Annotated in this window: 64 protein-coding genes (1 of these 64 running past the window's edge); 52 read left to right on the top strand and 12 right to left on the bottom strand. The window is 64.5% G+C overall.

Annotation, left to right across the window (positions count from 1 at the left end; all coding sequences use genetic code 11):
- From ACWV14_RS37080 to ACWV14_RS37185, 22 genes are all read left to right on the top strand, one after another.
- Window positions 1-1,524, top strand: a 1,524-nt coding sequence (locus ACWV14_RS37080) for a hypothetical protein (protein ID WP_454909648.1), incomplete at its 5' end; no start/stop codon positions are given.
- A gap of 1,135 nt (window positions 1,525-2,659) precedes the next feature.
- Window positions 2,660-4,339 carry a UvrD-helicase domain-containing protein gene (locus tag ACWV14_RS37085; RefSeq protein WP_298705871.1) on the top strand — a complete coding sequence of 560 codons (1,680 nt, stop codon included), beginning with the start codon at window positions 2,660-2,662 and terminating at the stop codon, window positions 4,337-4,339.
- A 38-nt stretch (window positions 4,340-4,377) separates the two neighbouring features.
- Entirely contained in the window at window positions 4,378-5,421 is a 1,044-nt protein-coding gene (locus ACWV14_RS37090) for a hypothetical protein (RefSeq protein WP_298705873.1), read from the top strand.
- 73 nt (window positions 5,422-5,494) lie between these two features.
- Window positions 5,495-6,553 carry a hypothetical protein gene (locus ACWV14_RS37095; protein ID WP_454909649.1) on the top strand — a complete coding sequence of 353 codons (1,059 nt, stop codon included), beginning with the start codon at window positions 5,495-5,497 and terminating at the stop codon, window positions 6,551-6,553.
- 841 nt (window positions 6,554-7,394) lie between these two features.
- The gene (locus ACWV14_RS37100) at window positions 7,395-10,982 is read left to right on the top strand and encodes a hypothetical protein (RefSeq protein WP_454909650.1); all 3,588 of its coding nucleotides are present in this window, start codon (window positions 7,395-7,397) and stop codon (window positions 10,980-10,982) included.
- Between the two features lie 141 nt (window positions 10,983-11,123).
- Complete coding sequence (locus ACWV14_RS37105) at window positions 11,124-11,552, top strand: hypothetical protein (RefSeq protein ID WP_454909651.1); 429 nt, start codon at window positions 11,124-11,126, stop codon at window positions 11,550-11,552.
- Window positions 11,545-11,742: a hypothetical protein gene (locus ACWV14_RS37110; protein ID WP_298705885.1), complete on the top strand. Its 198-nt coding sequence runs from the start codon at window positions 11,545-11,547 to the stop codon at window positions 11,740-11,742. The genes ACWV14_RS37105 and ACWV14_RS37110 overlap by 8 nt, the downstream gene beginning before the upstream one ends.
- A gap of 11 nt (window positions 11,743-11,753) precedes the next feature.
- Window positions 11,754-12,521, top strand: a complete 768-nt coding sequence (locus ACWV14_RS37115) for a hypothetical protein (RefSeq protein WP_298705888.1) — start codon at window positions 11,754-11,756, stop codon at window positions 12,519-12,521.
- Window positions 12,518-12,964 (top strand): hypothetical protein, encoded by a 447-nt coding sequence (locus ACWV14_RS37120; RefSeq protein WP_298705891.1) that lies wholly within the window; start codon window positions 12,518-12,520, stop codon window positions 12,962-12,964. The genes ACWV14_RS37115 and ACWV14_RS37120 overlap by 4 nt, the downstream gene beginning before the upstream one ends.
- Window positions 12,964-13,329, top strand: a complete 366-nt coding sequence (locus ACWV14_RS37125) for a hypothetical protein (protein ID WP_454909652.1) — start codon at window positions 12,964-12,966, stop codon at window positions 13,327-13,329. Before ACWV14_RS37120 ends, ACWV14_RS37125 begins: the two co-directional genes overlap by 1 nt.
- A 118-nt stretch (window positions 13,330-13,447) precedes the next feature.
- Entirely contained in the window at window positions 13,448-13,678 is a 231-nt protein-coding gene (locus ACWV14_RS37130; protein ID WP_455342553.1) for a hypothetical protein, read from the top strand.
- Window positions 13,671-14,189, top strand: coding sequence for a hypothetical protein (locus ACWV14_RS37135; RefSeq protein ID WP_454909654.1), 519 nt, complete (start codon window positions 13,671-13,673; stop codon window positions 14,187-14,189). Before ACWV14_RS37130 ends, ACWV14_RS37135 begins: the two co-directional genes overlap by 8 nt.
- Window positions 14,182-14,622, top strand: a complete 441-nt coding sequence (locus ACWV14_RS37140; RefSeq protein ID WP_454909655.1) for a hypothetical protein — start codon at window positions 14,182-14,184, stop codon at window positions 14,620-14,622. The genes ACWV14_RS37135 and ACWV14_RS37140 overlap by 8 nt, the downstream gene beginning before the upstream one ends.
- Window positions 14,619-15,077, top strand: coding sequence for a hypothetical protein (locus ACWV14_RS37145; RefSeq protein WP_298705908.1), 459 nt, complete (start codon window positions 14,619-14,621; stop codon window positions 15,075-15,077). The genes ACWV14_RS37140 and ACWV14_RS37145 overlap by 4 nt, the downstream gene beginning before the upstream one ends.
- Window positions 15,074-15,358 carry a hypothetical protein gene (locus ACWV14_RS37150; RefSeq protein WP_298705911.1) on the top strand — a complete coding sequence of 95 codons (285 nt, stop codon included), beginning with the start codon at window positions 15,074-15,076 and terminating at the stop codon, window positions 15,356-15,358. The genes ACWV14_RS37145 and ACWV14_RS37150 overlap by 4 nt, the downstream gene beginning before the upstream one ends.
- A 7-nt stretch (window positions 15,359-15,365) precedes the next feature.
- The gene (locus tag ACWV14_RS37155; protein WP_454909656.1) at window positions 15,366-15,707 is read left to right on the top strand and encodes a hypothetical protein; all 342 of its coding nucleotides are present in this window, start codon (window positions 15,366-15,368) and stop codon (window positions 15,705-15,707) included.
- A 78-nt stretch (window positions 15,708-15,785) separates the two neighbouring features.
- Window positions 15,786-16,664, top strand: coding sequence for a prohibitin family protein (locus ACWV14_RS37160; protein WP_298705916.1), 879 nt, complete (start codon window positions 15,786-15,788; stop codon window positions 16,662-16,664).
- Between the two features lie 10 nt (window positions 16,665-16,674).
- On the top strand, window positions 16,675-17,259 hold the full coding sequence (locus ACWV14_RS37165; protein WP_454909657.1) for a hypothetical protein: 585 nt from the start codon (window positions 16,675-16,677) through the stop codon (window positions 17,257-17,259).
- Window positions 17,256-17,477, top strand: coding sequence for a hypothetical protein (locus ACWV14_RS37170; RefSeq protein ID WP_454909658.1), 222 nt, complete (start codon window positions 17,256-17,258; stop codon window positions 17,475-17,477). The genes ACWV14_RS37165 and ACWV14_RS37170 overlap by 4 nt, the downstream gene beginning before the upstream one ends.
- A gap of 102 nt (window positions 17,478-17,579) precedes the next feature.
- Window positions 17,580-17,894: a hypothetical protein gene (locus tag ACWV14_RS37175; protein ID WP_454909659.1), complete on the top strand. Its 315-nt coding sequence runs from the start codon at window positions 17,580-17,582 to the stop codon at window positions 17,892-17,894.
- A gap of 537 nt (window positions 17,895-18,431) precedes the next feature.
- Window positions 18,432-19,367: a hypothetical protein gene (locus ACWV14_RS37180; protein ID WP_454909660.1), complete on the top strand. Its 936-nt coding sequence runs from the start codon at window positions 18,432-18,434 to the stop codon at window positions 19,365-19,367.
- A 68-nt stretch (window positions 19,368-19,435) separates the two neighbouring features.
- A complete protein-coding gene (locus tag ACWV14_RS37185; protein WP_454909661.1) occupies window positions 19,436-19,888 on the top strand; it encodes a hypothetical protein in 453 nt (150 codons plus the stop codon).
- Here ACWV14_RS37185 and ACWV14_RS37190 read toward each other — a convergent pair.
- Window positions 19,852-20,052: a hypothetical protein gene (locus ACWV14_RS37190; RefSeq protein ID WP_298705933.1), complete on the bottom strand. Its 201-nt coding sequence runs from the start codon at window positions 20,050-20,052 to the stop codon at window positions 19,852-19,854. The two genes, ACWV14_RS37185 and ACWV14_RS37190, sit on opposite strands and share 37 nt — an antisense overlap.
- Before the next feature lie 166 nt (window positions 20,053-20,218).
- Here ACWV14_RS37190 and ACWV14_RS37195 point away from each other — a divergent pair, with 166 nt between their 5' ends.
- The 11 genes from ACWV14_RS37195 to ACWV14_RS37245 all read left to right on the top strand — a co-directional run bounded on the left by ACWV14_RS37195 (window position 20,219) and on the right by ACWV14_RS37245 (window position 31,006).
- A complete protein-coding gene (locus ACWV14_RS37195) occupies window positions 20,219-20,488 on the top strand; it encodes a hypothetical protein (RefSeq protein WP_454909662.1) in 270 nt (89 codons plus the stop codon).
- Window positions 20,485-22,137 carry a hypothetical protein gene (locus ACWV14_RS37200; RefSeq protein WP_454909663.1) on the top strand — a complete coding sequence of 551 codons (1,653 nt, stop codon included), beginning with the start codon at window positions 20,485-20,487 and terminating at the stop codon, window positions 22,135-22,137. Before ACWV14_RS37195 ends, ACWV14_RS37200 begins: the two co-directional genes overlap by 4 nt.
- Complete coding sequence (locus ACWV14_RS37205; RefSeq protein WP_454909664.1) at window positions 22,130-23,467, top strand: DUF4406 domain-containing protein; 1,338 nt, start codon at window positions 22,130-22,132, stop codon at window positions 23,465-23,467. Before ACWV14_RS37200 ends, ACWV14_RS37205 begins: the two co-directional genes overlap by 8 nt.
- Complete coding sequence (locus ACWV14_RS37210; protein WP_454909665.1) at window positions 23,464-24,807, top strand: hypothetical protein; 1,344 nt, start codon at window positions 23,464-23,466, stop codon at window positions 24,805-24,807. The genes ACWV14_RS37205 and ACWV14_RS37210 overlap by 4 nt, the downstream gene beginning before the upstream one ends.
- Before the next feature lie 390 nt (window positions 24,808-25,197).
- Window positions 25,198-25,422, top strand: a complete 225-nt coding sequence (locus ACWV14_RS37215; protein WP_367274539.1) for a Lar family restriction alleviation protein — start codon at window positions 25,198-25,200, stop codon at window positions 25,420-25,422.
- A 97-nt stretch (window positions 25,423-25,519) separates the two neighbouring features.
- Entirely contained in the window at window positions 25,520-25,771 is a 252-nt protein-coding gene (locus tag ACWV14_RS37220) for a hypothetical protein (RefSeq protein ID WP_298705946.1), read from the top strand.
- A complete protein-coding gene (locus tag ACWV14_RS37225; protein ID WP_298705949.1) occupies window positions 25,771-26,244 on the top strand; it encodes a hypothetical protein in 474 nt (157 codons plus the stop codon). The genes ACWV14_RS37220 and ACWV14_RS37225 overlap by 1 nt, the downstream gene beginning before the upstream one ends.
- A gap of 42 nt (window positions 26,245-26,286) precedes the next feature.
- On the top strand, window positions 26,287-27,267 hold the full coding sequence (locus ACWV14_RS37230) for a recombination-associated protein RdgC (RefSeq protein WP_454909666.1): 981 nt from the start codon (window positions 26,287-26,289) through the stop codon (window positions 27,265-27,267).
- A 17-nt stretch (window positions 27,268-27,284) separates the two neighbouring features.
- On the top strand, window positions 27,285-27,776 hold the full coding sequence (locus tag ACWV14_RS37235) for a DUF6884 domain-containing protein (protein ID WP_298705953.1): 492 nt from the start codon (window positions 27,285-27,287) through the stop codon (window positions 27,774-27,776).
- Window positions 27,770-28,348, top strand: coding sequence for a hypothetical protein (locus ACWV14_RS37240; protein ID WP_298705956.1), 579 nt, complete (start codon window positions 27,770-27,772; stop codon window positions 28,346-28,348). The genes ACWV14_RS37235 and ACWV14_RS37240 overlap by 7 nt, the downstream gene beginning before the upstream one ends.
- A gap of 57 nt (window positions 28,349-28,405) precedes the next feature.
- Window positions 28,406-31,006 (top strand): DEAD/DEAH box helicase, encoded by a 2,601-nt coding sequence (locus ACWV14_RS37245; protein WP_454909667.1) that lies wholly within the window; start codon window positions 28,406-28,408, stop codon window positions 31,004-31,006.
- 3 nt (window positions 31,007-31,009) lie between these two features.
- Here ACWV14_RS37245 and ACWV14_RS37250 read toward each other — a convergent pair whose 3' ends face one another.
- Window positions 31,010-31,855, bottom strand: coding sequence for a hypothetical protein (locus ACWV14_RS37250; protein WP_454909668.1), 846 nt, complete (start codon window positions 31,853-31,855; stop codon window positions 31,010-31,012).
- 144 nt (window positions 31,856-31,999) lie between these two features.
- On the opposite strand from ACWV14_RS37250, the gene ACWV14_RS37255 reads away from it, so the two are divergent.
- From ACWV14_RS37255 to ACWV14_RS37325, 15 genes are all read left to right on the top strand, one after another.
- Window positions 32,000-34,039, top strand: coding sequence for a phosphoadenosine phosphosulfate reductase domain-containing protein (locus tag ACWV14_RS37255; RefSeq protein ID WP_454912892.1), 2,040 nt, complete (start codon window positions 32,000-32,002; stop codon window positions 34,037-34,039).
- Window positions 34,040-34,345: 306 nt separating this feature from the next.
- Window positions 34,346-34,594 (top strand): hypothetical protein, encoded by a 249-nt coding sequence (locus ACWV14_RS37260; protein ID WP_454909670.1) that lies wholly within the window; start codon window positions 34,346-34,348, stop codon window positions 34,592-34,594.
- An 8-nt stretch (window positions 34,595-34,602) separates the two neighbouring features.
- Entirely contained in the window at window positions 34,603-35,472 is an 870-nt protein-coding gene (locus tag ACWV14_RS37265; protein WP_454909671.1) for an N-6 DNA methylase, read from the top strand.
- A 94-nt stretch (window positions 35,473-35,566) separates the two neighbouring features.
- Complete coding sequence (locus tag ACWV14_RS37270) at window positions 35,567-36,001, top strand: hypothetical protein (RefSeq protein WP_298705974.1); 435 nt, start codon at window positions 35,567-35,569, stop codon at window positions 35,999-36,001.
- A 23-nt stretch (window positions 36,002-36,024) separates the two neighbouring features.
- Window positions 36,025-36,390, top strand: coding sequence for a hypothetical protein (locus ACWV14_RS37275; protein WP_454909672.1), 366 nt, complete (start codon window positions 36,025-36,027; stop codon window positions 36,388-36,390).
- A gap of 513 nt (window positions 36,391-36,903) precedes the next feature.
- Window positions 36,904-37,146 carry a hypothetical protein gene (locus ACWV14_RS37280; protein WP_298705980.1) on the top strand — a complete coding sequence of 81 codons (243 nt, stop codon included), beginning with the start codon at window positions 36,904-36,906 and terminating at the stop codon, window positions 37,144-37,146.
- Window positions 37,146-37,586 (top strand): hypothetical protein, encoded by a 441-nt coding sequence (locus ACWV14_RS37285; RefSeq protein ID WP_454909673.1) that lies wholly within the window; start codon window positions 37,146-37,148, stop codon window positions 37,584-37,586. Before ACWV14_RS37280 ends, ACWV14_RS37285 begins: the two co-directional genes overlap by 1 nt.
- Before the next feature lie 43 nt (window positions 37,587-37,629).
- The gene (locus ACWV14_RS37290; protein WP_454909674.1) at window positions 37,630-38,115 is read left to right on the top strand and encodes a helix-turn-helix domain-containing protein; all 486 of its coding nucleotides are present in this window, start codon (window positions 37,630-37,632) and stop codon (window positions 38,113-38,115) included.
- A 49-nt stretch (window positions 38,116-38,164) separates the two neighbouring features.
- Window positions 38,165-39,262 (top strand): phage Gp37/Gp68 family protein, encoded by a 1,098-nt coding sequence (locus ACWV14_RS37295; protein WP_298705990.1) that lies wholly within the window; start codon window positions 38,165-38,167, stop codon window positions 39,260-39,262.
- Between the two features lie 2 nt (window positions 39,263-39,264).
- Window positions 39,265-39,762, top strand: a complete 498-nt coding sequence (locus tag ACWV14_RS37300) for a hypothetical protein (RefSeq protein ID WP_298705993.1) — start codon at window positions 39,265-39,267, stop codon at window positions 39,760-39,762.
- Window positions 39,759-40,592, top strand: coding sequence for a hypothetical protein (locus ACWV14_RS37305; RefSeq protein WP_454909675.1), 834 nt, complete (start codon window positions 39,759-39,761; stop codon window positions 40,590-40,592). The genes ACWV14_RS37300 and ACWV14_RS37305 overlap by 4 nt, the downstream gene beginning before the upstream one ends.
- A gap of 14 nt (window positions 40,593-40,606) precedes the next feature.
- Complete coding sequence (locus ACWV14_RS37310; RefSeq protein WP_454909676.1) at window positions 40,607-40,780, top strand: hypothetical protein; 174 nt, start codon at window positions 40,607-40,609, stop codon at window positions 40,778-40,780.
- A 10-nt stretch (window positions 40,781-40,790) separates the two neighbouring features.
- A complete protein-coding gene (locus ACWV14_RS37315) occupies window positions 40,791-41,867 on the top strand; it encodes a hypothetical protein (protein ID WP_454909677.1) in 1,077 nt (358 codons plus the stop codon).
- A gap of 250 nt (window positions 41,868-42,117) precedes the next feature.
- Window positions 42,118-42,405, top strand: coding sequence for a hypothetical protein (locus ACWV14_RS37320; RefSeq protein ID WP_454909678.1), 288 nt, complete (start codon window positions 42,118-42,120; stop codon window positions 42,403-42,405).
- A gap of 116 nt (window positions 42,406-42,521) precedes the next feature.
- Window positions 42,522-43,112 carry a hypothetical protein gene (locus ACWV14_RS37325; protein ID WP_454909679.1) on the top strand — a complete coding sequence of 197 codons (591 nt, stop codon included), beginning with the start codon at window positions 42,522-42,524 and terminating at the stop codon, window positions 43,110-43,112.
- A gap of 49 nt (window positions 43,113-43,161) precedes the next feature.
- Here the strand turns inward: ACWV14_RS37325 and ACWV14_RS37330 are convergent, their stop codons facing one another.
- Genes ACWV14_RS37330 through ACWV14_RS37350 form a run of 5 tightly spaced genes read right to left on the bottom strand, consistent with a single transcriptional unit; the run spans window position 43,162 to window position 48,623 of the window.
- Window positions 43,162-43,566, bottom strand: a complete 405-nt coding sequence (locus ACWV14_RS37330) for a TetR family transcriptional regulator (protein WP_431511009.1) — start codon at window positions 43,564-43,566, stop codon at window positions 43,162-43,164.
- Window positions 43,563-45,413, bottom strand: coding sequence for a site-specific integrase (locus ACWV14_RS37335; RefSeq protein ID WP_431511010.1), 1,851 nt, complete (start codon window positions 45,411-45,413; stop codon window positions 43,563-43,565). Before ACWV14_RS37335 ends, ACWV14_RS37330 begins: the two co-directional genes overlap by 4 nt.
- Before the next feature lie 47 nt (window positions 45,414-45,460).
- A complete protein-coding gene (locus ACWV14_RS37340; protein ID WP_431511011.1) occupies window positions 45,461-47,155 on the bottom strand; it encodes a hypothetical protein in 1,695 nt (564 codons plus the stop codon).
- A gap of 6 nt (window positions 47,156-47,161) precedes the next feature.
- Entirely contained in the window at window positions 47,162-48,316 is a 1,155-nt protein-coding gene (locus tag ACWV14_RS37345; RefSeq protein ID WP_431511012.1) for a tyrosine-type recombinase/integrase, read from the bottom strand.
- A 1-nt stretch (window position 48,317) separates the two neighbouring features.
- Entirely contained in the window at window positions 48,318-48,623 is a 306-nt protein-coding gene (locus ACWV14_RS37350; protein ID WP_454909680.1) for a hypothetical protein, read from the bottom strand.
- A 178-nt stretch (window positions 48,624-48,801) separates the two neighbouring features.
- Between ACWV14_RS37350 and ACWV14_RS37355 the strand changes: the two genes are divergently transcribed.
- From ACWV14_RS37355 to ACWV14_RS37370, 4 genes are all read left to right on the top strand, one after another.
- Entirely contained in the window at window positions 48,802-49,476 is a 675-nt protein-coding gene (locus ACWV14_RS37355; RefSeq protein WP_454909681.1) for a hypothetical protein, read from the top strand.
- Between the two features lie 186 nt (window positions 49,477-49,662).
- Entirely contained in the window at window positions 49,663-50,439 is a 777-nt protein-coding gene (locus ACWV14_RS37360) for a DNA/RNA non-specific endonuclease (RefSeq protein ID WP_454909682.1), read from the top strand.
- Between the two features lie 304 nt (window positions 50,440-50,743).
- Entirely contained in the window at window positions 50,744-51,034 is a 291-nt protein-coding gene (locus ACWV14_RS37365; RefSeq protein WP_298706014.1) for a GIY-YIG nuclease family protein, read from the top strand.
- Window positions 51,031-51,546 (top strand): hypothetical protein, encoded by a 516-nt coding sequence (locus ACWV14_RS37370; RefSeq protein WP_298706017.1) that lies wholly within the window; start codon window positions 51,031-51,033, stop codon window positions 51,544-51,546. Before ACWV14_RS37365 ends, ACWV14_RS37370 begins: the two co-directional genes overlap by 4 nt.
- Before the next feature lie 37 nt (window positions 51,547-51,583).
- Here the strand turns inward: ACWV14_RS37370 and ACWV14_RS37375 are convergent, their stop codons facing one another.
- From ACWV14_RS37375 to ACWV14_RS37395, 5 genes are all read right to left on the bottom strand, one after another.
- Window positions 51,584-52,243: a hypothetical protein gene (locus ACWV14_RS37375; RefSeq protein ID WP_298706019.1), complete on the bottom strand. Its 660-nt coding sequence runs from the start codon at window positions 52,241-52,243 to the stop codon at window positions 51,584-51,586.
- 160 nt (window positions 52,244-52,403) lie between these two features.
- Complete coding sequence (locus ACWV14_RS37380) at window positions 52,404-52,760, bottom strand: DUF6283 family protein (RefSeq protein ID WP_454909683.1); 357 nt, start codon at window positions 52,758-52,760, stop codon at window positions 52,404-52,406.
- Window positions 52,757-53,053: a hypothetical protein gene (locus ACWV14_RS37385; protein ID WP_454909684.1), complete on the bottom strand. Its 297-nt coding sequence runs from the start codon at window positions 53,051-53,053 to the stop codon at window positions 52,757-52,759. The genes ACWV14_RS37380 and ACWV14_RS37385 overlap by 4 nt, the downstream gene beginning before the upstream one ends.
- Window positions 53,050-53,400 carry an HU family DNA-binding protein gene (locus tag ACWV14_RS37390; protein WP_298706030.1) on the bottom strand — a complete coding sequence of 117 codons (351 nt, stop codon included), beginning with the start codon at window positions 53,398-53,400 and terminating at the stop codon, window positions 53,050-53,052. Before ACWV14_RS37390 ends, ACWV14_RS37385 begins: the two co-directional genes overlap by 4 nt.
- On the bottom strand, window positions 53,397-54,512 hold the 3' portion of the coding sequence (locus ACWV14_RS37395) for a replicative DNA helicase (RefSeq protein ID WP_298706033.1). 204 nt of this gene lie beyond the right edge of the window; only the last 1,116 of its 1,320 coding nucleotides appear in the window; its start codon lies beyond the right edge, outside the window — the gene reads right to left on this strand; it ends in the stop codon at window positions 53,397-53,399. The genes ACWV14_RS37390 and ACWV14_RS37395 overlap by 4 nt, the downstream gene beginning before the upstream one ends.

A 54,512-nucleotide genomic window follows, 5' to 3' on the forward strand; every position in this document is an offset into this window, starting at 1 on the left:
TTGAGAGACCGCCGCGAATCCGTGACAATGCGGGCTGTGGCCAACTCACCGAACGATTCACCCGACAACACCACCGAGCCTGAAAAGCCCGGTGTTTCGCGCGCATCAAGCCGACGCCAACTAACCGCCGAGAATGGCCAGTACCGCAAGGCCAACGAGATGGTGGGCATGCGAGCGAAGAAGGGCCGTATCACACTCGTCACCTGGAAGATTCACCAGTCGCTGGTGAGTCACGCCCAACTTCAGCACCAGCAAAGACTTCGAGACGCGGCGAAGGGTCGCCCCATGGAGACAGGGTCGTTCTCGATGCCCTTGAGTGAGCTTGTCGCGTCCGCCCATTACGGCAGCAACGGCCTGGAGTTGTTCAAGGACTACATCCGAGAGATGCAGACGACATTGATCGAATGGAATTCCGACGAGCACAGTGCGAACTACTGGCGGTCGTCGCAGATCCTCGGTTCCGTCGAGATAAAGTCCCCCGGCCCCCCCCATCCCACGATCCTGTACTGGAGCTTTCCGGACGTCGTGCGGGACTATGTGCTCGACCCGAAGCTGTACACACGGATGATGGTCGACCTCAACCAGAACGTTAGGTCCCTTCCCGGCGCAGTGCTCGCGGAAATCGGGATGCGGTACCTCACTTCGCCGGCCGGCATCACGAACCGCGAGGACGTGGCCTGGTGGGTCACGGCACTGACCGGCCGCTCGGACCGAGAAATGGAGTACAGGTACTTCAAGCGCGACGTGCTCACCCCCGCGTTGCGCGAGGTTGACGAGATCCAGGGAGAGTTTTCGCTGGAGCTGATCGAGCACCGCCGCGGTCGCCGAGTGGAAGAGTTGCAGATGCGGGTGCTACGAAAGTCACAGGGAAGCTTGAACGTCAACGAGCCCCGCAACTTCTTTGATCTCAACCTGCTCGCGCGCATCCAGGCGTTCGGTTTCAAGGAACAAGATGCGGGGCAGCTGTGCATTCAACATGACGAAGGCCTGCTGCGCCGAACCACCGAAGCACTTGAGGCGCGCCTGAGAAACAGCGCGCTGCCTAAGATCGAATCCCCGCCGGCGTACTTCAGAGACGCGTTGAAGAAGGGGTACGCGTCGGCGCAGGACATGTCGAGCAAGGATTCGACGAGCACGGCGGTAGGCAGCGCGGCTCAGGCCTTGGTCCAACTCGAGGGCGCATCGCCATCTCCAGCAGCAAAGCGGCCGGCAACGAAGAAGTCGAAAGCGGACTTGGTCGCCGAATGGGTGAGGGCGCTCGCAAAGGAGGCCGAAGTGGCGTTTCGGGCGCTGGATGCTCCTCGTCAGGCCGTCCTGACCGCCCAGTTCGAGAGCGAGGAGGTGCCGAAGATGCTTGCCGCGATAGCGCGGGCCTGGGCGGAGGAAGGCATCGATTCGAGGTCGGCCAAGCACACATTCTTCCGGTGGTTGGCGACACGTCCGCCGTACGAAGAGCCTGACAGTGAGCAGCTGCTTGAATTCAGCCTTGCCGGAGTCTTACCGGCAGGAAGCCTCAAGCTCTGACGCTCGCGGCGATCCGCGGAGCCATCCGTTCGACTATCGTTTCGCACCGGAACATTGCGCGAAACGATAGGGTGGGCACGAATTTTCGGGTCAGTTCGCTCATTGTTTCGTAGCGAAACAGAAATCGAAACATCACTGGCCGGTTCGGCGAGCCCAACGGGAGCTTTTTCCCCTACGCGTTTAGACGCGGCGCGCAGATGTGAACTGGCCGCCCGCTCGTTTCGGAAAACGACCTCTGACGTTGCGCGCGGAGTCCGAACAATGAATCCTTCCAATCGAAGAAGGAGCCTCGACATGACACCCGATCTGCTAGAAAACGTGCATGCCTACATCGAACACATGCGGCGCCGGCTTCCTCCGGCGCCGCCCGTACGGAGGGCTGGCCCCGGAGGCACCCTGATCTGGGAAGCCCCGGCGCCGCTGTCGGCGGGGTACATCCTTCTGCACTACCCCATGCCCCTAGATTGGGCGTCGCCGCATAGTGGGCGCTGAGCGCCAAGTTGATCGGGCGGGGCGTCTCGGCCCCAGCCTGTTCAAGGCGGCCAGCGACACCTGGTGCGGGAGCTCATGTCGGTGCCCGGTTGTACTCGCCACGCCGCTCAACTTTCTCAAATAGCTCGGGCATATTCTCAGATACCGCAGGCCATTTTCTCAAGTTGCGCCCCAGGCCTGTGGAGCCGAAACCAACGAAGTTGCTTTGTCTTGAGCGGGAGAGTCCCAAGAGAGGCATTGCTGAAGGAACAGGTTTCCAAGGGAGATTTCAGGCTGGGACAGTGTCCAGGTGCCGGGCGGCCCCAAAGGGTGCCGCCAATGATCCAGCGCACCAGGTGTTCGGGCCGCCGATGCCTCAAGGAAGCGAAACCAACTGATTTTCTTTGTCTTCAGGGGAGAGTCCCAAGAAGGCCAGTCTCGAAGGAACAGGTTCCAGAGGAAGATTTCAGGCTGGAACAGGGGTCCAGATGCCGGGCGGTCCTTCGGGCGCAGAAAACGGCGCCGGGGAAAGGCGATCGGCGCCCAAACATCTGGCGGATAACTCGCTCGATGCTGTATCGTTGCTGAATTGCAGCGTATTAATAGTGCGTTGCGAAGTAAACAGGATGCGGCAGTCCGTCGCGCCATTTGTTGCGAGGGATTCATGGCCATCACACTGTCGACGCCCCCGGGTTCCGCTCGGCCCGAAGCCGCAAGCCCGAGTGCCGTCGAGCGTGCCCGCCTACTGCGCGCGCAGTTCGAGCAGTCGGCGAGGGCCAGGACCTTCTCCTTCAATGTGCAGAACCCGAGCGGCAATCCCGCTCCCGCGGCGTCCCTTTCCCCCCTTGATGCCCCCCGTCCTGCGGTGCAGTACGACGAGAGTCAGCGTGCGCTGATCGCTGCGACCGACCATGTGGTGATCGGGGAGGCGGTCGCTGGTGCGGGTAAGACAACGACAGCGATCGGCTACGCGGCGGCGCGGCCCACTGAACGCTTCCTCTACATGAGCTTCGGGCGGGCGAACGCCGAGGAGGCCAAACGCCGATTCGGCCCGAACGTGCAGGCCTCTACATCTCACGGCCTGGCCTACAAGGCACTGGGGCACAAGTATCAGGATCGCCTGGTCAGCTCCTGGCGGCCGCGTGACATCGCTGAAGCCCTCGGGGTCGAGAACCGGATGGGCGCGTGTATCGGAAGGACACTCAACGCCTTCTATTCGAGCATCGACAGCGACGTCAATGAATCGCACACGCAAGCGCTCGGCGACTGGGGATTGACACCCCAGGAAGAGGGGTACGTGGTCGAGCAGGCGAGGGCAGCCTGGCGCAAGATCATCGCTCCGGGTTCGAAGCTCCCGTTCACGCACAACACCTATCTGAAGCTCTGGTCGTTGCAGGACCCCAGACTCGACTATCCCAACATCATCCTGGACGAGGCGCAGGATACGAATCCGCTCACCGAGCAGATCGTGGTCGCGCAGCTCGGTCACGCGAAACTCCTGGCGCTGGGCGACCGGCACCAGTCGATCTTCGCCTTCAACGGTGCGACGAACGCGATGCAGAACCTGCGGGCGCTTGACGGCTCGCGGGTTGTCTCCATGCCGCGCACCTGGCGATTCGGTGAGCGCACGGCCGGCCTGGCCAACACGCTGCTGCAGAACCTCAAGGGCGAATCGGTCCAGATCATCGGCATGGGGACCGACACAGGATGGGGGCCTCGCTCGACACTGCTCACGCGCACCAATGCGGGGCTGTTCGACGAGGCCTTCTCGCGCAGTGGCCGCGGCGTGCACTGGCTCGGAGGCGTTGAGAACTACAACCTCGACCTGATCCGCGACGCGCACAGCCTATGGGCGAGCACCTTGTTCAAGGTGAAGCAACCGTTCATGAAGCGCTTTCGCTCGTGGGGCGAGTTCGTTGAGTATGGAGAGGCTTCCCGGGACGCCGAGACGCGCATGCTCATTCGCGTCATCGAGCGCTACGAGAACAAGATTCCGGGCCTGATCGACCAGGTCGTGCGCAACGAAGTGAAGGACCCGACGCAGGCCGAGCTCGTGTTGACCACGGCCCACAAGGCGAAGGGCATGGAGTGGGACTGCGTGCGCATCGGGGACGACTTCGAGTTCCTGTTCGAAGCCGAGGAGGAGATCTGCCAGAACGGCGTGCTCTCCATTGCGACCGAACAGGAAGTGAACCTGCTCTACGTCGGCATCACCCGGGCCCGCGGCATGGTCCGGCTCAACGGCGAGACCGAGCAGTGGCTTAAGGAACTACCCACTCTACAGGCGGAGCGCATGCGGGCGATGGAACTGCGGAGCAACGCGCGCCAGCGGCCCCGGGCTTGATGCCCATCCGGCCGAACCCCATTCCCATCGGAGACCCCATGACCATTCAAGCCCCTGCAATCAGCACGGAAGATCAGGCGATCGCGGCGGCATTGCTCGAGGTGCGTCGGGCGAGGCAGCCAGCGCAAAGCGAAGTGGCCCGCGAGGCTTTGCACCGGGCCAGCGTTTCGGCTTTCGGCTTCCCAATCCCCCCGGCCTGGTCGGGGCGCGTCGACGTGCACGGAACGACCGCGCGGGGACACCATGTGGATCTCGTGGGGCTGCACGAGGGTGACAAGGTGAGCTCCATCTCGTTGCACGCCCAGGCCGCGACCGGCTTCGTGCTGCTGATCAAGCTGTCGCCTGGCGGCGAGGCTGCGCTGGAGAAGGCGCTCGCTCTCGAAGACCGTCTGGCAGTCATTCACGCCCATGCCATCGAGAACGAGCTGCGACGCGAGGAGCTCTTCGCGCAGATCGAGGTGAAGCGGGCTCAACTCAGGGCGGGTTCCGACCACGAAGAATGGATGGCCGCAGAGATGGTGCGCCGCGAGGCTGACGTGCGCGCGTCAGCAGCCGAGTACGCGCACCAGGAACACCAGGCGCAGGAACTCAAACGGCGCGGTCTGGAGATCCAATCCAGCATCGACGCGCTCACGCGATGGAGTGACGGCGAGCGCATCTTTGCCTTTCACGAACAGGGCGACGAGCCCCACGAAGTTCGCTCCTTGGAGGAGCTGAACAGCTATGCCCCCGATCAACTGATAGCGCTTCCCGCGCAGGACCAGGAACACACGATGCAAGCCAACGGAAAGCCCGCGCCTCGAGCGGATGCGATCGACTCCATCACCGTCGGCGACGGCAAGTACACCGTCCAACTGGGCGTGAGCAAGGGGCGCTTCAGCTTCACTGCGCTGCGCAACGGTGAGCCGTGGCGCGACATGTCCGGCGATGGTGACGGCCTGATGGTGGCGATGTTCCATCACATGCTCGACCAGCAGGCGCGCATCGCGCAGTTGGAGAGTCAGCTAAACGCGCCCGCGAGCGGGGATCTGCACGCGGAGGAAGCCGCCGAATCCCCAGAGGCGCCGTCGGCCGGCGGCTGACCCTCGCCCCGCATCACCCATCTCGATCAACCACCCCGCGTCAACACGCACGCACCTTTGGAGCACCTTTGCCATGACCAACCCCTCGACCACTACCACGGCGCGCCCGCTGGGCTTCGGCTTCGGTCGGCCGCCCCAGGCCGCAGCAGCAGCACCGGCGGCCACTCTCCCCGCGGCAGCGACGCCGAACGGGCAGGGCGCGCCGATGGTGAGTGAGTCCGCGGCGCCGACGCGCGCCCCGGCCGCGCCGAGCACGAGCGTCGAGATCTCGACGGGCGACCAGCAAGCCGGCCAAGTCCCTGCCGTTCACGAGCCAACAGGCGAGATCGAGCTGGTCGCGGTTCTTGGCAACGAAGGGTCCCGCGGCGGCGCGATCTTCGCAGGCGTGTTCGGAAGCATGCAGGGAGCACAGTTCCGCGTCGACCCGTTGCTCAAGCCCATCTACCTGCTGTCGCTCATCGACGGCGCCGTGCCAGGCGTGAAAAGCGAGGGGATGGCCGCAATCGGTGCGTTGCCAGCGGTGACCGTGGTCCCTGTGCCGGTGGAACTCGCCGCGGGCTTCAAGGCAACGCTGGCGCATCTGAGTGCGACGCGCTGGGCTGAGCTCTACGACGAGCTGCTGGGCGGCAATATGTCTGCCGTCACGCGCTTCGCGCTGGAGAACGACGCACGACTGTCCAATGAAGTCGTGACGCGGATCATGGCCGAGAACGGCACGCCCTTCACGGTGCAGGTCTCGACGCCCGTGCGCCAGGTCTTCACGGGCTTCGAAGAAGACGACGGGGCTGATGAGGAGGACGTCTCGACGGAAACCGCGGCGACGCCCACAGTCACAACAACCACCAGCGGCGCGCCGGCCACACTGGACTCCGAGGGCTATCGCGCGCTGCACCTGGTGTCCTCCGATCGCGACACCGGCGACGTGGTCACCTACAACCAGGTGAACATGTTCGCTGTGTTCTCGCCCGACGAAGCCTCGGCCGGACGCATCCTGGCGCTGATCCCTCAGGGCCTGAAGCGCGCCTCGGCCCAGAGCGTCAACTCGGTGACCTTGAATGGCGTGCCCTTCGTCCTGCCGGCGCCCGCTGAAGCAGAACCCGAAGAGCAATCTCAACCGGTCGATCGGCCCTGAGGCGCGCGCATGTTCTCGCGCGATCGGCGTCACAAATTAATCGTTCGCGCCTGAAGCATTGCACGAAGCAAAATAAAATCGAAGAAACACCGGTTTCCGTCTTTAAAGTTGTGACAATGTTGTTTCAGTCGCCGATGCAGGCCCCGAGCGGGATCCTGATGGCGCCTTTCTCTCCCTGGCGTGGCTCGCGCATGCGGCACGAGGGGAGGGCTGTCCAGGCGAATGCCTGGGCGAGGCGGAGTCAAGGGAGTTTCGAGTGCGCCTGCTTTCAGGCGAGCCATGAAACAGAAGGGCAAAAAAAAGCGAGCACCGGTCGAAACCAGACGCTCGCCGCGGTCGAGAACAAATTCTGTGGATCAGAGAGACACAAAGAACCCCAGAACCTGTCCCGTATCCGAGAAGTGCTTTTGAGTATTTCCGGATCCGATGCCAGGAGAGAGTTGGTTCTAAAGTTCATGAACATTGACGACGCGTTGACCACGTCGAAGCTCATCACCACAAAACCAATTGCCCCATGCAAAGAACACAAAAAGTGTCAAAGCAACAAGTTGGGGCAATTATGGTTGAAGCTTCGTCCAAGTGTCAACGCGTCTGTCGACCGTCATGCGAAAACTGTGTTGATTTGCCGCAAAAATCCTCTTTCGCGGTGCAATGAAATGCAACTTGTCCGAACCTTGTCCTAGGCTTGTCCTAAGACGCGTTCAGCACACGTTCCTCGGGACTCGGGCGCTCAACCGTCCGCTGAGGCTCCGGCATGCGTTGACCACGGCCCGACAGCCGTGGCGTTGAGGGAATCAGATTCCCAGGTAAGGCCAGCGCTCGTTCGTTTTTGCAGCGAACAGTGCAGGAGACAGGAACACTTTTCAGCGACGACCTGCTGCTTGAGCAGGACCTCTGCGACGGCGGCGAGCGCGCGTGCTTGCCAGGGACGCTCATCGGCGGCTTGGCAGAGGCCGAGCGTGCACTGGGCGTTGAGGGCATCAGCGCAACCGCGCGCGCGGCGCGTGGCTTCTTCGCCGTCCTCCGCACGTTGGACAACGGGCGCAAGCGCCAGAAGATCTACCACCTGGGCCAGCTCGCGGAAGTGACACGGGCCGTGGAGGCCTCGCGCACCGCCGACATCTATCTCGGCAACGCGACCTACGCTTCGGCCAGATCGAGGCAGGCGACGAACGTTCGAGCGCTCCAGGTCGCCTGGGTCGATGTCGACTGCTACACGCTCGGCCTGGAGCCGACGCCGGAGTTGGTGGAGAAGCTGGTGGAGCGCGCCCGGTTCGCCGGCGTCCCCGCCCCGACGCATATCGTGTGCTCGGGCCGCGGGCTCTACCTGAAATGGTTGCTCGAGGCGCCTGTGAGCGACTCGGATCTCAAGCCCTGGGGCATGTTGCAGGCTGGGCTCAGCGCGCTGTACCGCGACATCGGAGCCGACTTCTCGGCGATCGACTCGGCACGAGTGCTTCGCATCGTCGGCAGCCGAAACAGCAAGGTCGACGCGGCGGCGTCAGCGCGGCGGGCGGACCCGTCGATGGTCGGCGTGGTCTGGGACAGCGCCAGGCGTCATCGCTTCCAGGACCTGTGCGTCGCCGTGGCGCAACTGGACCTCAATCTCGCAGCGCCCAAGCGCGAGCGCGCCAAGCCAAGCCACCACGCAGCGCTGGCTGGCATGGGGGAGGATTCGTCGCTGCCTCCTGAGCTGCGCGGCAACCTGAAGTTCCTGGAGGCCTTCGGGCGCGACCTGCATCCCAACCTCGATCTGGAGGCCCAGGCCCGCTCGGAAGGAAAGAACGGGATGTCGGGCGTGACGCTCGGCTGGCACCGGTTCCTGGACCTGCGCGACCTGTTCCTTCGGCGCGCCGAAGCTCGAGGCGCCACGGGGATAGAGGAGGGCTCACGCGACCTGGCCATGCTGTGGATGGTGAACTTCCTCGCCCAGGCGCGCATGGTGCGCTCGAGCAATGTGCTTCGCGAGGTCGAGATGCTGATGCCGGCATTCGCTGGCGTAGGCGTGCCGGGCCCGCGCGGCTTCGAGCCTCCCAGCTCGTCAGGGGCGCTGGACACGCTCGTGGCCAAGATGAAAGCGGCGGAGGCGGGCAAGCGCGTTCGCTTCGGCGGCGGATTGTGGGATCCCAAGTACACACCATCGAACGACTACCTCATCAACCTGTTCGGGATCACCGGCGACGAGATGAAGGGCCTTCGCACCATCATCGACTCAAGCGAGAAGCGCTGCCGCGCGGACAGCAAGGTTCCGGGCCGGGCGCAACGCAGAGAGGTGCGCGAATCCTGGCAGGCGGCGGCGCTGCGGATGCGCGCCGACCTCTGCGAGCCCTCTGCTGCGCAGAACCAGCCCGCGGTGCCCGCCAGGAAGCTCAACGCGCACATCGCCAAGGCCCACGGCGTGAACCCCGAGCAGCTGCGCAGGTTCTTCAAGACACACGACGCCGCCCTGGCGCTTAAGGAAGCTCGAAAGAAAGGGGAGGCTCCACTCCAGATGCGGCGGACAACCAGGCCGCCGCCCACCCCGGCCGCACCCGTACCAAGCCCGAGCCTGGAACCTGTGGCGCAGCCGCCGCATCCCGGCGTGCAGCAAGCGAAACAACAGGAAGAGAAAGGCTCTGCCTCCCTCCAGGCGTTCCGTCGCCGCGGGTATACCGGCCCCGATGAGCCGGGAGCCATTCGGGCATGGATCTCTTCCTTGAGGCAAGAGGCCCTGGCCGCAGCCGGCACCATCTGTGACCTGAGCGACGAAGAGGCAAAGGAAGCCAAGAGCAAGGCGGTCTACGAGGGGGTGCTGGCGCGCATCTCACAGCGACTGGAGGCCACCCGGGCCGAGCTCGGGCCCGTGGCCGATGCCCTGCCTGCTGGGCCTGATGCACCGGCTGCACCTGATCCTTCGGGCAGCGTGGATCTGAACGTGGCGCCAAGCCTTTTGGTTCCGCAATTCCACCGCGAACAGGTAATTCCACGGGAGAATGCGAAAACGAACGGAATTTCCATGCCTGCAACCATCGAATCACGGGAATTGACAGCCTCCGGCGCCCAGCGCCCCAAGGCCTCAAAGCGAGATCTCCTCAACCGCGCGCGCAAGGCGCAGTTGAAGGAACCGCTGCTGTCCGGTGTTCCTGAGGCACCAAAAGAGGGCTCGCCGCAGGGCGATCTTCTGCAGCTGGACCAGGGCTCGGCCCCGGCACCCGTCGCGCAGGATCTGGGTTGCACCGCGGCGTCGGCCTCATCGCAAGAGACCTCGAAGCAGGCGATTGCGATCAACGTGATCCCGGCCGACCTGCCAGGGGACTGGACGGGCGGGGGAGGTGCATTGCGATACGACGACGTGCCGGACGACGCGGAGCCCGCCGGCATGCCGGACTTCGATGATTCCTACCTGGACTCGCAGGTGCCGACCGGCGTGCACGCGCGCCAGGCAGAGGCTCCTGCGCAGGCGCCGGCACCAGTGGCGCCGCGGCCTTCCGCTCTCCCACGGGGATTCACAGCATCAGCGACGGCTGCGTCCGCGCCGCCGGCAGCAGGGAAGGTGCTGAGTTTCGCCCGCCCCGCGGCACACGCGCCGGCTGCACCTGCTGCGGCGCGGCCCTCGTTTGGCACGCTTGGCCACGTGCCACAGGCCCAGCCACCGGCTCCGTCCGGATCCCCGAGCCTCAAAGGGACGGCTGCGAATCGACCGCGTGCCGGCGCCAGTCCCGTCGCCCCAGCAGCCCCAGCAGGCGGCGCGATGGGCTTCGGCTTGAAGCCGGCGATGCTGTCCGCCGACCAGGCTCGGATCAACGGCCAGAACGTGGACTTCGCGAAGCTGTTCGAGGATCCCAGCTACGACGCGAACGGCGTGCCAGTGGGTTATCCAAGGGCAGCAGCGTGGCCCGAGGACGATCTACCCGCGGGCAGCAACTACAGCATCGCCGACTGGGCGGCCGCCAGGGTGGCAGATCCCACGATGCTGCATGGCCACATCGTGGTGGAGATTCAGGTGGGCAATCCGATCCGCAGCGCGCTGCTGCAGATTCCGCGCGTGGCGCCCAAGGACCAGACCCAGGGTGACGGCGCCGGCGGCGGGCTTCGGGTGGTCAACGGCAAGGTGTTCCAGGCCGAGCCCTCGGGAGGCATGGAGGACTGGGTGGCCGATGTACTGGCGGACACCATCATCGTCTCGCGCAAGTCACCTGTGGACTCCCGCTGGCGGGGAGCGGTGGAGGGGGGCATCGAGCAGATGCGCGGCGGCGTCAGCAGCTACTTCCGGATCATCCGGCCGCGTGCGCACTTCGCCGATCCCCAGAAGCTGCTTTTCATCAACGCGAAGCTGCAGGTGAATGGCTCCTTTGGTGAGGCCGGAGCGCGCGTCGTGCCACCGCAGGACGGGGCAGATGAGCCGGGCCAGAGCGACGACGCCGAGGGTCAGGATGCGCCTCGTGGATGAGCATTTGCGTCGGCGCGCTGCGGCGACGAGCGCCGATTTCCAACCTTACGAAACACCCGGCGCGATGCTACTTTGTCCTGGTACCCAATGTGCCCGATCGATTTGGCGCCAATAGAAAGGACGGCGATGAAGCCCTTAAGCATGGACGAGTTTCTTGAACGTGTGAAGCACATGCCCGATCTCGAAGCCGAGCAGGAATTGCTCATGCGTCGTGAATCGAACGCCGAGGAACTCGCGGTTGCGCAAGCGCAGATCGCGGAGATCGAGCAGCGCTGCGGCAGCAAGACCAAGGAGGCGCGCGAGCTGGGTCAACACCTGCAGGTGATCGGCGCCGACAACACGCGCGTGGGTGTCGCCCTGCGCCTGCTGCGCGACTGCATGGAGCGCACGCGCTGGTCGAAAGCCGTTCGCGCGGTGCATGGTGACGAAGGTTGGGCCGCGTGCCGGGAGTGGATGGCCATGACCAGCCGTGACACGACCCCGCAGTTCTCTGATGCCTATATCGCCAACCGTGCGCAGGCGGAGGCGGCCGAAGCACCGGTCGAACGAGGGGAGGTTGTCCATGGATGAAAAAGCCCTGCTCGAAGACCTGCGCGTGGTCGAGCTCAAGAACTTGCGCGACGACTTCCAGCGCAAGCACCGGGAGTGCGAGAAAGCGGCGCATGCGCTAGCAGCCGCACTCCCGGTGGGCGCCGAGCGCAACCGGGCCTTCGATCTCTACGAGATCATCCGCACGGCGCCGCGGGAGGCCCGGTCTTGAACCGGAACGGCATGACCGTGATTCCTGCGAAGGTGGTGGCTCGTCTGCACATTCGCTCCACTGACACCTACCCGGATGTGGAAGTCGAAGTTCTGGATGGCACCGACCTACAGCCTGAGCATTCGCCAGTTGACGTGTACCTTGCGCCCCCCGGGGCGGGGCCGGTCCTGCCTGAGGGCTGGCGGATCGAGCGCGAACACGAGGATGTCCTCGCGTTGCACCAGCGTGGCACCGCGCAGCCGACGCGCTATGCGAAAGGGGAGGTCATCCACTCACTGCTGAGTGACCTGATTGGTCAGTGCGCCGAATGCGGCGGCCGCATGGAGCACGAGGACGGCGAAGCATGGGACGGGCCGAGCAACGGCTGCGTCGACTGTGGCATCAGCACTGCCACCAGTCGCGCCGTCGCGGCGGAAACGGTCCCGAGCGCGAAAGTGGGCGACTCCCCGCAGCGACCTCTCGACGACCCGCGCTTGCAAGCGCTCTTTGGCGACGCCATCGAAGGCGCTCTGGCCCTCGGATATCAGGCGAGCAGTCCGCCTCCAACGGGTCATTGGCTTCAACGGTTCTGGGATATCGGGAATGCGGAGAGAGGGCAGACTGCCCGCAATGTCGAGCCCGCGGCCGGATGCGCACTTGTCGACGCGGTCAATTCGTTGGCGGGGCAGCTCGAGAGCATGGCCTCCGAACGCCCGGCGGACGATCTGCAATGGCGCGCGCTGCTCGAGCGCAGCGATGCCCTTCGCACGGCCTTGAAGGCCCTGCCTGGATCCGCATGATCGCCACTGAAGCAGCGGGAATCCTGCGGCCGATCCGAAGCGTGTCCGAACGCGAGATAGCCATCGCACTTGTGCTGGAGTTCGCGGAAGGGAAGTACCACGACTTCTCGATGATGGGCTTCTACGACGACGACGCTGACTTCCTGCGCGAGGTAGCCGCGCGGCTGGGCGTCCAGAACAACAAGGCCTTCACCAGCAAGATGACGCGCGTCGTCAGGCGCCTGGTGAAGTACGGCGTACTGCACAGCCGAATGATGTCCACCCAGAAGGAATACATCGGCGAGCCGGCCAAGCAAACCAACTACTGGCTCAAGCCCGGCAAGGCTGAGCTGATCCGGCACGAGCCCGGAGATCACTGGATGGGGGCGCTCGGCGAGACCGAGTTCCTTCTCCGTCACGCATACCCCAATGAGGCCGCCAGTGTCTCGAAGGAGAAGAACTGATGGAGCGCAAACCCGCGAACTTTGATCGCGATGCGCAGGTCTGGGCTACCAGGCGAGCCTGCGAGCGCGTCAAGAAAATTGCCGAGCTGGCTTGCGCAGTGGGCGGCGACACGCTGCGCGAAGAGCGCATGAAGAAATACGAATGCAAGGCCTGCTTCTACCCCGGCCGCATTCATGGCCGGATTGGTGGCGCCGCAATGACCACCCAGCCCTGCGCATGCTGCGGCGCGCCGCAGACCTACGGTAGCACCGCCACCGATCTGCTGTGCATGGGATGCGCGAAGGAGCACTCGCTGTGCAAGCACTGTGGTGGAGATCAGGAAATGCGCATCCTGCCGCCGCCTGCCGCGACGAAGCCAACGTGACTCGGCTTCCAGATCATTTGCGTAAGGAGACCGAGGCGTCGATACGGCGCGCTCGATCCTTGCGAATTCATAGGACCCGCATCTAGGGAGAGACGTAGTGAGCACTGTACTGAATCGAATGAACGCATCCACGACTCCCGAGCCATTGGGGGCACTCACCCGCGAGGAGTGGCAGACGCGCTACGCCTCTCGGGTCATGGAGCGCGCGGGCTGGTCGCGGCCCGGCGCCAATGCCGTGGCCAAGGCCGCGGCTACCCTGCAAGCGGGTCAGGAAGGCGGCTTCGACTGGGACGCGCCGGAAGACGCCGCGGACGAGGTCATGAGCAGCTCGGAGAGCAACCGTGGCTGAGAGCAGCATCGGTGATGGCGGTGCGGCCGCCGCAAGCGAGCAACTATTCGTCATCGCGAGCGTCAAGCACACCAGTCGAGAGCACGCGCACATCAGCTTCTGGGGCCCAGAGGGGCGCGGCTACATCCTCGCACTGGCCGATGGACGCGTCGGCACCTACACCGCCGAGCAGGTGAGCAAGAGTCGGCTCAACGACGGCCTGGATTGCATCGCGGTTCCTTTCGATGCGGTGATGGCGCTGCGCACGCCGACGCCGTTCTTCAAACTCAGGAATGGCCAGATGTGCCCGTTCTACGACATCGAGGGTCCGGTGGTCGACAACACGCGGGCGAACTGGGACCGCTTGATCGCTGCATCGCTGCCCCGTACCGCGGACGTCAAGCCCAAGCCCCAGGTGTTCCGTGGGAAGAAGCGCTGCTTCACCCTGGAGTCCAGCACGCGAGGCCTCTCCGGGCGCCCGCAGGCGGAAGAGGGCGCCGAGGAAACCGAACAGGAGGCTCCCCGTGGCTGACCCGACCATCAGAGCGGCAGGCACCGTGAAGGAACTGATCCCCGTGGACGTGAACGCGCTGCGGCAGGTGCTGCTGGCGCTGGTCGGCCCGGCCCACCTGGTGCGGGAGCTGCAGGCGACCCGGAGCCTGCATCAGTTGGGCCACACCAGCCCGATCGACACGCTGTGCGAGCAGCTCGACGCGTGGTGTCCGGGTGCCAGCACCGCGAGGCGGCTGAGCAAGGCCGAGCGCACCGAGCTCCTGGACTGGGCCAGCGCGTGCCAGTCGGCGTACCACATCGACTCGACGCCCGGCCACCGGTTCGGCGCACTGACCAGCAACCTGCAAGAGAACCGCGCAGGGCTGGTCGGCTACGTGGAGTCGTTGCTGGCCGTGCGAGGCGGCCGCACACCTGATGCCAGCGGAGCCGAGCGCGTCTCGGAGCCATCATGACCTTCCCGCCGGAGAGCAGCTGGGGCAGCCCGGCGAACACTGTCGCGATGGAGGCGGCGCAGTTGCGTTGGGACACGAACCTGCAAGCAGGCCTGGCCGGTCAGCCAATGCCCGAGAGCGGGGAGCCCATGGCCTACAAGTCCGGCTGCGCAAAGCGCCGTCTCGCGGCGGGCGAGATCATCGGCTTCGTGTGCCAGACCAGTGAGTGCGCCGCATGCGGCTCGCGCAACTGGGGGTGGCGCCTTGGATGTGGCTGCTGGCCCATGTCGGACTTCGCCGAACACGGTGCGGGCCGCTACGTCTTGCGCTACGGCTATCAGGTCGAAGCCGGAAGCGACCCAGCTGCGCCCGCAGCCACGTTCATGACGGCCGAGCGCGCGCTCGAGCTCGTGGCGGCCGGGCGTGAAGTGGTCGACGTCATGACCGGAGAGGTCGTGCCGGTGGCGACGACATGAACCTCGATCTTTTCGCAGACGCAGCGCCACCCGTTCCGCAGCGGTCACCCAGCGACCTGTCCGTGCGCGCCGGCGTGAACCGCATGGAAGGCGTGCTTGGCGACCCTGGCCGCTGGATCTACCGCGACGAGGTCATCCTGCACGATCGCCGACTCGAGGGACGCGGCGCATGGGCGACCGTCGAAGGTGTCGGCCGGCCGCGTGTGGCGAGCGACGACCTCGCGCAAGTCCAGGCTGCGGTGGACCAGCGCGCGGCGCCGGGGGCACACCGTGCCGGTTGATGCGCAGGTGTTGATGACACTCGCGCCGTTGGGCGCTCTGGTGTCCGCACCGCCGGTGAGCTCGCAGCAGCGCGCGGCGCCGCCAGAGCCACCCTGCGCCCATCGCACACCGGTGCGCTACGAGATGCAGGACGTCGAGGTATCGCCCTACGGAGATACCGAGGCGCAGCTGGTCGCAGTTGGCGGTGAAAGCACCATGCTGGATCTGGACATTGGCAGGTTCCGCTGCAGCCTGTGCGGCGACATCGGCTATTACACGGGCCTGTGGCGCAACTTCTACGAGAAGGGCATCCCGTGCCCGGGGAGCGAGCTGGTGCGGCGATATCGAAGCACCGCCGATCGTGCATGAATTCAACCTTACGAAAGACACGCGCGACCTGTACCTTGTCGAAGGTACTCCAACTCACAACGTAGAAAGCCATTCAGCATGTTGTTCGCATTCGCAATTGTTCTTTTCGTCGCCGCGCTGGTCGTGCTTCTGTCTTCGCTCTACTTGGCCGATGGCGGTGACCGGGTGCGCACGGTCCTGCGCACCGGTTCCATCATCGCGATGCTGGCGTCGGTGCTCGCGATCGCGGCGAGCGCGTTCACGACCGTGCCTCCCTCGAACGTCGCGGTGGTCACCACCTTCGGGAAGATCGGCCCCGACCTCCTCACGGAAGGCGCGCACTTCATCGCACCATGGAGCCGCACACGCGACATCTACCTGGGACAGCAGCGCGTGGATGCGAAGGGCAGCGAAGCGGGATCGAAGGACCTGCAGAGCGTGCATGCAGACCTGATGGTGAACTTTGTGGTCGATGCGTCGAGGGCGCGCGACCTGTACGTGAGTAACCCGACACTCACCTACGCACAGCTGCTCATGGAGCCGGCCACCTACGAGACCTTCAAAGCCGTGGTGGCGCTGTACACCGCCGAAGAGCTCATCACCAAGCGCCAGGAGGTGAGCGTCGAGATCACTCGCAACCTGCAGCAGCGCATGCGCCAGTACCACCTGACTGTGCAGAACGTTGCCCTGGTGAACTTCGGCTTCAGCAAGTCGTTCGACGCAGCGATCGAGGAGAAGGTGACGGCGAACCAGAAGGCCGCGACCGCCGAGAACAACCTCAAGCGCACGAAGTTCGAAGCTGAGCAGCGGATCGCGCAGGCCGAGGGCGAGGCCAAGGCGATCGCCATCCAGTCGGCCGCCATCGAGAAGTCGGGTGGTGCGGGATACGTCCAGCTGCAGGCGATCAGCAAGTGGGACGGGAAACTGCCGCAATACGTGGCCGCCGGGTCGCCGATGCCCTTCGTCAACGTGAAGTGAATAGCGAGCCATGATCGACCAGAACGCCTGCGACGCCGCGCGCCTCTTTGATGAGCCTGCCATCGGGCCGCTCGAGGACCAGGTGCTCGGCGCGCTCGAAGAGCACGACACCACCCACGCCGCATGGGCCGAGACGCGCAAAGCGCTGGAGCCTCTCTTCGTACGCACGTTGTCGGCTTGGCTTCACGCGGGCGTTGTCATCGACATTCACGACCGCTCCGGCAAGCAGCCGCGCTGCCTGTGGATCGTGCGGGTCGGCTCGGGCAATGCCCGCGGTGCATCGACGTTTCGCATCGTTGGAGCGCCGAGTGTGATGGTCGACCCCCGGGGGGAACCGTCGTTCTCCGAATGGAGCGTTCGAGCCGTGGCGATCAGCAACAAGACAGGTCGTGAGATGAACGGCAATACACCGAACCGGCGCACCACGATCGACGGCAGCGTGACGTTGACGGGCCGCGTGTTCCACGATGGCTTTTCGGAATTGACTGGCGCTCAGCTGCAGCAGCACGAGCGCGATGCCTTCATTCGCATGGTTGCTGATGCCGAGGCGATTCTTGTGGCTCGGTCCGACGGGACTGATGGCGCGCGCCAATGACTGTGTTCGCATTCCCCGCTGCGAACATGCCCGTGCTGCAAGAAGGTGTCACGCACGCCCAGGCCATGGAGGTGCTCCGCCGGTTCTGTGCCGAATCAGAGGCCTGCCCGACCATCGCGCATCGGATGAACATCCCCTATGACACCGTATGCAAGGTCATGGACGGTGCTGTGTGGCCGGGTGCGCGCCAGGTGTGGATCGATAGGTGCATGCCGTGAGCGATCGTCGATTGCACATCTTGGAAGCGAAGAAGTGAAGGCGCGATTTCTGACCCTCTGCTTGCCGAGGCGCAAGAGACGCGGATTCCCAGGGAGAGCCCCATGAACATGAAGTACACGTCTCGGCCCGTGGCCGTGGAGTCCGAAGGCCGGCACCGATCGTCGATCGGGACCGCCACGGTCGAGAACAGTGCTCTCCTGCGAGGCTTCGAGCGGCGAAAAGTCGAGCGCGCTGCGATGCGGGCAGCGTTGGCGCAGGCCAGCGAGTTCACGGCGCTAGTCGAAAGCATGCTGACGGGCCCTGTCGATCCGAAGCACGGGGACGGTCCGGAAGCCGCCAGCCAGAGCACGGTGCTCAAGGCGATGGCCGCTCTGCGCGCTTCTATTGCAGCGCTCGATGGAGGCACAGCATCATGAGCTTCATTGGCTGCGCCTGCTTCCTCCTCGGCCTGGGCTTCGGTGTCCTTGTCGGGCGCGTGTACGAGCGCCGCGAGGCCGCGAGGGGCAAGGCCTCCGGGAGCGCATCGTGAGCGCGGCCTGCACCGTGCCTACTGTGAGCTGGCCACAACTGCGCGCGAACCTGGCCCTGGCCATCGTGGGCTTCGCCTCGCGAGATGGCGGCGCATCTGGATCGATCGGCGCTGCCGTGCGGTTACTTGACGCACTGTCCGAGCCGGACGGCCCGCTCCCTGCGCTACGCACCATCGGAGCCACCCCACCGCTCGCTGAGGCCTGCCCCGCATGGTCGCAAGTGGCACGTCCATTCACCGACGCTGAGATCGCGAGCATCTGCCTGAGCCGGCGCCATGACTTTGGGCTTCTGCCCGACTTCGCCCGCCTCGCATTGATGGCAGAGGCCCGATCGTGGGAGCAAGCGTTCGCAAAGGAACGAGAAACGACCGAAGTGAACCCGCCGGCTGGCGGCGGCACAACCACAACTGAAAGCACTGGGAAATGACTGAACCCACCACGAACGGAGCCGGCGCCGACATCGAGCAGATCGTGCATGCCCTCGAGCGCGCGCGCGACCGCCTGCAGGCCCATGCGGATGATCTGCGCAATCAGCGCGACTACAGCAGCGAGTTCGCTTCCGAGGACGCCCAGCGCATGCGCGAGGCGATCGAGGCCCTGAGAGGCCTCCAGGCGCAAAGGAAGGCGCCGCCCGTGCCCGAAGGGGATGGCGATGACGACGCCGAGCGAGATGGACACGCGTTGCCTGATCCCACCTTCCACGTACGCTGGCACAGTGCCTATCGGGGCTACACCCTGTGCGCAAAGGCCGAGCTGGGCGGAATCGACTTGTTCACCGGCGACCAGATGCGCAGCCATGCCGCTGACCGCGTGGCATCGGCCATGACTCGGGTGGTGCAGGACGGCGACTGGATGGTCCCCTTCATGCCTGTCACAGGCTTCGTCGTGAAGCACGCGCAACTGGGTGAGCTTTACGACCGTTTCGGCGTCCACAGCTACGCCATGGGGTATGCCCAGGCCGTTGTCGCATCCTTGCTGGGAGCCACGCCAGCCCTGCTTCAGGCGGCGCCGGCGACGATGCCGATGCAGCCGGTGATCATGGTCGAAGGTGTCGCTCGTTTCAGGGCCAATGCGATGGTGGACAAAGTGCTCGAGCACTCGCAGCGTCATGGCTTCGGCCTCAACGAACTGGCCTGTCAGGAGTTCACGGCGCAGGAGAGGATGCAGTTCGCTCAGCTGATCGGCTACTCGGTGAGCGGCTACGGAGAACTGTCGTATGTCTCGGACGCCTCCTATTACGCTGCGGCCCACCGAGCCGTAGCGGCCGAAGAGGCTTGTGAGAAGGCGGCGACCGACCGGCTGCCGCCAGGCGACGACAATTCGGCGGACGGCGAAACGCAGCGGGAAGATCCGAAGTGACGGGGTTGCATGCGGCGGGCGCCGCTGGAATCCCCCCGATTGTTCGCGCCGAGTACGCGCGCCTCGCGGTGACCCTGGCCACTGCCGGCTGGGAGATCGACGAGATCGCCTTGGACCTCACGCGGACCGGCCCGAAAGCCGAGATCCGTGTCGGCCGTCACGACGGGCGCTGGATGCTGGCACGGGTCGACCAGCTCGGCCGGGCGAGCATCGAGCGCTTTCAGCGCGAGCGTAGCCTTGGCATGGCGACGAACGGCACCGGCCGGCGTCCGCTTTCCCCCCAAATCGATGACATTTTCCTCGGTCGCTCGCGTTTCAGCGGTCCAGATGAGATGTTGCTCGGCTTGACGCAGCTACTGGTCGACAACGCGCTGAGCCGGGTGGATGAGGTGGAGCTGCAGCGCGCGTGGAGCGGCCTGTGGGCGCAGGCCGCGGGCACCAGGCTCGCATACAGCGTGCCGCCATGGCCAGTGGACCCAGTGGTTCAAGAAGGCGTCGAGCCCGCCAGCCCTTCGCCATGAGCGCGCCGGGTGTCGGTGCCATGGTGCGCATCCGCTTGAGCTGCCCCAACGAGCTCGCCCGCGGTGCCGTTGGCCGAGTCACCGGCAGTGTCGATCATGGACACGCGCGGCAGCTGCAAGTCGACTTTGGCATTCGAGGCGCGATCCTCGTCGACGGCGTTCATTGCAAGCCCCACGCTCCCAGTCTTGACTGGGTGCCGGGCCCGATCGGGCGGGGTGGTTCATCCCGTTCGAAACGGCGTTTGACTTCTACCCGTTGAACCTTACAGAACGGCGGCCGCGATGGTACCTTGTTGGGGAGGAATTTCTCCTCGCAAAGAAAGAATGGCGATGAAGCCGCTATCTCCCCCAACGAACAAGGCTCGCATGGTGTGTGTCGACGACATCCACCACCGCACCGCCGATCAGTCGCGCAGCGCAGCCGGGCTCGCAGCGAAGGCGATGAAGCATGCGGAGCGCCAGCAAGGTGCGCGCCGCGCGCGCGCCGCGATCACCACCTGCCAGGAGTGCGAACACAACGTCGTTGACGGTGCCGTTCGTTGCCCGCGCGGGCGCGATTGCTGGGTTGGCGGACAGCCTGCTGACGGGCAGGCCTCGTGAACGAAACGAAGAACGAACTGGAAATCGAAATGACCGGCACCACGGACGACATCCGCACCTCTGCGCTCGTGCAAGAGGACATTCAGCAGCTCAAAGACAACCTCTGGCAGGAGCCGGAGTTGAGTGGCGCCCCGCGTTGGCAACGCGCGGTCGCGATCCTTGACGCGCTTCTACCGATGGTTGTGTTCCTGGAAGATTCGGGGCGGGCCGTCGCGCCGGCCGACCTGCTCGACCTCAATCGGCTTGAGAAGCTGATGTTCGACTCATCGCGCGCACTCGGGACGGCGTTTGCCGGGCCATCGCAGTGGATCGAGGAACGATTGAAAGAACTTCCCGGCTATGTCCTCGCTCTGCGCGGTATGCCGACCCCCGGGAGCCAAGAGATGTACACCATGACTATGGTGCACGCTCGTACATTGGGGGCGGCGGCAGCAGGCGCGCGCCGCGGCGCGCAAGCGGCAATCTCCAGCACCGGCCCGGAGGCGACTGAATGCGCCGAGGACGCATCCGGGCAGCTGACGGACATCGAACTTTCTGAGCTTCAAGGCATGCTTTCGGGGTTGCCGACGAACAGTCACCGCAGCCATCTCTACTCACGGATCTTGCAGCACCGCGAGGCAATCGCAGGTCTTGGGGTTTCGGCGCTGCCGAAGGACCGGAGCAATGCCTTCGACGTAGCAGCGCCGCGGGACGTTGGACAGAGTGCAGCGGTTGCCGCGATCGAGTTCTCTTTGCAGACCACGGAAGGGCCGGAGTTCCTGCGCGCCTGGCAGCATGGGGACTGGGACACGATCCGTAGAGAGTGGCCCGAGGCACCGGGGTCAGTGTTCGTTGCTGCAGGACCTGACCCGAGTCCTGGCCTGGTGTACACGGACCGGCAGGCCCGTGACAAGGTCGCCACCGCGCTGGATCTGCCGATCACCGGGTCGCACTCGTACGCTTGGGAATACCTCCTTGCAATCGTCGAGGACCTGGCTGCGAAGTCCCCGAGTGAGGGCATGACGCCCGGCAAGCACCTCACCATGCAACTGAGCGAGACATCCTGCAACGACCTTCGCACGGCACTCGGCACAAGCGAGGAGCCCAGCAACATCGTGCTCTACATTGGTCCGTCCGAGGACGAAGACAAGGAAAAGAGCTTCGGATTGCATGCCTGGGATCAGGAGTATCCGGATGAAGGCATGGCACTGATTCACTCCCTTCCTGCCGCCACCTCCCGAAAGGCGGTCGAAGAGCGGTGGGCGGTGCTGGAACGCATCGAGCGGGCGGTGACGGTCTACGGCGACGCGCGGGCAGGGTCGGCGATGAACACCGCGACGCTCAAGGCCGAGCTCATGTGCGAGATCGAGCTCGGAATCGAGCCCCGCGCTGAAGGTGATGAGGCGCTCGGCGAGAAGGAAGGTGCGTCGGGCGTGCCAGATCGAAAGGGCGTCTACGCCTGGGTGACATCCACCGGCCACGCAGCCCTCGCGCTTGTGAGCAAGAGGCCGACCGAGCACTGCGCCGGCGGCACGTTGAACGCCGTGGTCATGGAAAGTATCAAGTTCTATGACGGGTGTGCCGTCGACCAGTGGGGCAAGGATGGCCGCTGGGTGATGCTGCACGCCTTCCCCGAAATCCCCATGGCAGCTGGAGCCGTCCATGACTGAGCGCATCCTTGAACCACGCCCAAACGTGTGCCTGACCAACGAGCAGCTGGCCGCCATGGTCGAAGCGGCAGGCGGAGACTCATGGCAGGAAGGCGCCACGGCAGGCATGGCGGGCGATTACGTCTTCAAGCTGGGCCCCGATGCCTTGAGGAAGCTGCTAGCGGGGGCCGCTGTCGCGCAGCTGGCAGCTCCCGCCGCTGCACCGAGTGCCATAGCACCGGCACAGTTGAATCCGGTCGAGCCGAAGGCGTTGGCCCAATCCATCGCCGAGCTCGATGCATGGTGGATTCGCGCGGACGGCGAGTTGTTGACGCCGGCCGAGGGAGAGTCGGTGTTCCTGGTGTTGCATGAGCTGAAACGCCTGCTTGCAGCGCAGCTCGCCGGCGACACCGGGCGCGTCTGGGTTGAGCCATCGAGTGCGTCACGTGCCGGCGCTGCCGAGCTGGCTGATCGGCTTGGGCTTTCGAACGGCGAGGCCGTACGTAGAAGCGCAGATCTTCTGAGTCGGCGGTCCGTCCAGGACGCGCCGATCGAACAGGTCCAGCGAATCGTGCACCTTCGTGCGGACCGCGCGCGGCGCGTCTACATCGCCGGTCCGATGACCGGTCTGCCGGAGTTCAACTTTCCAGCATTCAACGCGAAGGCGGAGGAGCTGCGAGCGGCCGGCTGGCATGTGGAAAACCCTGCAGAGCATGGGCATGTCACGGGCGCTGGGTGGGCGGATTACCTGCGCTGGGACATCAGCCGAATCGTCACTTGCGGAGCGATCCACCTACTGCCTGGATGGAGCAAGAGCAAGGGCGCGAATCTTGAAGTGGACATCGCGCTGATTCTGGGCATGGACGTCCAATGCGGTATCGGCGCCGAGGCAGTCGGACATGCCATCACGGGCGACTTGATGGCGCTGGCAGTGGCCTGCGGTGGCGTGCTCCAGACGCGTGTGGGTCAACTTTCGGGAATGCACGTGTCGATGGCGTTGGGGGAGTTGCAGCGGTTCGCCGTGCGCGTGCAGCGAATGCGAGTTCCGCGGACGTCTTCTGGCATCGGCGACGTGTATCTGCTTCAGGACGCTCGTGCCGACGACGGAAGATTTCCGATGTGGTGGAAGGAAGGCGGCGGATACACAGCGCGCCTGGACCTCGCTCGCCGCTTCGGGTCTGCCGATGCGATGGCGCAGCACAGAAGCCGACACAGCGATATTCCATGGCCACTCGCCGAGCTCGAGTCCATTCAACGCACAACGATCGACTTCCAGGATCTGCCGCGCAGTGGCGTAGACCAATCCGCTGCCTTCATCAGCGCAAACAACCCAGAAAGTGAAGCAGCATGAACGCCATCACCACCGGACCCGTGAGCGGAGAGCAGGCGTTGCTGTCCGCCGGCGAGGTCGAAACTGCCATTATGGAAGTGGCGAACGGGAAGTGCCAGCCAGGCAAGCTGCCCGTGGAAGCCATGGCAAGGCTCATCCAGTTCGCTCGTGCCGCCGCGGCGCGGTCTGCAGCGACGGCGATAGATCGTGCCGATGTGCCCAAGGGCTACGCACTTGTTCCGCTCGTGATGAACCGCGAAATGCAGGACGTCACCGATCAGGAGGGCTGGCAGTGGCGCGACGTGCTCGCTGCGGCGGGCACGGTCACCGAAGCAGATTGCGAGTTGGCGGGGGCGGCTGAGCTCGGCACGCCCTCGTCGCATTGGCACGCCAACGGCGAGGCTGACCCCCACGCGAGGCACTATGACGGTGAGCGCGCGACGCTGACGCTCGGCGCGTTGACCGACGACGAGCTGGCAACGGGTGCGTTCCTGAACTACGACCAGCGCTTGACGCTGGCGGAAATGCGAGATCCGAAGCCGGGTCAACACTTGCCGGCCGCTTGGATGACGGGCGTAAAGGATCGTATTCGCTGGCTGTCGCGCTCGTTGGAGCGAGCCCTAGCCGCCGCTCGCGTAGCACGCGAACGCGCGGACCTCACGAACGAGCGCATCATGGCGCTCTGGGACGCGTGCAGCACCCCGAGCGAGGCGAACGGGCACACGACAGGCCCCGTCCCATTTGCCCGCGCCTTGCTCGCCCTACCGGCTGAAGTGGCGACCGACTGCCGTGAGGTAGCTCAGCGTCCGGCGTCGGGCAGCGCAGAGGACGACGTCCCCGCGACGGACTCCGTTGCTGCAACTGGGCAGGACGTACCAGAGGGATTCGTCATGGTCCCCGACGACGTCGCGCCCATCGAGCCCGACTGGGACGAATGCAAGTACCAGGCAGAGAGGGCCACGGGCCTGAAGGTCGAACCCATCACGTACAGCGTTCTCCAGCGGGAGATTCGGCGTTGGCTCATCCACCGAGCCAGGCGGCCGGTGGCGAGCAGCGCGCTGCTGGATGACCTGGAGGGCACCGCGCTCAACGTGCTCGCCACCGAGTTGGGTGAAATGGCATGCACCGGAAGCGATGCACCTTGCGAAGACGCTCTTGGCCGGCTTGCGGATGCACTTGCCATTCGCCGGCGCGCCATCGCTGCGCTGCCAGCAGAGAAGCGCGAGCGGATGGGGTATTTCGAAGTGCAGATGAAGGACCCCGGAACCCATGCGGCGCTCGCGCTCGAGTTAGCCTTCCTGCGTCACGAGCATGACGAGGGGAAGAATCAATCGGGAAATGAGTCCAAGGACAAGTCGTGATCTCAGGAGAACCGTACTACGAGACGGTCTACCACCGCAACGACTGGACCTTGGCCGACGCGTTCCGACCTCAACCTGGTTGGGGCTGCCGGAGATTCGCCACACCTGTATCCGCCTTCGATCAGCAACCCGGTGTCACTGACCAGGCATTGGTCGACGGTGCGAAAGGAGCGGCTCCCGAGGGATATCGGCTCACCAGATTGTCCCTTTGCTCTGACTCGACGCCTGCGCGTGTGATCTGGAGTGCGTCGGCCGACGCGCGCTTCGCAGCGGCGCGGGCTATCCCCGCCGCGACGGCAGAGGCAGGCACGCCATCAGGGAACGGGCCCAGTGGCGAGTAAGCGTCTTCCCCCCGACGCCCTGGAAATTCGTATCTGCTTGCATGTAGGTGTGATCCCGAGGTGCCCTTTTTGCGGTGGCCACGCGCATCTTGGTTCGAAGGTCAATGAAACACCAGCAATGGGCAGCGGGCCTGTATTCCAGGGATGCATCAGCTGCGTGGACATCGACTGCTTGGCGACGGTCTTCTACAACGCGGAAACCCGCGAGGCCGCTCAGCAGGGCGTGATTGAGAGGTGGTCTCGGCGCCATGCCCCCTCGGTCGCAGGCCAGTAAGTCCGGGGTCTCTTCCACCAGATTTCAACCTTACGTTTGGGCGTTGGCGCTGCTACTGTGGTCCTCACATTCAACCTTTCATTGAGATCGCGAACCCATGACAACCACCCAGGCAGCACTGCCCGCCGAGGTCATCGAGACGCTCGCCGCGTTCATCGCCGGTGACACGCCTCATCAGAGCATTGGACTGGCGATGCCTCCCAACGGCTCGCAGCGACTGAAGGAGCGTGCTCACCGCTTCTTTGCGCTGCGGCGCGCCCTGCGTGTGGACGGCTGGCAGACCGAGGAGGAGATCCGGGCGGCGCTGGTCCTCTCCTTCGGGCCGCAACAGTCCCGCTCGAGCACCTGATGGCCGGCGCTTCCCGTACGTCTTCCGCGGCGGGGCCGATCGCATTTGACGCGCAAGCCTCTTTGCTGCGTATCCCCAATGTGGCCCGCCTGTACACGACAGGCCTGGGCTCGCGCCGCTACCGCCGCGCGAGCACTCAGGCCGGCCATGGCGAGCCCCTGGTCCGGCGTGCCGACGTTGCGGACGAACTCGCGGAGGTCGAGCGCTTGTTGGTCGGCCTGGTGGCCGCACCGGAATGGCTTCCCGTGGTTAGCGCGCCGCGCGACGGCACGCCGGTGCTCATGCGCATCTACGAGCGGTTGCCGCTCGAAGAACACAAGAACTGGCAAGGGCTGGTGTTCGTTGGCAGCTGGAATGGCGGCGCCCACGGATGGCGGCTCGCAGCGCCGGTGGGCGCGTGGGACTTCCCCGACGACTGGATTGCCGGGTGGATGCATATTGCCGGCGGTCAGGCGTCGTCTCCTCAAGTTTGAACCCCGCCGCGCGCTGCGGCACAACACGAAGAAAGTCATTTCATGAGCATCAACAACGCGACCGTCTACCGTTTTTCCCTCGCAAGCCCCGAAGCTTTCACTCTAGCCGCTGTCGAGGAGGCGCTGAAGCGAAGCGCATTCCTGCCGTGCGGGCCGACGGCGGAAGAATCCTCGGGCTGGGAGCCGCCACGCGGCGAGGCAAACGGCGCGTTTGTCGAGTCGATCGACGGCCAGTGGATCGCGCGCTATGCCACCGAGAGCCGCACGGTGCCCGGTTCCGTGCTGCGGCGCAAGGTCGACGAGCGCTGCGCGCACATCGAGGCCACCACCGGCCGCAAGCCCGGCAAAAAGGAGAAGAAGGAGCTCAAGGAAGACGTGCTGCTCGAGCTGTTGCCCATGGCATTCACGAAGCGCGGCGCGGTCACGGTATGGCTCAGCCGTAACGACGCCGAACCGGGCAAGTCCATGCTGCTGATCGACACCTCCAGCCAGGGGCGCGCGGACGCGATCGTGACGTCGCTGGTGAAGTGCCTGGAAGGCTTCTCGGTGGCCCTGCTGCAGACCGCGACAGCGCCTTCGGCAGCCATGGCGCAATGGCTCCTCACCCAGGAGCCCCCCGTCGGCTTCACGGTGGATCGCGAGGTCGAGCTGCGTGCGACAGACGACTCCAAAGCGGTCGTGCGCTACGGCAACCATCCCCTGGATATCGACGAAGTGCGCGGGCACATCGAGAGCGGCAAGACGCCGACGCGCCTGGCGTTGACCTGGGATGATCGCGTCTCCTTCGAGCTGACCAGCGGCATGACCTTGCGCAAGATCAAGCTCCTGGAAGGAACCGGTGACGGCGCGCCCGGCGGAAAGAAGGAGGACAACTTCGACGCGGACGTGGCCATCGCCACCGGCGAGCTGGGCCTGCTGATCCCGGCGCTTATCGAAGGTCTGGGCGGCGAGGGAGCGTTCTCGGGTGGCAAGGCAGTCACCAATGAAGCTGAGCGCAGCGAAGCCGAAGCGGCCGCTGCCTGAGCGTAGGCCCCGCCAAGATGCCCAAGCCCATCGTGTTCATGGCCTGTTCGGCGGGAAAACTCGAGCAGGCGGCGCCAGCGCTGCAGATCTACCGCGGCGTCATGTGGCAGACGTTGCGTGCCCACGCCGACCCGGCGAACATGCCGCACCTGGTCGTGCTGTCGGCGCGCCATGGCTTTTTCAGTGCCGACCAGGTCATCGAGCCCTACGAGCAGCTGATGACGGCCGAGCGCTCGGACGAGCTGCTCGGAAAGGCTGCCCGCGGGGAGTTCCTTGACGCACTGGCCTGGCCGGAAGATGTCGACCGCATCCTGCTCGCCGGGGGTGCGCTGTACCGCCGGGTGATGCACGCAATGGTCGACTGCCTGGTGAGGGCGGGGCGCCTGCCTCGCACCGCTCGCGTTGCGCAGGTGAGGGGAGGAATAGGCGAGCAGCGCGAGCAGCTTGGCCGATTTCTGAACGAATCCCGCTGGGTAGCCGGCTCGATGGTGGGGGCAGCGGGATGCTGAAGCTCTATGACGAGCATGGGCGCGAACTCGACGAAGCCGACCTCTATGAAGCGGCCAATTCCTGCGGCTTGCTGCTGGTCACCGGGATCACGGGCTCGGGTTATCGCGTCGTGGCCGAAGCCCTTGCCCACGCAGCTCCCCGCATGAGGGAGTGGGACGCGGTGCTAAACCTCAAGGCGGTCGGACTGGATCTGACGAGTAGCCTGGATCCCTTGGCGACCTACTTTCTGGGTGAGTTCAGGCCAATGGCGCCCGGCAATGACCAGATGCTCCACGTACTCACCAAGGTGCTGGCGAGCGGCAGCCAAGCGGTTGCCTGTACCCATGCACTTCCGGTTATGCGCGACGGGGCTCGCGGCGGCATCAACTGCGATGGCGTGCTGTCGCGCATGGGGGTCAAGGTGATGAAGGGGATGGACGGGGCGGCGGCCAGGACGCGGCTCGTCGACCTGATGGTCGAACGGGGCGTGAAGTTGGTCGGAGTGCAGCGCGGTGAGGGCGTGAGTCGGCATGTGCGTTGCGCCAACCTTTCCGAGCTCGTTGCACGGGATCTGCCGACGGCATTGCGGTGACCTTGAGCGGGCCATTTATTGCGCACTCGACCTTGTGCGATATTGAGCCGCACCGGTATGCTGGTGCGGAACATGGCAACGCATATTCCGGCGAACGTCTTCTCTAAGCTCAAGCTCGATGATCCTGAGCTCGCGCTGCTGTGCGTGCCCTCGGAGTATGTCGACTGCACCCGGTCGATCACCCGGCTGAGCGATGCTGACCTGCGGGGTGGGGCGTCTCAGCTGATGAGCCTGAAGGTGACAGGCAAGGCGCTAGCCGTGGGTCGCGACAAGCGGCCGATCCTGGCCGCGGCAGGCCACATCTGCGAGACGCTGGAGGAGCTGCAGGAACTGCATGGCGGGATCTGGAAGAACATCGGTCGCCTGCAGGTAGAGCTGGTCGACGACGCCGGCATGACGGCTCAGCTCAGCTCGTTCCAGCCCTTCGCGTGGCGCTCGATCGCCACGGGCCGCATGCTGCACTTCATCGGCTCGGTCAAGCGCTTCGGCGATGCGCTGTTCGTCTCGTCGGAGCTCGAGCCCCCGGGAGAAGCGATCGGCGGGGTGTGGACGCGCTATCTCGGTATTCCAGGCCAGGTGTCCGCGGAGACGGTGAGTGCGGCGGTGCACGCGGTGCGCTACCGGGAAGCGGCCTATCTGAAGGCCTCGCGCGCCGTCGTTTCGGCGATGCAGATGGATGAGATGGCGGTGCTCGACTTGGTGCAGTACGACCAGGCTGACCAGGCGCCCGAAGTGCCCCGATTCCCCACCGTGCGTGAGTTGGTGACGGCCTTGCACCTGCCCAGGAGTGTGGCGGCTGGTGCGCGGGCGCTGGAGCTTGCACAACGGATTTCGGCGGCTTCGATCCGCACGGCAGCGCGCGCGCAGAGTATTCGCCATCCGCACCGCGATGCGCCGCTGATCGTGCCGGACGAGCAGGTCCTGGCGTTGGCCGCAGCGCAGCCCGAACAGCTTTCCGGAGACCAGCACGCTGCGATCCTGGCCATCGCGAAGGGCCTGCGCTCGCCCGTACCGATGAACGGCCTGCTGTCGGGCGACGTCGGTACCGGCAAGACACTGGCGTTCCTGCTGCCCGCAGTGGTTGCCCACCAGAACGGCGCAACCGTGGCGATCGTGGCGCCGACCATCATCCTGGCCAACCAGATCGCCGGGCAGATCGCGCGGCGCTTCTCCGGAGTGATCCGCGGCGTCGAGCGCGTCGAGGCCGGCAAGCGCATCCAGAACCCGGGCCACATCCTTGTCGGCACCAGCGGGCTCCCGGCGGCCTGCGCCAAGGCGCACCTCGTGCCCAACTTCGTCATCATCGACGAGCAGCACAAGCTGTCGGTGCAGACCCGCGCCGCTCTGGTAGGGCCGGCGACGCATGTGCTCGAGGCGACCGCAACGCCGGTACCTCGGTCCCTGGCCACTGTGTTCTTCGACGGCCTGGAAGTGTTCTCGCTGCGGGAGTCGCCCGTGGTGCGCACAATCACGAGCCACGTGCTCGACGTGCGGGACCGCGGCAGGGTAACAATGGCGATCAGGGAGACCATCGCGGTCGGCCGGCGCGTGCTGGTGGTGTACCCGCGCGTGGAGACGGTCGAGCTCACCAAGAAGGTCAAGCCTGCGGCAAAGGGCGAGCAGCTCGACATCACCGACAGCGCCCCGGCGTCGGTGTCCCGTACCGCCCAAGGCGTGATCGAAGCGGCCGCAACGTTCGAGGCCGCCTTCCCAGGCAAGGTCGCGGTGCTGCACGGCGACCTGTCCGACACGGTGCTGCAGGACTCCATCGACCAGGTGCGCAGTCTGGAGAAGCCTCTGGCCGTTGCCTCGGTGGTGGTGGAAACTGGCATCGACATTCCCGACATTGGCCTGGTGGTTGTGCGCGATGCGGACCGCCTGGGGCTGTCGCAGCTGCACCAGCTGCGCGGCCGGCTCGCGCGCAACGGGGGGGCGGCTGAGTTCTTCATGATGGTCGAGTCGATCGAAGCGCTGGAGGATCCTGCGCTCGAGCGCCTAGTGGCGTGCAGCCTCACGACCGATGGCTACCGGCTGGCCGAGATCGACATGAAGCAGCGCGGCTTTGGCTCCTACCTGGACGGCAGCCAGAGCGGCAACGCGCAGGGTGTCTTTCGTTTGACCAAAGTTGCGCCGGCGGACTTCCTCGGCATGGCCAACGCCACGGTGGACGCTTCCCGTGAGGAGGAGGTTGAGCGAGCCGACATCCGGGAAGCGGAGGCGCTCCTGCGGCGCGTGCACAAGGCGGTGGCCGCCATGCGGGAAAATCGTGTGGCACGCGAAGAGCGAACAGGAAGTCCGGAGCATGTTCCTTCCGGCCGGACGCATGGTGGAGGACCTGCTGCCGTGCTCGGCGCGCCTCCCGGATCGGCGCGCGCAGTGTCTGCGCCTGTGCGCGCGGGTATCGGCTTCGGACGGGCAGCGGTACCGGCGCGAGCGAGCGTCGCGCCCGGAGCCGCAAAGCCGGTGCAGGGGGTGATTCGGGGTTTTCCTGCACCGCCGGCACAAGCCCCAGCCAAGCTGCGTCCTGCTGTCAGCGTGCCGATGGCGGGCCTGCGGTTCGCCATCCCGCCGGCTCGACCGGAGCCTGTGCCGGCGGCTGCGCCGCGCTTGCCGTCGGGGGTGATCCCCGGCTTCCCGCCGCGCAGAAACCGGACGTAGCGGTCATCCTGCCGGCGCCGGACCCGCGTGCGGGACCACCTCGACGGTGGCGTGTTCGTCCCGCGCGGGGCGTTTGGCCAGCAGAGGTTCCCCGCACCAGTCGCCCCAGCCCATAAGGGTCATCGGCTGCGCCGCGCCCAGGCGGTGAACTTGTCGCTCTCGAACGCCCTGCCGATTGAGTCCGAAGACCACCCATTCGGCGTCCTGCACGCCAGCGGCCGCCACAGCGGCGGCCAGGTGCTCGGCGTCGAAGAAATAGATGTTCGGCACCTCGTCGGCCCGGATCATCCTCATTGCGGCCAGCACGGTGGAGATCAGGACCGCGTTGCCTTGGTGGTCGGTCAGCACGCTGTGAATCTGTGATGCATCGCGCGCCGGCTGTGGCGGCGGGACGGCGCGTGCTTCCTCCGGGTACCGGGCATCGACGAGCTCGCGGGCATGCTGGTGCAAGGCGCGAAAGAAGCGCTCGCGGGCCTGCTCATCCAGCCAAAGTGCGTGCGCGCGCACCGGCGCCAGGGAGGTTGTGCGCAATCGAAAGCCGTCGTCCTTGATGTTGCGGATGGAGGTCTGCACCGCCTTGGCGGTCTCCTGCAGCACGTGGCGGGCAAAGGCGCGCTCTCTCAAGGCCATGCTGTCCTGGTTGCCCGGCGTGCGTACTTCCATCCAGAGCTCGACCAACGCGTGTGAGGACCAGCTCTTCAGCAGGCGCCGCGAGGCCTGCGAGAGGATCTCGTCAAGCTCGGAGCGCGGCTCGGCGCCGGACGGGCCTGGTTGCCAGGCTTTCACCCATTTGGACAGGCCCATGACGATGTTGCTGCGGGTGGGGTGGGTGTCGGGGTAGAGGCTCACGGTGGGTGATGTGTTCAGCGCGGGGCGCGATCACTCATTATTCCAACTCTGTTGGATCATCAGAAAATAAATACGTCGTAAAAGAGTTATACGGCGAAAGAAAACAAATGAATGAATCCAGAGGATCGACGGTATCGTTCATCGATGACTGCGATTACTGCCCAGCACGAACCCTGCGCCATCGAGGCGCGCCTGGCGGAGATTGCCCAGCACCACGAGGAGGGCGCTCAGGCCATGCGCGCTATCGATGCGGTGATGGCTCAGGGGCACCCCGCCGTCCTCGGATGGTCCTCAGGCAAGGACTCCTCGGTGCTGGTGAGCTTGGTGTTCGCGGTCGCGGTGGAACGACAGCGCTTGCAGCTTCCGGTCCCTCGCATGCTGGTCGTGCACACGGATACGGGCGTCGAGAGCCCGGAGGTGCGGCTGCTGGCCGACGGCGAGCTGCAGAAGATGGCGCGGTACGGCGAAGCCCACGGGCTGCCGTTGGAGATCCGCGTTGGGAAGCCAAGCCTTTACACCTCCTGGCCCGTTCGCGTGATCGGAGGCAGGGCGCTACCGACATTCCCCTCGGGGGCGCGCGATTGCAGTTCGGACTGGAAGGTCGATACGTCGAACCGGCTGCTCAACGAAGTGTTCGCCGATCTGCGCGCGGACCGAAACGCACCCCAGCCCGTGGTGATGACGGGCGTGCGAATCGACGAGTCGATAGAGCGTGCTGCCAACATCCGGGCCCGCGGCGAGCTAGCTGCGCAGATCTGGACCAATGGCAAGGGGCGCCTGGGCCTGAGCCCGATCCTGCACTGGACTTCCGACGACGTATTCCTGTATCTGGGCTATGTGTCGGCGGGCATGATCGAGAGCTACTCGAATTTCGAAGAGACCCTCGAGTTCTACAAGGCCGCGGGTGGATCTAGTTGCGCCGTTGTGGCCGACATGCGGATGGCCGAGAACGCAGCCAAGGAAAAAGGTGGATGTGGTGCCCGCAGCGGATGTTGGGTCTGCACGGCCGTCGGAACGGACAAGAGCGCAGAAACCATGATCAGGTCGGACCCCGAGCGATACGGTTACATGCGGGGCCTCAATCGGCTGCGGAATTATCTCGCAAACACCCAGTACGACTGGGACTCCCGCAACTATCTCGGCCGCACCATCGACGCCGACGGAAACGTGGCGGTGCAGGCTGATGTCTACAGCCCCTCGATGCTCGAGAGGCTGCTTCGCTACACGCTGACCGCACAGGCGCGCGAGCAGCTGCAGGCCGATCGGTTGGGCATCAAGCCCCGGTTCACCATCATGGGCTACCGGGACCTGGTCGCTATTGATGTGCAATGGAGCCTGTACGGCATCCATCCGCCGTTCCATGCCCTGAAGGTGTACTTCGAGGTGATGGGCGGCAAGCTCGAGGACGCGCCCATCACTGGCCCGATGCCCCGCTCGCCGGTGCCTCGCTACGGCAAGGTGTACGTCGGGCGCGCCTGGGAGGAGGATCGACGCACGGGCGATCCGGCGCGCGACCGCATGTTGTCCAGCGGGATCCGCGCCCCGCTGCAGGAGATGTTCGAGGACTCGTGCGGCATCGGGACGAAAGCCCTTCCCAACGGCGACACCACGACGGCCTGGGCCACCGAGGATTCGTTCGAGGTCGACGAGGAAGGCGCCGCCGACTTCGTGGAGTGTATGGGCCGTGAGTACGTCGATCGCTATCACCACGAGGACGCCGATCGCACCCACGCCGTGCGCACCTACCTCAGCATGGGTATCGTGTCTCCGGGCCACGCGAGCCTGGGGCGCTGGCAGGGGATCGCGCAGCGCACGCAGTGGATGCAGCGCCAGGGCCTGGTGGGTGAGATCCAGCGCGAGGCGCTGCTCGAGATGATAGAGCGTCAGCAGGTGGAGGGCGTGCCGAGGCGTTCGGAGATCGCGGCGCCGGCGGCGGCTCCCGAGGACGCGCCCGCGCCCGAAGTGGAGCCTGCGCCGGCAGCGTCCCGAGGCCTCGCCCTGGTCGGGCCCGGCAGTCAATTCGGGCTGTTCGACGTTGAGGGCGCGAACGAGGCTGACGCCGACCATCTGGTCCTGGCCCATCGCCCGGATCCTTTCGATGAGCTGCTCGGCGGCTATGCCAAGGACGAGGCGCATCCCCTGGCTGAAAGCGAGCCGGTGTATCCGATGCCCCTGGCGGCCTGAGGCGCTAGGACATCGCCTGCGGGCATAGAAGCCCCTAACAGAGTGTCAAATTCCCCAACTGGGATTTAAGAAAGACTTCCGTCTCTTGGGTGCGAATGAAGTGCGCTCGGGATTTTCGACACTCTGCAGCCAGTGAAGGCGGTCGGGTGCGTGGGGAAGCCAATGGGCACGCCGAACTTTTTTGACACTCTGTTAGGGGTCAAGGAGGACGCTACCTGGACAACCAGAAATGCGGTTTCGACCTTACGGAATGGCGGGGGCTCCTGTACCTTGTCTGAATACACAACCCGTGCAGAACATTCCCGCATGACCACCACCACCAAACCGCGAAAACGCAAGCTATACCAGGTCCGCATTCATCGTGAAGGCCATGTCTTCGGCAAGCAGGTTGGGCACAAGTGCCGGCTCCTGCCCCGCATTGCGGCGCAGCGCGTGGCCAGCCGCATCCGCCGCGGCGGTCTGATGGTCACCATCGACCCCGTGCAGGTGAACGTCACGCCCTTGCAGGCTGTGGAGCTCGCGCGCCGATACCCACTCTCGTCCCCTTCGCTGTGAGCCGCGCCATGACCGATCAGCTCACAACGCAGCAGCGGCTGCACCAATGGTTCACGCCGGCGTGGGCCGCCGAGGGCATCGTCGAGCAGGAGTTCGGCTGGCTGCGGCCGGGCCATCGGGTAGCCGACCCCGCGTGCGGCGACGGTGCGTTCCTCTGCGCGATCCCCGACGAGGTCGAAGCCATCGGAGTAGAGATCGACCCTGTGCATGCCCAGAGCGCGCGCATGTTCACCGGGCGGCCCGTCATCACGGGCGACTTCCTCGAAGTGCCGTGCGAGCAGCTCGGCGCCGTGCAGGCCGTGATCGGCAACCCGCCGTTCCAATCCAGCCTGGTCGCAGCCTTCCTGAACAAGGCGCACCAGATCCTGGTCGACGACGGCGTGTGCGGGCTGATCCTGCCGGCCTATGTGTTTCAGGCCAGCTCGGTCGTGGAGAAGCTCAACCGCCAGTTCTCGATCCGCCAGCAGCTGTTGCCTCGCAACCTCTTCCAGGGCCTCAAACTGCCCTTGGTGTTCGCGACCTTCACCAAGGAGCGTGACAGACGCCTCTTCGGCTTCCTGCTCTACAACGAAGCGCAGGAGATGCGTGCGATCGACAGACGCTGGACCGAGCTCGTGACGGTGCGACGCGATCGCCATGGCGTGTGGTTTCCGGTGGTCGAGGAGATCCTGAACGCCCTGGGCGGTGACGCCGAGCTCGAGCAGATCTATCTCGCGGTCCAGTCGGCGCGGCCCACCGGCAACGTGCATTGGAAAGCCAAGATTCGCCAGACGCTCCTGCGCCATCCGCAGCGCTTTGCCCGGGCCGGCCAGGGCCGCTACCGCCTGTGCGCCGATGCGGGCCCGGACCACCCTCGGCGCGAGCTCGTCGCCTCCTGATCAATGCCCCGAAACCCAACACTTACAACGGCGCCGACCACATCATGAACCTCGACCACCAGACCACAGTCATGTCCGCCGGGGAGGGTCCGAAGTGAGCCTGTTTCCAGCTGTACTCGCCCGCCACATCGGCCGCATTGGCCCGGTCATACTTGGGGGGATGGATTCCGATCAGACACGACCCACTGGCGATTGGCGCGACGATGCGCGCGCCGCGGTGCGGCACCTGGCAAGCGCCCAGGACTTGACCCCGGCCGCGGCCGCAGCGCTTCTCGCCCTTGACGCCGCGCTGCGCGACGAAAGCGCACCGCCGGTAGGCCCTGTCGATGCCTGGCCTGTGCTCGCGCGCACCGCGCAAGTTCATGGCACCGTCTTCAAGCCCGGCACTTCCTCACAGGCCGTGGTCGAAGAGGCCGTGCGTTACTACGAGTTTGAGCAGCAGCCGGCGCGTGTGGCCAGCCGGGAGAGCGTGCTCGATCGCTTTGGCGCACATCTCTCGCGGCTGGAAGATCCCGAGCCCGAGAACTGAGCTGCATTCGTAGGGGAGATTCCATGAACCTATCTTCAATACTGGAGCGCACTCTCTCGGCTGAGGATCGTGATGCTCTGGCCGCCGCCAACGACCGCTACATGTACTTTGTCGGCGTCTACACGGACCATCCAGTAGTTGATCACCGAAGCGAAGACCGGGCTGCGTTCGCTCATTTGCTGGTGTTCACGGATGACGGTCGACCGTCGCTCAGCGACGAGCGCTGCGCAGAGTTCATGTCGGCTGTCTCCGGCCTGCCGCGCGAGTGGTGTGCGGCATGGAAAGAATCGGACCTTGTCCGCGAACACGGTGAGGGGTTCTTCGACCGGCTCAGGCGTCGCGAGGAAAGCGATCGACTTGCCCTGGACCGAAGACGGCTTGCAGCCTGAAGGGTTCGCTCGCAGGTGGTACGGACTCATCGCGGGCCGGCTCTCCTGGCACAGTAGAAAGTTGCGCGGCAACCTAGCGCAACTCGAACCCGCGACGCTATCTTTGAGGCTCACATTTTTCCTAGTGGAGTGAGCCCATGACAGACCATCGACTTCCAGTTCCGTCGCTTGCTGCTGCATGCGGCAAGGCCTTGAGCCCCGTCATTCGGGAAGCTTGGGCACACACGCTGTGTAGCGCCGGCAACCTTCCGTTGTCGCGGGCACATGCGATGGTTGACGCGGTGTGGGCCGAGATGGCGACGCGCTTCGCAGAGGCAGACTTGGCGCCGGTGACGACGAACCCGTTGGAGCCCTCCATCGTTCGATCGCTGCATCACTGATTCGGGCTGGTCGGCCTCGCGGGCACACCAGACAAGTTCGATAGGCTGCGGGTAAAAAAAATATAGGCGCGCAACCTAGCGCGATTTAGGCGTCCCTGCGTATGGTTGTGTGGAACCCACCAACCACACGCTCATGCCAGTCGACTACACCCATTTGGACGCGCTGCTCCTGGAGGCAATCCAGCGGCGCCAGTGCACATTCGGCGATCTTCGAAATCTCCTTGAGGCCGAGTTCGACAAGGCCTCTCCGAAGGATCGCCATGGGGACACCACAGGCTGGCGCGTCATGGACCGTCGACTGCAGGCGTTGCGCAAGAAGAACCAGATCCGCTTCGAGCAGGCGGGCTGGGTTCCTGTGGCGCAAGGAGCGTTGTGATGGATCAACAGCACGTCCAGGATTGTGTTGCGCCCGGATTCCCACCGCGTCTGCTTGCTCTGTTGCGAGAGAAAGCGGCGCGGGACGGCGACGAGTTGGCCAAGGCCGACGCGCATGCTGCGCTGCAGTGGATCGAGCGAGCCGCGCCGTACGCGGCCCTCAACCGCCACAACGACTTCGAGATCGCGGCCTACACGATGCCGGTACCAGCCCTGGGGCAGGACCCCTTGCGGATTGAACGTGTGACGCGTCGCGGCGGCGCCGCCCAATGGGCAGTGCGTTGGATGGGCAACGCACTCGCACAGGACGGTTCCTTCGAGTTCGAGCCCTCGCCCAGCAACCGCGACGCCGACTTCCTAGCGCGCTGCCGATTCGGCAACGCAGAACTGGCGTTGGCGGCGGCCAGAGCGGCGGTGGCTGCCGGCGTGTGCGACGAGTAGACCTGCAGCAAGAGATCAGCCCTCAACCTACCAAGGGACAGTCATGAACAACTTTCCTCCTCGCCGCGATGCCCAGCGACTCCTGCGCGTGGTGCCGCCCCCTGCGGCCGGCGCAACGTCCGCATCCAATGCGCCCTATTCCCCGTTGAACCAGGAACGCCCCGAAGTGGCGCTGGGCCAGCGCGTGCGCGACAGGCGTATGCGTGCCGGCATCACCGCCGCCGAGCTCGGGCGCCTGGCGGGGCTCGCCCAGTCCGCGGTGCTGAACGTCGAGAACGGGTGCGGCAGCCGCTTCACCGCCCATCGTCTGCTGGCGCTCATGGGCGCAGGACGGGAAATCCCCGCCTCCGAACGCACTCCTCCACGGGCGGCGCAGCAACGCCCTGCGCCCACGGTGAGCTATGCCCGCACCGGCCGCAACCGGGCGATCGTGCAGATCTCGCCCGAGCGCCTCGACCTGCTCATGGAGAGCCCGGTGGCCTATGAGATCGCGGCGGTCGCGATCGCCAAGGCAAGTCGGCGCCGGTAGCCCCGACGCTCGAGAACGACGCATCACGACAAAGAACTGAGGAACCGGCATGGGCGCGACATCGAAGATCGAATGGACAGACCGTACGTACAATTTCTGGGAAGGGTGCACGCCCATCTCGCCGGCTTGCGACCACTGCTACGCGCAGGTGCGCAACGCGCGCTTCGCAGGCGGTATCGCAATCAACTGGGGTTCGGGGGCGCCGCGACGCCTGACGAGCCTCAAGAATCGAAACAACCTGGAGCGCTGGAACAAGCTGGCGTTCTTCGAGTGCGGCACTTGCGGGCATCGGGGCACAGCACGCCGCGGTGCACCTGGCCATTGCGATGCGTGCGGTGGCACCTCGCTGCACAGCGTGCGCCAGCGCGTCTTCTGCTCGTCGCTTTCCGACGTGTTCGACAACGAGGTGGATCCCGCATGGCGCGCCGACCTGTTCGCGAAGATGGCGGCGTGTACCAACCTCGACATGCTGGTGCTCACGAAGCGGATTGGCAACGTGCGCAAGATGGTTCCACCCGAGTGGTTGGCGCCCGGCGGCTGGCCCGCCCACATCCGGATCGGCGCGACGATCGCGAACCAGGAAGAAGCCGAGCGCGACCTCCCGAAGCTGCTGGCCCTGCCTTGCCCGAACTTCGTGAGCATCGAACCCCAGCTGGGGCCGATCGACCTGGTGCGCGTGCGCGAGAAGAGCGGGCAGACCTTCAACGCGTTGTCCAAGAAGGTGGGCATCAGCCTGCATGGCAACGGCATTGACTGGGTGATCTGCGGTGGCGAGAGTGGCCCCGGTGCGCGGCCGATGCATCCGATGTGGGCGGTCCAGTTGCGTGACCAATGCAGGGACGCCGGCGTGCCGTATCTGTTCAAGCAGTACGGCGAGTGGCTCCCCATCAGCCAGATGAAGAACGAAGACCACCAACGTCTCTACCGCTCCAAGGTCAAAGCCAAGGAAGGAGAGGACCAGACAGTCCTCGATGAATGCTATGGGCGCGAGTGCAAGGTGCCCACGGGTGTGGTCCAACTGGACGGTACGGTCTCGAAGATCGAGCTTGGCGCGTTCATCGATGGCGCGATGCAGACCTTCAAGGTCGGCAAGGAAGCCGCTGGGCGCCAGCTGGATGGTCGAACGTGGGACGGGGTGCCGTCATGAGGATGGCAAGACCCAGCGAGCGGGACATCGACACCGCGGGGGAATTGATCCAGGTGCTCGACATCATCGATGCGCATTGGGGCGGCCCTTCGGCGATCGACGGTCCCCAGGACCTCACTGAGGCCCTTGCCGACGATGACTTCGATGCCGACGACAAGAGCCACCTGCAGGGGTTGTACAACCACCTTGCGAAGCTGCTTCGCAGGTCGCCGAATTTCCACGGTCGCGTCATCGGCGGCATGTGCTACGTGATCTGCTACGACAGGAATGCATTCCTCGATCCTGCCAGCAGCACGCTGGACTTCCACCCCGACATTCGGGACGGCTTGAAGCTCCTGGCACAGCAGCGCCGGGACTTCCTGCCGAGCCTGGAGCGCCGTGCCCGCGAGGCGGTTGCCGAGGTCATCGAGCGGGCGGCCGCGCGTCACCTGCGCGAGATGGCAGCCTCGTGGGCTGCCCCGGGCCGATCGCAGGTGCGTATAGTCCGGAGCCCCGCGTGATCATCAACCATCCACGTCAGTACGGCCGGGACGATGTGGACTACCACACGTGGTACTCGCCTTGGGTCAAGCGATTGGCCCTGGTCCATACGGTCCCCGAACTCCAAAAAATGGCCGGTGTCGCTTCATCCGAAGCCACGCGCGCCGCCGGCACGCACTTGCGAGCGATCAAGCGGACCGGCTCCATGCAGGGCAACTCGATGGCGCGGGCCCACTCGCGAAATGTCGTAGCCGCTGCGGGTGAAACGGTGCTGGCTGCCTTTGCCGCGCTGGAGATTCATGAACTCTTCCCTGAACATGCGAAACCGCTGATGAACGCCACCATGACAACGGAAAGCCTACCCGCGGCAGCAAGCGCGCTCGTAGCGTTGCTCAACGAAGCCATGCAGTTCGGCTATCCGTTGAAGAACAACAATGCGTACCAAGATCTTCGCGCCACTCTTGCGGCAACCGGGGCGGCTGAGGCGGTAGCGCAACCGCTGGACGTCGACGCACTTGCGAACGAAATCAGGCGTGTCGACGGGTCGCATAGCTTGGGCGCTGGTGCGCTTGCCGAGGCGCTGCTTCCTTTCCTCGTGGCTTCGCATGCGGACGCAGCGCGGCCGCTTGCGGACAACACGCCCGACGATCTACGCGCCGCTGGTTGGACCGTTGCCGTGCATAACGACTATCGACTCAAAGGCAAGGCGCACACGTTCTGGTTGTTGACCAAGGGCGAACGCTTCGTGAAGGGGGAAGGCCGCACCGATGGCGAGGCGCTCGCCCAAGTTCGCGCCGCCGTCGCGGCTTTGTCCTCCTGCGAGCGGCAGGGCGGGGGAGGTGGCAAGTGAGCCGAAGCCTTTCGATGCGACTGCGCGCCAAGGAGGGAAACCGCAACGCTGGGCCGGAAGGCGACGGCGCACGGATGTTTGCCGAAGGCAAGCCGTGCCCACCCCATAGCAACGACAAAGGCAAGGACCACGCTCGCTGGAAAGGCTGGAAGCGGGCCGAGCAGTTGGCAAAGAAAAGGAAGACGTAGGACCATGACCATGACCAGCATCAACCCGGTCGACGCAGCAGTAGTCCGGCAGGGGGAAGAGACGCAAAAGCGCGCTGAATTTGAAGCGTGGGTTCGCACCAAGCCAGGTGGCACCGACGCGGCGCTGAGTCGTCGCGACTTCCCGGGCTCAGATCGGCTTGGCCAGTACGTGAACCCGCAAGTCGAGTTCGCCTGGCAATCGCTGTGCGCCTTTCGCCTCCAGTCCTCTCCCGCCGAAGACCCGATCGCGCTCAGAGCGTGCCTTTCCGCCTGCGATCGAGTCATTGAGCAGGGGGGCATCTTCGAGGGCATCGACTTTCATGCGTTGAAAAAGGGGATCGAGCGAGGACTCGCGAGGTCTGTGCCCACTGAAGCGGCAGTGCAGACGGTGCCTAATCGCATTGCCGCAGAGGCCGCCGCCTTCCGCTGGCTGATCGAGAACCGAGTCGCTGAAGACGAAAACGGTTGGCTGCAACTGCACTACCACACCGCACGGCAAGGGAAGGATCATCCCGACCGGCAATGGGTGGCGAACGATATCGCGTGGGAGATCGGATTGGACCTCGACGCCCTCGTGGCCTCCCCCTCCTGCGAACGGCAGGATCATGGACACCCCGCAACGACCGCCACAACCACCCCAGAGGGCTCGGGGAAGTTCCCGCTGCTGCCAGAAGGCTATGTTGCTGTTCCCAAACGCCTGACGCGTGCCATGCAGCGCGTACTCAACAACGTGACCGGTGAGGATGGCTGGAGCTGGGCGGAGATCCTGATGGCCGCCGAAGCCACGACGGTCGAAGAAGACGAGGCGATTCGGCGCTTCGAGTCGCTCGACATGCTGGAAATAGCTGAACAGGAAGCCGCTCTGCGCGCACAGGCGCATGAAGGCGAAGCGAGCGCGGCACATGCAGCGGCACCCGAAGCACTGAAGCCGATGAGCGACAACGCGATGGACTTGTTGCTCGCGGCGCCCGGCACGAAAAGCAGTACCAAGCGTCATCTGCGCCAGCTTGGTCGAAGGGTCGAGCGTGACATCTTGGCACGCCTCGCAGCAGCCGCGGCGGGGGTGGAGAAGGGCGCGACGTCGTGAGCGCGGAAAGGTCGTCAGCCGAGCCCTGCGAATGCGGAATCATGCATGGCAGCGATTCGATCCGCCCGTCCGACGCCCACGGATGCGTGCTCGCCTATGGCCATTCCGGGCCGCATGAGTTCGTCGACCAGAGGGGGCGGTACTGGCTGTGGGAGACGGACATGGGGTGCGACTGTGCGCACTGCCGCAGGTGCGAAGGCGACTACTGCACCGTCTACTGGCGCAAGCCTAAGCCTGTTACGCCGCACTGATGCCGTACTACCGCGTCGCCGGCATCGGCATGGTGCACATGCGCGGCAGGGGCCTTCCGGAGCCCTGTCACGAGCAGATCCTGGTTGACGGAAAGCCCGAGGTCTGCGCTGTCGCGAGTGACTATCTCTGTGACGGGACCGGCAAGGCGTCGAAGACGTGCGATCGTCCTCTGTGCGAAGCGCACGCGACCCGGGTTGGCCGCAACCGGCACCTGTGCCCGGCTTGCCGGCTGGCTGCCGCGGATGCCGAGCGCCAGATGGGCCTGTTCACGCATCTCGTGCGGTAGCGACCGCATTGAAATAGCTGCTCGGCAACCTAGTCTGATGGGCGGGGTGATCGGTATCTTAGTGCGAGGTAGTTCGGCCGACGGCGGGACTCCTTCGAACCATCAACAGGAATCACATGCCCAATCTCCCTGCTTTCATCACCTTCACCGGCGTCGATGACCACACCGACGTCGACGCCATGGCCGAACTGGCCGCGCGCTACCCGATCGAATGGGGCGTGCTGTTCTCCCCCAAGCGCCAGGGCAAAGAGGAGCACCCGCGCTACCCCTCTCTGGAGTTCCTCAGGAAGCTCACCCATTTGGGCCGGGGCCTGCGCCTGTCTGCGCACCTGTGCGGTGGCGATGCGCGCCAGGTGATCGAGCTCGGGCGCAGCCAATATGACGAGCCGATCCGCGAGCATTTCGATCGCGTGCAGATCAACACCGTCGACTACGTCAATCCCAAGGACCTGGCGGCCTGGGCACAGGGCCTCCAGGTGCACGCGATCCTGCAGTGTCGCGACGTGTTCCCCAACAACGACGATGTGTCCTGGCTCTACGACGCCAGTGGTGGCCGCGGCATCTCGCCTGCCATCTGGCCGGCGTCACTCGGTGGCAGCTGGCTGATCGGCTATGCAGGCGGGCTCAATCCGGGGAATGTCGCCGCTGCGGTGGCCCAGATCCAGAACCAGGCCTCGAACTACTGGATCGAAGCTTTTGGTGCCTAATTAACAGTTAATGCATAAAAAGTTGTGTGCTCACAACGCCTTAGCTCTCCTAACGCCTCGACGGCCGCAGAGGAGTGACGTTGCCGCCTTGCTTGGCAGAACGAAGCGTCTGGTTATCCACAGTCAACATTTCATTCAGAGTAGCTAGGCAGGCCAATTGCTGCTTCAGAGTGAGGACTTCGCGCCGAAGCTCTGCGTTCTTCTCGCGCTCCGCTTTCAGCTCAGATGCTTTTGCCTCGAGCCGGTCTGCGGTTGCAGCTCCCTGCTTTATGCGGATGAGCTCAGCGATCTGCGGGTAATGGTTGTGGACGAGCGCGGGCGACACTCCGGCTTCGCGCGCGACAGAAGAGATGCTGAGCTCCGTTGCCTTACTGTGCGCACGGCCCCGCTGGATGCGATAGATGGCTAAGCGCAGCTCTTTCTCTCGGATGTCCGCTGGTTTGCGCAGTGTCACAACGCGGTCTCCGGTGAATATCCGAGCTGCTGCAAGACCGTGGAACATCGCTGCAGGTCTCGCTCGACTCTACCCTGGCCTCCAGGACCGATGTCATCGACCGACTGCAGTTCGGCCAGGTGGTCGTACAGCCCTTGGTAAAGGGGTTGGTGACGGCGCTCGATGACGGCGTTGTCACACCCATCGCCACATCGCGTAGGCTCGAGGTCGTTGCCAACGCATTGGCTGTCTTGCGCCGTGCACCAGGCGTGGCCATTGCTGCGGATAGGTGTGCTGAGCGCGATGCTCCTGATCATCGCACTGCGCGACTTGAACATGGTGATGTTCTCGGTGCGTGTGCGCCAGTCCATGAGGTTGCGCCCGTAGCCTCCTGCGAGAGGCTCATCGTCATCGAGCCAAGACGATACCGTCTTCACCTTCAACTCATCGAGTTCATCACCAACTTCCAAAAAGAGGGCCATCTCTTGCGCTTCGTTCAGCGCATACCCGAGCGTCATGTCGAGCGACCAGTGCTTGAAGTGATCTCGCAAGTACCTCAGGTCGCCAAATTGGCTACGAGCAGCGTAGTTTGCGAACTTCCTTCGGAACTGATGCGATGCAAGCTGCCAATCAAGGCCACAGGCGATTGCGAAGCTATTCAGATCGGTGTTTGCGGCGCCGTTCGAGATCGTTCGGACCTGCTTGCCCTGCCTCGCGTCGACACCGACAAAGATCGCACCCAAGTGGGCGCTGGCTTGCGCGATGCGAACGTCTGCAGGGTTTGACTTCCGATAGCCCTCAATCTCCTGGGTCAACATTCCCTGAAGCGGAGCCGCCCATCGATCCATGACACGAAGCGCGGCGACGGCTGCTTCCGGTACTAGCCACTCTGTCGCCCCTTCATAGGTCTTGGTGGACCTAGATCGCATCCACCAGCGGCGATTGCCTTGGGCATCCTCTGTACTGTAGTAGCTGTTGGTGCGTAAGTACGCCAATTCATGGTTGCGGCAACCACTCAGGCTCGCGATCACGATGTAGCACGCAGTGCGAATCTGCGTGACCGCGACCTTGTAAGAGCGATAGTCCGGAGCCAGGCCGACGCGACGGATCTCTTTGGACTTCAACGCCGCGACGTACTTTTTGTGGAGCCCCGGGTGGGCTGCTTCCACGCGCTCAAGCTCCTCGCGAAGATCTAGCAGGGCAGGAGCCGCTTGGACGATGGCCCAGGCACGCTGGAACAAGGTGGCAAATACCTCATCAGGCATCAAGGGAGTGCGTGCTGAAGCGCTGGAACTCTGGGTATACCCAGTCATGTAGGCTGCGGTGGTGTCAGGCCAAGGATGCTTCGGCATCGCATCGAAGGTGTACTGGCTCAAATCAAAGAGCTCTTCAACCGCAGATAAACGTCGGTACAGGCCCGAGGCCTTCAGGCTCTTCCGATTGCCTGGTCCCGTTCCATCGCGAAAACGTTCCGAAGTGCGCAACTCGTGCGCATAGGAGTTGCACGCAAGAGGGGTCACATCTTTCAATGCGCCAAGGCCAAGAGATGCAAAGTAGTTCAAAGCCTGCGCGATCGACCTGAAGGTTCCGACCACGGTGACGGGGGCCGGCCGACGAATGCTATTCGCGCCGCGCCGCAAATACCTGTACAGCATTGCCTTCGCGACGTCGCGGAAACATTCTGGAATCGCAGCGAAGTCCATCTTCGTCCGAGCAGGACTGTTGTTGGTAGTGACGCCAACGGCCCACCAGACGGAATCGCCGTAGCTGCTGACAACCTGCCAGGTCCCATCGACGCGGGTGAGAAAGACTATCAGCCGATCGCGCTCCTCAGTGGACAGATCGCGTACTTCGTCCGGCTGTGACAAGACTCGGGCTGCCGGTGACGCCTCCGCCGTAGACGCTGTCGCTGCCATCAAGCGGCTCCAATATCGAGTAGGTCAGAAAAAGAGAACTCCCTTCGCCAGAAGGGATGCGGATTCGTCCGCGCGCGCTCGCGCTCGCGTTCAACAGCGTCGCGCTTCAAGATCCCTCGGCTCAATCCCTTCTCAATGATGTCGCGGTCGATGAGACGAACGATGTGGCCAAGCTGGTGCTTCCAGCGGCGAGGATCCATTCGTGATCGCTCCGAAAAGATTCGCCAATAGAAACTAAACAGCCGGTAGAGATCGTCGGCGGTGACAACGTAGTTCTTGCAACGCACGCAGTTGAGAAAGCTCATGCAGACGCCACCACGATTCTTTGGGGCGTACTCACCTTGACTGGGGTCGGAGCATCGGCCCACCGGCGTTCGTTCCGAGTTGCCCAGCGTCCCCGTGAGCAGTTCCTCCGTCAGCGCCTTGCCGAGAAAGACCCAGTTACCCGCAGCCTCTTCGTTAGGCTGCAAATAGTTGATGTCGACGACTCTCGGCGTGTTGCCGGCGGCATTGGCCGTAGCAACGACATCGCCTTCAACAAGCTCATAGATGCGATTGACGAAGGTCTTGCGAAGGCGACTGACGTTCAATTGCAGTGGCTTGCCATCCGCGTCCCGCAGGTCATAGGCAGAAACCAATAATTTGATGGCGCGAAACAATGTGCTCTCGGTCAGCACCGAGATCTCGCCTCGGTTCATGCCGCGGCTCCCGTTTGTCCGGGCCCGAAAGAGCCACACGCGATTTTTTAGTTTCTCTGGAGCTGCGGATCGAAGCGGCTCAGTCAACTCGATGACCCGGCGCACAATGGTGGCGACCGAACTTCGAAGCGGCGGCACCGATTCGATCTCATTCGGTTCAATGGGAGCATCGCGAATGGGTACCTTGTGCTTGGAGTGACCACGACGCTTGAAGAGCACAAGAAACGAGGTGTCAGCCTTCGGGTGCGGCTTCAAAGAGTCCCGTCGCATCTCGAGCAGCGGCGTCGTGTTCCTGCCGGTATGCAGTGCGACGATGAGGAGTGCGTAGGCGAGTAGGTCGGCAGTCACCTCAACGTCAGCGGAAAACAGCGGCCGGATTGCGTCCTTGATCGCCCGAGCAACTTGCTTCCGTTCAGATTGTGAGAAGGGCTTGTGGCCTCGCTTTGTTGCATCAGTACCGGAAAAGGGGTTGGACGGGAACGTGGCGTTGTCACCGCCGATGATCTCGATGATGAGGCCCCGTGCGCACAACGCCTTGAGCACTGATTTGGTGTGCAAGTACCTAGACCGTTGGGTGTACAGCGAATAGTCCCCCACGCCCAGCGCCGCTATGTAGCTGTCGATCACGCTTCTGCTGATATCGGTCAAGTAGAGATCGCGGCCGACTGCTGCGCGCACCACCACCAGATATTCGAGAAAGTAGCGTAGGCCCTGTTGGCAATACGAAAGGATGGTTGCAGACGACAGTTCTGCGTCCTGCTTCGCGAGGAAGCGCTCCACCTGGCGTTGACACGCATAGGTGATCTGATCGATCCCTGCACCGTACCATTCAGCGAAGTCGAACCGCGCCCTGGCTAGCGATTCGTTCACAAAGAAAACGGCGCTCTCAACGGGAGGGATTAGACCGACAGGGATCTCGATGGCTTCGCCACGACGAACATGCTCGACCTTGGGAATGGTCAGGTCGGTCTTGATGAACAATTTTCGTTTTGCCAAGCGTTGCTACTCCTCATCCCAGCTACAGATTTCGGCGTCGTAGGCGAGCACTGCCTCATCGGCCACGTCGTTGACCATGTGCAGGTAAACCATGGTGGTGCTTAGCGAGGCGTGACCAAGCTGCTGCTGAAGAAATACCAAGGGCTCTGTCCTCCGGCCGCGGCCACCTCTGCGCTGAAGTGAAGAAAGGGTGTGCGTCGCGTATGTGTGCCTGAGCATGTGTGGGTGGATTGGCACCCCAATGCGTTGTCCGATCTTTCTAACGATCGCTTCAATTGCCTTGCCGTCCTGAGCGAAGGGTCGGCCATACTGGTTCAAGAAGAGCGATGCGTGCTGGTCTGCGCAAAGCGATGCACGTTCTCCTCGAAGATGATCTGCATAGCGCTTGAGTCCCTTCATCACATCGCGCGCCATGTAAATGACGCGCCGCTTTGAACCCTTCGTGCGCATACCGGTCCCGTCTTCAGGATCAAGCGTCACGGCCACGTTCGCGTCTTTGAGCTTCTTCTGGTCTGGATCGAACACATAGGCGAGAGGAAATGTCGCCAGCTCCTCTCGTCGTAGCCCGGTCGACAGTGCGAGCCGCATCAACGCCTTGTGGTGTTCGTTGGTCGCGGCCTGAAGTAGCTGTCGCGCCTGCTGGATCGAGAGAAATTTGACGAGATCCTTGTGTTTGCGTGGCATCGCCGAGTTCGTCTCAACGGTGCCATCTGTGCCGCTGAGGTGCGCCAGGAAGCCGCTCGCGACTTGCGTCACATGCCTCTTCTCATAGGTCTGGGGCAATACATCGATCCAGTTGCGCCTCAACGCATATTTATAGAACTCACAGATGTAGGTGAGTCGCAGCCGGATGGTGTTGCGCCTTTGCTTGGCGACATCGAAGCTGTAATCTCTGTAGGCAGCGAGAAGATTCTTGTCCTCTCCTCGATCGACATCGGTCCAGGAGAGCTCATGAGCCTCGAGGAAGCCAAAATAGTCATAGATCGATTGAGCGATCGGGCCCCATGACTTACGCGATTCGATAGCAGCACGCTGCAGATAGAAGCGAAAGAACTCATTGGCTTCGTAGCAGCTTGACATGTCCGAGTTGAGCAGTATCGGAAAGCCGGGCACCTCACGCCGAGCGAGCTTGTAGTCTCGCGTTGAGAAGACGAGCAGCACGTCAGATGCCTCGCTCTTCAAGCATGCGAATGGCATTGCGAAACTGCAAATTCCACAGATGAGACACCAAGTCCACGGCGCCAGCGCCGCCGGTCCTGGCCCTGGTGTCTAGGAACCGCGGCCCCGTGCAAACCAACTCGAAGTCGCTTCCACCCGCCGAAACATGCCAGCGAGTAGTACCAGGTTCCTTGATGGGGCGGAAGTTCGCGTCCTGCTTCGCGAAGTCAGCCAGGAGCGGCAGCAAGACGGCCGCGTGCAGCCCGCGCCAGCGCTCCAATCGAAAGTTATCCACAGCCTTCCGCGTCATGTGCCCCTCCCCGGACCCCTCCTGCTACTCATCTCTAACGAGACTGTCAGAGAACACATTCTGTTCTAACAGAGTGAACGCTCTCTAATGACCTCGAAACGGGGGCACGTGACGAGGACGACCGTTTCAGCATCGAGAAGTGCCGCGCGGTGTGTGAAGCGGTCTACGGAGTGCGGGTATGAAGCAAGGCGCAACGCATACCTCCAAGGCGATGGCTCTGCTCAGCGTCGCCAGAGACGGGCTCCCCTCGACCCTCGGCGACCGAGAGTGGATCGCCGCAATGGATTCGCTTCTGCAGGTCGCGATCAGGTCCCGAATCCCGTTCGCCGTGGACGACGGCACTACCTTGCGCGACGGACGCTTCGAGCGCCGCCGGTGCGTTGGCAACTTCGATCCTCTGCACTCAGGTTGGTACCGCAAGGCAGTGGAGATGCAGAGCGCGAGCTACTGCGCAATGTGGGAAGCAGCAACGGGCATGAAGCCGTGGCGATCGCCTTTCGCCTGGAGAGAATCGGGCTATCGGAACACCATGCGGCTGTCAGGCAATGCGCGGGTGGCGCCTGGCTGTGCCGTGACGCTCACCAGTGGCGACGACGACCCTGCAGACATGCTCAAGACCGCCGACGGGCGCCAGGTGTGGTGGTGCACGTCCCAGGACGCGGTGCGGATCGTCCTTTGTAGGTACCGGGCCAGCGGTCGCGATCGCGCACGGGAGTTCTCCCACGAGGGTACTCCGGTGGGGCGAAAGGCCTTCACGCGGGAGGAATGGGCGGAACTCTTTCCAAGGACGATCGCGGGTAGCGATGCCGGCGCGGCGCCGCGCGAGGAGGCCAACGAGTCGGTTCAGGGGTAGGAGCCCAACCTAGCCGGCATCTTGATCCATGTGTATCGTGGCTGCACAATCCATTCATTCGCAATGACCTTATTCCACGAATTATTGACCGCGGCCAAGCGACTTGTGCCGACGTTGATCCTTGCTGCGCTGTGCTGCGGACTTGCGACGGTGTCTGCACCGGCATCGGCCTGGGACATGGATGGCATGGCAGCACGGGCTGGGCGCGCGTTGGCACACCAGGCGATCCCCCAGCCGCGCGGTGGCGTGTTCGCGAGCCCCGCCGACACACCGGTGGCGCTGCCAGATTCGCGCAATGGGTTCGCAGGCTGCCCCGGCCTGTTCCCCGGCCAGGTGCCGCTGGACATTCGCATCGTGGCGCCCGAGTGGAAGCCCGTGGCGCTGTGCTCCTCGAGCTTCGCTGTTCTCTACTCTGGGCTCACGAAGACGCCGTTGGTCGTTGTTGAGCGGTTGTCCAGTGAGCACCTCGAGCGCGCGAAGAATGAGCAGCGCACCGAAGTGTTCTTTGCCGATCCGCGACTGCCTGCGCATATGCGCGCCGAGCTGTCCGACTATGCGGGCTCCGGCCTGGACCGCGGGCACATGGCGCCGGCGGGCGACCAGCCAGACCCGGTGTCGATGGCCCAGTCGTTCGCGCTGTCGAACATCATCCCGCAGGACCCGGAGAACAACCGGCGCATCTGGTCGAAGATTGAGAGCGATACCCGCAAGTTCGCGCGGCGCGCGCAAAGCGATGTGTTCGTCTTCAGCGGGCCGGTGTTCGCCGGCGAGCGCCGTACCGTCGGGCGCGGCCGGGTCTGGGTGCCTTCGAGCATGTTCAAGCTGGTCTACGACTCCGGGTCGGGGCGTGCGTGGGCCTACATCCTCCCGAACGCGCCTGGCGTGCGCATCGAGCGCCCGATGGGCTATGCGAGCTTCGTGAGCGCTACGGGGTGGTCTCTTCTCAAGGGAGTGAGCCAATGACACGCGCCGCCACGCCCGCCCAGCCCGTTCACACCTGTCACTGGCCGGGCTGCACCCGGCATGTCCCGCCAGATAAGTGGGGTTGCCGGCCTCACTGGTTCACGCTGCCCGGCGAGCTGCGCAAGCGGATCTGGGCGGCTTACGTTCGTGGCCAGGAGATCACCAAGACGCCCAGTGCTGCATACCTTGCTGTCGCACGCGAGGCGGACCTCTATGCGCGTGACTACGAAAGCCAGCGTCGTCGTCCCGCGGTCCCAGCACCCGCAGCGGAGCCCGAGACTCCCCAGAGCTCCCTTTTCTGATCATGACCATCGACATCCCTGAGGGCACCTGGTGCCTCTACCTGCTCGAGTGCAGAGGCCGCGTCATGTACGCCGGCATCACCAACAGGCTTTCGGCCCGCTTCGCGGCGCACGTGGCCGGGAAGGGTGCGCGGTTCACCCGGGCCAATCCTCCGATCCGCATCCTCTGCGCGCGGCCGTTCGTCGGCCGTTCCGAGGCCTCAAAGGCCGAGTGGGCCATCAAGCAGCTGCCGCGGGCAAAGAAACTCGCCTTCCTGTCCGCGCTGGGCACTTGCGTGGTGGCCGCGGCATGAAGCGCAGCACGGTCGCGATCATTGCCGGATCTGCTGCGGCGGTGCTTGTGCTGTCCGCCGGCGTGGTGGTCTACCTGGCCAACCAGCGCGGCGCGGAGATTGCGAAGGAGCGCGTCGAGCGGCGCGCTGCGACAGAAATCGTGGAGGTCGTGACGTTCTTCAGGACGCTGCGAGGCACCGTGCTCATGAAGGACGGCAGCCGGCGCGCGTTGGTTGGCAGCGGCGCGATGCTCATGTGGGTGCGGCCGGTGGCCGGTGCCGCGGATACTTGGCTTGCGGTGGCGCGCGGTCCCGATGGGGCATTCTTCGGCCAGCGCTTGAAGCGGGGGCCGTCCGGTGCGATCGGCGCGGCTGGCGACGCACAGGAGCTGTCGGCACAGCTGGTGATGGGCGGCTTGCGCGACCAACTGCGCGAGGCCGGCGCCGACCAGGCGCAGGCACAGGTGTTCTTCGACGCCATCGCCAAGGGCACGCCCGTACCTGTGCGGAGCGCAGTGGTGCCGCGCAACTAGGCGCCAGATTGGCGGGGCGTCGAGCCGGCGTTCTCTGTCAGCGAAGCTCGGGAGCGACCAGCGCGCCGCCCGAATCCTTGAGCTGGCGGTAGATCGAGAGCTTTGGGTTGGTCGTGTCCTGCTGCACGACCTGGCGCACGAAGCCCATCAGCTGCGTCGGATGCATGAACGCCGGGCCGGTCCCACTGGCAAAGCGGGCATGGCTCAACCATACCGGCCGCGTGTAGATGTCCACGCCATTCGCTGTCGTATACGCCAGGCACAGCCAGTGGCCGGACAGCGGCGCCAGCTTTGCCTGCTCGTTCGTCGCACGGGCCATGGCGTACGTTTGAGTTTCCGAGAGGGATGCCGCCGCCACCGCGATGCTGAGCCCGACGATGCTGTTGTCGCTGGCTGCGTTCTGTGCACCACAGCCCGAGATCAGGTTCCCGGCCAGGTCGGAGGCGGTCCGGCTCTGCGCGCTTGGGTCCCCCTGCTTGGCAAGGAAGGCGCGCAGCTTGGCCATCGTCTCGTGACCGTCGAGGCTGCTCATCGCGCCGGCGGCGAGCCACCAGGAGGCGACGTCGACCACGTACACCAGGGAGTCGTTCGTCGAGAGTCCCGGCGCCTCCTGCGTCAGGTCCCGGGTGATGCGGATGTTCCAGCCGGGGTTGGATGCGTTGGCGATGCCTTCCCAGAACTTGAGTTCGTGTTTCATGTTGCCACGATACGCAGGCTGTCGACATTGCGCTAGGTTCAGAGCGAAGCACTGCGCGCGAAGGGCGAGGGCGACGAATGGAGCGCAAATCTGGAGCTGCTACTGTGGTGACGCGCGGGCCGGGGCGCCGCACCTGAGCCCAGGCGCAGCGCAAGCGCCTTCAGTCGCGATCGTGGCGCGGCAATGTGTCTTCGAACGTGGCGTGCTGACGCCCGCGCAGGCGAATGTGCCCCGTGTTTGTGCAGGTCATCAGGCGCAGCCGTAGGGCGATGTTGTTGCCTGGCCCCGCCTGCTGACTCACCCAGCCCACGCAATGGGCGTCGTGGCTCTCGTGGCAGGCCATGGCCCGAAGCGGCTCGGAGAGGGTGCTCAAGTCCCCGGGCTGCGCGATCGTCGCGGCCAAGTTTCGGTGCCTGGTTTCACAGTACCCGTTGGGGATCTCGCGCGGGTCGGCGTCCACGCGCCACGGGCACTTGGCGCACTGGGCGGTGCGCTTGAGCTTCCAGGCGTCGCTCACAGCGGACCGTGTAAGGCTGCCAGCAGCGCGTAGCTCGAGAGCAGGAAGCCCAGGACAAAGGCGCCGATCGCCCAGAGGTAGGCCGAGGCGATGCGTTCTCCGAGCGTAGACAGGTCCGCCTGGAAAAAGCGCATCACCGCGCGCCGGAACACCAGGGACAGCAGCAGCGCGATCGCGGCGGCGATGGCCATGCGCGCGGCGCCCTTGGGGCTGTCGATTGCGGCCAGGGCGAAGGCCCAGAGCCAGCCGCTGGCGATGAGCAGTAGCTCGGTGCGGGTCTGGAGGCTTTTCATGTCCGGCGTGTCCTTTTCTTGGCGGGCTCGCCGAGCCCGGGTTTCTTGGTGGTGGGGGGCCGGCGCGGCTTGTTGGCCTGGAAGACGATCTTTTCGCCGCCCGGGATCATTTCCACGCGGCCGGTGCCGGGGTTGTGGCGCCGCCGCGCCTTGTACTCGGCGCGCTTGAAAGTGCCGATGCCCGGCACCCAGCAGGCACCGTTGACCATGGCACTGGAAATGACGCGCTCGAGCATGTCGCCGAAGAAGGCGACGCTGAACTCAGGCGAGAGGTTGCGCAGCGCGGCCTCTTTGCGTATGACGGGGCCGGAGCTGTTGCGCATCGGCGGCTTGCGGGGCGTACTCATACCAGGTGGTCCTCGTAGAGCGAGGATGCGAGCTGGTGAGCCAGCTTGACCGTGCCGGTGGCGCCTTCGCGCTGCTTGGCCACGATCACCTCGGTGATGCCCGGCTCCTGGGTCTGCGGGTTGTAGACCTCGTCGCGGTACAGGAACATGATGACGTCGGCATCCTGCTCGATCTGGCCGCTCTCTTTGAGGTCGGACATCATTGGGCGCTTGTTCGCGCGCTGCTCAACGGTGCGGCTGAGCTGGGCCAGGGCGACCACGGGGCACTTGAGCTCGCGGGCCAATTGCTTGAGGCCCTTGGAGGCCTCGCCTACGACCACCCGGGACTCGATGCCAGGCTTGGCGGCCGCGCCGGCCGAGATCAGCTGCAGGTAGTCGATGCCGATGATCATCTTCCGCCCCGGATGTTGCGCCTTGAACAGGCGCGCCCGCGTACGGATCTCGGCAAGCGAAAGGCCCGGAGACTCGTCGATGTAGATGCCCAGCTCGCCGACGCGCGCCGACGCGGTGTAGAGATCGTCCAGTCGCTCAGTGAGCTGGTCGGCGCTGGTGAACACGGACCCAGGGATGCGGCCGGTGCGCGAGATCATGCGCTTGGCCATGGATGTGCCGCGCATTTCCATCGAGAAGAGCAACGCGTCGCGGTCGGCTTCGGCGGCGGCCTCCATGAAGTTCACTTCCATGGCCGTCTTTCCCATGGAGGGACGCGCTGCGAGCACGATAAGGTCTTCGTCTACCAAGCCTCCGCCGAGCAGTGCGTTCAGTCTGTGGAAGCCAGTGGTCACGGCCGACTCGACTACCTGACCATCCAGACGGCGCTCCACCTCTTCCAGCACCACGGCGATGTAGCCGGAGATGTGTTCAGGCCCTGAGCGCGACGACTTGGCGCTCGTACGCGCATTGCCCGCCGAGTCCTCGAGCATCGAGGTGAGCACCTCGAGGGAGGCCTGACCTGTGGCGGCGCGCTCGGCGATCAGCTTGGTGGATGCCAACAGCGTGCGGATGCCACTCAGTTCCTTGATGCGTGTCGCAGCCGCTTGCACCGCTTCATCACTGGCTGTCTGGTAGGTGGCGTTGGTCGCCAGATTGATCAGGTAGTCCTCACCGCCGGT

The organism is Variovorax durovernensis, assembly GCF_977011995.1.

What these genes read in the sequence shown, in the direction of transcription:
- ACWV14_RS37085 (WP_298705871.1), top strand. Translation starts at nt 2,660, where the DNA reads ATGGCCATCACACTGTCGACGCCCCCGGGTTCCGCTCGGCCCGAAGCC.
- ACWV14_RS37090 (WP_298705873.1), top strand. Translation starts at nt 4,378, where the DNA reads ATGACCATTCAAGCCCCTGCAATCAGCACGGAAGATCAGGCGATCGCG.
- ACWV14_RS37095 (WP_454909649.1), top strand. Translation starts at nt 5,495, where the DNA reads ATGACCAACCCCTCGACCACTACCACGGCGCGCCCGCTGGGCTTCGGC.
- ACWV14_RS37105 (WP_454909651.1), top strand. Translation starts at nt 11,124, where the DNA reads ATGGACGAGTTTCTTGAACGTGTGAAGCACATGCCCGATCTCGAAGCC.
- ACWV14_RS37110 (WP_298705885.1), top strand. Translation starts at nt 11,545, where the DNA reads ATGGATGAAAAAGCCCTGCTCGAAGACCTGCGCGTGGTCGAGCTCAAG.
- ACWV14_RS37115 (WP_298705888.1), top strand. Translation starts at nt 11,754, where the DNA reads ATGACCGTGATTCCTGCGAAGGTGGTGGCTCGTCTGCACATTCGCTCC.
- ACWV14_RS37120 (WP_298705891.1), top strand. Translation starts at nt 12,518, where the DNA reads ATGATCGCCACTGAAGCAGCGGGAATCCTGCGGCCGATCCGAAGCGTG.
- ACWV14_RS37125 (WP_454909652.1), top strand. Translation starts at nt 12,964, where the DNA reads ATGGAGCGCAAACCCGCGAACTTTGATCGCGATGCGCAGGTCTGGGCT.
- ACWV14_RS37130 (WP_455342553.1), top strand. Translation starts at nt 13,448, where the DNA reads ATGAACGCATCCACGACTCCCGAGCCATTGGGGGCACTCACCCGCGAG.
- ACWV14_RS37145 (WP_298705908.1), top strand. Translation starts at nt 14,619, where the DNA reads ATGACCTTCCCGCCGGAGAGCAGCTGGGGCAGCCCGGCGAACACTGTC.
- ACWV14_RS37150 (WP_298705911.1), top strand. Translation starts at nt 15,074, where the DNA reads ATGAACCTCGATCTTTTCGCAGACGCAGCGCCACCCGTTCCGCAGCGG.
- ACWV14_RS37160 (WP_298705916.1), top strand. Translation starts at nt 15,786, where the DNA reads ATGTTGTTCGCATTCGCAATTGTTCTTTTCGTCGCCGCGCTGGTCGTG.
- ACWV14_RS37165 (WP_454909657.1), top strand. Translation starts at nt 16,675, where the DNA reads ATGATCGACCAGAACGCCTGCGACGCCGCGCGCCTCTTTGATGAGCCT.
- ACWV14_RS37170 (WP_454909658.1), top strand. Translation starts at nt 17,256, where the DNA reads ATGACTGTGTTCGCATTCCCCGCTGCGAACATGCCCGTGCTGCAAGAA.
- ACWV14_RS37175 (WP_454909659.1), top strand. Translation starts at nt 17,580, where the DNA reads ATGAACATGAAGTACACGTCTCGGCCCGTGGCCGTGGAGTCCGAAGGC.
- ACWV14_RS37180 (WP_454909660.1), top strand. Translation starts at nt 18,432, where the DNA reads ATGACTGAACCCACCACGAACGGAGCCGGCGCCGACATCGAGCAGATC.
- ACWV14_RS37190 (WP_298705933.1), bottom strand. Translation starts at nt 20,052, where the DNA reads ATGAACGCCGTCGACGAGGATCGCGCCTCGAATGCCAAAGTCGACTTG.
- ACWV14_RS37195 (WP_454909662.1), top strand. Translation starts at nt 20,219, where the DNA reads ATGAAGCCGCTATCTCCCCCAACGAACAAGGCTCGCATGGTGTGTGTC.
- ACWV14_RS37205 (WP_454909664.1), top strand. Translation starts at nt 22,130, where the DNA reads ATGACTGAGCGCATCCTTGAACCACGCCCAAACGTGTGCCTGACCAAC.
- ACWV14_RS37210 (WP_454909665.1), top strand. Translation starts at nt 23,464, where the DNA reads ATGAACGCCATCACCACCGGACCCGTGAGCGGAGAGCAGGCGTTGCTG.
- ACWV14_RS37220 (WP_298705946.1), top strand. Translation starts at nt 25,520, where the DNA reads ATGACAACCACCCAGGCAGCACTGCCCGCCGAGGTCATCGAGACGCTC.
- ACWV14_RS37225 (WP_298705949.1), top strand. Translation starts at nt 25,771, where the DNA reads ATGGCCGGCGCTTCCCGTACGTCTTCCGCGGCGGGGCCGATCGCATTT.
- ACWV14_RS37230 (WP_454909666.1), top strand. Translation starts at nt 26,287, where the DNA reads ATGAGCATCAACAACGCGACCGTCTACCGTTTTTCCCTCGCAAGCCCC.
- ACWV14_RS37235 (WP_298705953.1), top strand. Translation starts at nt 27,285, where the DNA reads ATGCCCAAGCCCATCGTGTTCATGGCCTGTTCGGCGGGAAAACTCGAG.
- ACWV14_RS37240 (WP_298705956.1), top strand. Translation starts at nt 27,770, where the DNA reads ATGCTGAAGCTCTATGACGAGCATGGGCGCGAACTCGACGAAGCCGAC.
- ACWV14_RS37245 (WP_454909667.1), top strand. Translation starts at nt 28,406, where the DNA reads ATGCTGGTGCGGAACATGGCAACGCATATTCCGGCGAACGTCTTCTCT.
- ACWV14_RS37255 (WP_454912892.1), top strand. Translation starts at nt 32,000, where the DNA reads ATGACTGCGATTACTGCCCAGCACGAACCCTGCGCCATCGAGGCGCGC.
- ACWV14_RS37260 (WP_454909670.1), top strand. Translation starts at nt 34,346, where the DNA reads ATGACCACCACCACCAAACCGCGAAAACGCAAGCTATACCAGGTCCGC.
- ACWV14_RS37265 (WP_454909671.1), top strand. Translation starts at nt 34,603, where the DNA reads ATGACCGATCAGCTCACAACGCAGCAGCGGCTGCACCAATGGTTCACG.
- ACWV14_RS37275 (WP_454909672.1), top strand. Translation starts at nt 36,025, where the DNA reads ATGAACCTATCTTCAATACTGGAGCGCACTCTCTCGGCTGAGGATCGT.
- ACWV14_RS37280 (WP_298705980.1), top strand. Translation starts at nt 36,904, where the DNA reads ATGCCAGTCGACTACACCCATTTGGACGCGCTGCTCCTGGAGGCAATC.
- ACWV14_RS37285 (WP_454909673.1), top strand. Translation starts at nt 37,146, where the DNA reads ATGGATCAACAGCACGTCCAGGATTGTGTTGCGCCCGGATTCCCACCG.
- ACWV14_RS37290 (WP_454909674.1), top strand. Translation starts at nt 37,630, where the DNA reads ATGAACAACTTTCCTCCTCGCCGCGATGCCCAGCGACTCCTGCGCGTG.
- ACWV14_RS37295 (WP_298705990.1), top strand. Translation starts at nt 38,165, where the DNA reads ATGGGCGCGACATCGAAGATCGAATGGACAGACCGTACGTACAATTTC.
- ACWV14_RS37300 (WP_298705993.1), top strand. Translation starts at nt 39,265, where the DNA reads ATGGCAAGACCCAGCGAGCGGGACATCGACACCGCGGGGGAATTGATC.
- ACWV14_RS37310 (WP_454909676.1), top strand. Translation starts at nt 40,607, where the DNA reads ATGCGACTGCGCGCCAAGGAGGGAAACCGCAACGCTGGGCCGGAAGGC.
- ACWV14_RS37315 (WP_454909677.1), top strand. Translation starts at nt 40,791, where the DNA reads ATGACCAGCATCAACCCGGTCGACGCAGCAGTAGTCCGGCAGGGGGAA.
- ACWV14_RS37320 (WP_454909678.1), top strand. Translation starts at nt 42,118, where the DNA reads ATGCCGTACTACCGCGTCGCCGGCATCGGCATGGTGCACATGCGCGGC.
- ACWV14_RS37325 (WP_454909679.1), top strand. Translation starts at nt 42,522, where the DNA reads ATGCCCAATCTCCCTGCTTTCATCACCTTCACCGGCGTCGATGACCAC.
- ACWV14_RS37350 (WP_454909680.1), bottom strand. Translation starts at nt 48,623, where the DNA reads ATGACGCGGAAGGCTGTGGATAACTTTCGATTGGAGCGCTGGCGCGGG.
- ACWV14_RS37355 (WP_454909681.1), top strand. Translation starts at nt 48,802, where the DNA reads ATGAAGCAAGGCGCAACGCATACCTCCAAGGCGATGGCTCTGCTCAGC.
- ACWV14_RS37360 (WP_454909682.1), top strand. Translation starts at nt 49,663, where the DNA reads ATGGCAGCACGGGCTGGGCGCGCGTTGGCACACCAGGCGATCCCCCAG.
- ACWV14_RS37365 (WP_298706014.1), top strand. Translation starts at nt 50,744, where the DNA reads ATGACCATCGACATCCCTGAGGGCACCTGGTGCCTCTACCTGCTCGAG.
- ACWV14_RS37370 (WP_298706017.1), top strand. Translation starts at nt 51,031, where the DNA reads ATGAAGCGCAGCACGGTCGCGATCATTGCCGGATCTGCTGCGGCGGTG.
- ACWV14_RS37375 (WP_298706019.1), bottom strand. Translation starts at nt 52,243, where the DNA reads ATGAAACACGAACTCAAGTTCTGGGAAGGCATCGCCAACGCATCCAAC.
- ACWV14_RS37385 (WP_454909684.1), bottom strand. Translation starts at nt 53,053, where the DNA reads ATGAAAAGCCTCCAGACCCGCACCGAGCTACTGCTCATCGCCAGCGGC.
- ACWV14_RS37390 (WP_298706030.1), bottom strand. Translation starts at nt 53,400, where the DNA reads ATGAGTACGCCCCGCAAGCCGCCGATGCGCAACAGCTCCGGCCCCGTC.